Genomic DNA, 57671 nt, shown 5'->3' with positions numbered 1-57671 from the left:
GCGCTCGCGAGCATCAGCGGCGTCGCGACGTTCAGGCTCACCGCGTCCGCGACGTTCGCCGCGTCCTGTCCTTCGATGGGCCCGATCGGTTCCACCGTGCCCGCATTGTTGATCAGCAGCACCGTCTGCGCGCCGCGCACGAAGTTGCTCAGCGCGTCGGTGGCGATCCATTGCGCGACGCGTGCGGGCTCGGCGAGGGGCAGCTCGATCTCTTCGAGCTGCGCGGCAAAGCGCGCCTTTAGCGCCGCATTGCGCGAGCGCGACAGACCCAGCACCGTGACGTTGCGCGCGAGCAGTTGTTCGGCGAGCGCCGCGCCCAGGCCGCGCGTATGGCCGGTGACGAGCGCGCGGATCGGAGAAGATGAGGTCATGTCGTTCCTTGTGATCGTTGTCTTGCAGAATGGTCGATTTTCTCACGCCGTATTCGGGCCGACCGAAAGCGCTCGCGATACTGCATCGGCGTCACCCCAAGCCGCTTCGCAAACACTGTGCGCATGCGGTCGGCGGTGCCGAAGCCGCAATCGTAGGCGATCGTCTTCAGCGCCGCGGCGCTGCTTTCGAGCAGCTTGTGCGCGGCATCCACGCGCGCGCGTTCGACGAAGTCATGCGGCGTCACGCCGGTTTCCTGCGCGAACACGCGCGCCCAGTTAAGCGCGCTCATGCCGACGACTTCGGCGAGCTGCTTGACGGTGAAGCTGTCATGGAGATGCGCCATCACGTGCGCCTGCACTTTGGCGGCGGGCGAGGTGTCGTCGGCGGGAGCGGTCAGATACGGGCTGAATTGCGACTGGCCGCCTTGCCGCTGCGCGAACACGACGAGCCGTTTGGCGACCGCGAGCGCGGTATGCGGACCGTGATCTTCGGCCACCAGCGCGAGCGACAGATCGATGCCGGCCGTCTGCTCGAAGGTCGAGTCCGCCATCAGCGTCATGCCGTTCGACGCGCGCTTCGAGGAAGGCATCATCGATGCGTTCGCGCACGGCACGATCCACAAGCCGCACACGACGTTCGGCAACGTGAAGGCCGACGTGCTCGCGCTGAAGGACCCGCATTATCATCGCGAGAACTTCTGCACGATGATTCTGGGCTCGGCGTGGAAGTCGTGAGCGACCGATTGGCCAACTGAGCGGGCGCGGCCCCACGATTTGCGCAACTCGCGTCAAAATGGGCGCATCGCACTTCTGCGCCGCCGCCCCATGGCCATCAAAAACCTTCTCCGCAAGCTCGATCTCACCACGCTGCAACTCTTTCTCGCCGTGTTCGAAGAGGGCACGCTCACGCGTGCCGCCGAGCGCGAGGCGATCGCGGTGTCCGCCGCCAGCAAGCGGCTGGTCGAACTCGAACAGGCGGTCGGCGCGTCGCTATTTCAGCGCAACGCGCGCGGCATGACGCTGACGCCGGCCGGCGAAACGTTGCTGCATCACGCGCGCCGGGTGCTGCGCGACATCGAGAGCATCGGCATCGAACTGGCCGGCCATGCTAGCGGCGTGCTCGGCTATGTGCGGATGATGGCGAACCTGTCGGCGATCGTCGAATTTCTGCCCGAGGATCTGCGCGCGTTCCAGTCGTTGCACGAGCGCGTGAAGGTCGATCTCGAAGAGCGGCCGAGCGGCGGCGTCGTCAAGGCCGTCGACGAAAGCCTCGCCGATCTCGGCATCTGTTCCGGCGACTCCGATACGCGCGAGCTGCACGTCGAGCACTACCGGCGCGATTCGCTCGTGATCGTGATGCGCGATGATCATCCGCTCGCGGCACGCACGAGCATCGCGTTCACCGAAACGCTCGATGGCGATCACGTCGGCCTGCATTCGGCGAGCTCGATCAACGCGCGCACGCACCTCGCGGCGCGCCAGGCCGGCAAGCCGCTGCGGTTGCGCATCCATGTGCCGGGCTTCGATGCGGTTTGCCGGATGGTGCAGGCGGGCATGGGCGTCGGCGTGCTGCCGCAAAAGGTGTATCAGCTGATGGGCCGCCCGCTCGGTCTCGTCGGCATGCCGCTCGACGACGACTGGGCCGAGCGCAGCCTCGTGCTCGTCGTGCGCGACGTCGATGCGTTGTCGCCGGTGAGCCGGCTGCTGTTCGAGCATCTGCGCACGGTCGAAGCGCACGAAACGGCAGCGGACGCTCAGCCCGAACCCGCACCCATCACCACCGAACCACCGCGCCGGTCCCGCGGCCGCCGCTGAGCGTTCGCCGTTCGCGAACGGTCGTTGGCGAATTGCGGTTGGACGCCGCCACCACGCCGCTTCTAAGCTGTCTCCCGAGACGAAACGAGTTCGGAGACAGCAACATGGGTGGACCACTGCAGGGTATTCGTGTCGTCGAGATCGGCACGCTCATTGCCGCGCCGTTCGCCGCGCGACTGATGGCCGAATTCGGCGCCGACGTGATCAAGATCGAAGCGCCCGAAACTGGCGATCCCCTTCGCAAATGGCGCAAGCTGCATGAAGGCACGTCGCTGTGGTGGTATCTGCAGTCGCGCAACAAGAAGTCCGTCTGCGTGAATCTGAAATCGGCCGATGGCGTCGAGGTCGTCAAGCGCCTCGCCGCCGATGCCGACGTCATCATCGAAAATCTGCGTCCCGGTGCGCTCGAAAAGCTCGGCCTCGGCTGGGACGTGCTGCACGCGCTGAACCCGAGACTGACGATGGTGCGCATTTCCGGCTACGGTCAGTCCGGCCCGTATCGTGACCGTCCGGGCTTCGGTGCGATCGGCGAGGCGATGGGCGGCATCCGTTACACGACCGGTGAAGTCGACGGCGCACCGGCGCGCGTCGGCGTGAGTCTCGGCGATTCGCTCGCGTCGCTGCACGGCGTGATCGGCGCGCTGATGTCGCTGCTGCGCGTGAAGACCGGCCAGGGCGAAGGGCAGGTGGTCGATGTGTCGCTCGTCGAGAGCGTGTTCAATCTGATGGAAAGCCTCGTGCCCGAATACGACCTGCTCGGCTATGTGCGCGAGCGCAGCGGCGGCGCGCTGCCGGGCATCGCCCCTTCGAACACCTATCGCACCGAGGACGACGGCTATGTCGTGATCGCCGGCAACAGCGATCCGATCTTCAAGCGCCTGATGCATCTGATCGGCCGCCCCGATCTCGCCGACGATCCCGCGCTCGCGCACAACGACGGCCGCGTGAAGCAGGTCGCGCTGCTCGATCAGGCGATCACCGAGTGGACCTCGCATCACGCGACCGAAGACGTGCTGGCCGCGCTCGAACGCGCCGAAGTGCCGGCGGGCCGCATCTATTCGGTGGCCGACATCGTCGCCGATCCGCACTACGAGGCGCGCGACATGTTGCTGCGGGCGCAATTGCCGGGCGGCGCGTCGGTGAAGATGCCGGGCATCGTGCCGAAGCTGTCGGACACGCCGGGCGAAGTGCGCTGGCAAGGGCCGACGCTCGGCGAGCACACCGGCAGCGTGCTCAGCGAACTTGGATTCGCGAGCGAAGACATCGAGCGTCTCCGTCGCGAGGGAGCGGTGCAATGAATTCCTCGATCTTTTCCACGCGCGAGGCCGCGTCATTCGACCAGCTGATCGTGCAGGAAGTCGCCCCGCGCGATGGCCTGCAGATCGAACCCACGTGGGTTGAAACCGCCGACAAGATCGCGCTGATCAACGGGCTATCCACCTGCGGATTCACGCGCATCGAAGCGGGCTCGTTCGTGTCGCCGAAGGCGATTCCGGCGTTGCGCGACGGCGAGGCGGTGTTCCAGCGGATCGAGCGGCAACCCGGCGTGATCTATGTCGCGCTGGTGCCGAACCTGAAAGGCGCCGAGCGCGCGTTGTCCGCGCGCGCCGACGAACTGAACCTCGTCATGTCCGCGAGTCAGACGCATAACCGCGCGAACATGCGCATGAGCTGCGAGTCGTCGCTCGCGGCGTTCGACCATATCGTGCGTCGCGCGCTGGCCGCGGGCGTGCGGCTCAATGCGACCGTGGCGACCGCGTTCGGCTGTCCGTTCGAAGGGCGCATCGACGAAGACCGTGTGATCGGCATCGTCGACGCATATCGCGAGATGGGCATCGAAGGCATCACGCTCGCCGATACGACCGGCATGGCGAATCCGCGCCAGGTCGCGCGGCTCGTCGCGCGCGTGCTCGAAACCCTGCCGGCCACGGCGCTCACGCTGCACTTTCATAACACGCGCGGCCTCGGTATCGCCAACGTGCTCGCCGCGTATGAAACCGGCGCGCGCCGCTTCGATGCGGCGCTCGGCGGCCTCGGCGGCTGCCCGTTCGCGCCGGGTGCCTCGGGCAACATCTGCACCGAAGACCTCGTGAACCTGTGCAATGAAATGGGCATCCCGACCGGGATCGACCTGCCGAAGCTGCTCGCGCTGTCGCGCGGCTTGCCGGCATTGCTCGGCCACGACGTGCCGGGGCAAGTCGCCAAAGCCGGCCGCAATTGCGATTTGCATCCGGTGCCCGACTACGTTCGGCAGATCTGAACCGAACCCCGACAAACAACCCCTCAACCGATCAAACGACCGGACGGCACCGCCGAATCCGGCATTGGAGACAAGCATGAGCGACCTGGGCGTAGTGGCGGGCAGTACCCGCGAACATGGCGCGGACGATCTCGCGGCAATCGTCCGCAAAGTTGCGTGGAGGCTGATGCCGCTCATCATGATCTGCTATCTGTTCGCGTTCTTCGACCGCATCAATATCAGCTTCGCAAAGTTCCAGCTGCAAAGCGATCTGGGCTTGTCCGATACCGCGTACGCTCTCGGCGCGAGTCTGTTCGTGATCGGCTACGTGCTGTTCGAGGTGCCGAGCAACCTGTTCCTGTACAAGGTCGGCGCGCGACGCTGGATCGCGCGGATCATGATTTCGTGGGGACTCGCGACCGCGGCGATGGTGTTCGTCAACAACGAATGGCAGTTCTACGGGCTGCGCTTCGTGATCGGCGCGATGGAAGCGGGCTTCGCGCCCGGCGTACTGTACTACCTGACGCTGTGGTTTCCGGCCGCATGTCGCGGCCGCATCACGTCGATGCTGTTTCTCGCATCGGCGTTTTCGGGGCTGGTCGGTGCGCCGCTCGCTGGGCTCGTGATCGGTCATATGGACGGCGTGCTCGGCATGCCGGGCTGGCACTGGCTGTTTCTGCTCGGCGGCTTGCCGTGTGTGGTGCTCGGTTTGCTGGTGCTGAAGCTGCTGAAGGATCGCATCGACGATGCAGACTGGCTGTCCTCGGCGGAGAAGAGCTTGCTCGCCGGGCAGATCGCACAGCAAAGCCGCCCGGCGCCGACCGGCCATTCGCTGCTGGGCGCGCTGAAAACGCCGGGCTTCCTGACCCTCGGGCTCGTGTACTTCCTGATTCAGATCGCGTCGTACGGTCTGAATTTCTGGGCACCGCATCTGATTCACGTGGCGGGCACGAAGAATCCCACTGTAGTCGGCCTGCTGACGGCGGTGCCTTATGTGTGCGGCGCGATCTGCATGGTGGTGGTCGGGCGCCTGTCGGACGCGAGCGGCGAGCGGCGCAAGTTCGTGTTCGGGCTGCTGTTGATGTCGGCGCTCGGCTTCTTCGCCGCGGGCTACTTCGACAAGCAGACCGCCTTGCTGGTGGTCGCGCTTGCGGTGATGGGCGCGGGCGTGGTCGCATCGATTCCGGCATTCTGGGCGCTGCCGCCCAAGCTGCTGACGGGCGCGGGCGCCGCGGGCGGTATCGCGTTGATCAACACGCTCGGGCAACTCGGCGGGATCGTGAGCCCGGTGATGGTGGGCCGTGTGAAGGATCTGACCGGCAGCACGACGCCGGCGCTATATGTGATCGGCACGATGAGCGTGGTATGCGCGCTGATCGTGCTGTATGGGCTGCCGGAGTCGCTGCGCAGCCGTGAAACGACGCAGTGAAATCGATGTGGACGGCGCGGTCGTTCGCTTGCATCAGGCGACGTGCCGCGCCGCTGCCCGCTCCCGCATCCGCGAGCGATAGGCCTGCCGCATCAATCACTTGGCAGGCCTGTGCGCAGGTTGTCCACAAGCTTGTTCCCAAACTATGTGGACAACTGGTCTTCGAGGTTGGTCCGACTGATACGGCATCCTTGCCAAGCCCGCTCTCCGCTATCACGGACTCCGTAGCGACGCTCGCTGCCTACGCGTGCACCGCACGCGGATAGTTCTCACGCTTCAAGCACTTAAGCTCGCTGTGCGAAGGTTGTCCACAGGCTTGCCAACAATTTAGGTGGACAAGTTTTGTTTGCCGATGGGGTGACGAGGAGCGGGACTCGGTATCGGTTGTCCGCATCACGCCTTCAACACGGAGGCCGAAGCGACCACTTCCTCCTGCACCGGCACCTGCAAAACCGCGTCCCGCTTATCGAGCAGATGCTGACGCAAAATCGCGCTGAGCTTCTTGCCGTCGCGAGCCTCGAGCGCCTTCAGCATTTCATCGTGATCGTGAATCGCGCGGTCCCACTTCGGCGTCTGATAGTTCGAGCGAAAGCGCAGCGCCTGCAGCCGCCGGTTGACCGACACATAGGTCTGTCGCAGCGCTGAATTCCTCGCCGCTTCGTTGATCTTGTCGTGAATCGCCTGGTTGCGGCTGTAGTAGCCCGGCAGATCGTTCTGCGCGCGGCATGCGAGCATCGCGTAATGCAGGGCCTTGATTTCCGCGAGTTCGGCCGCCGTGATGCGTTCGGCTGCGAGTTCGCCCGAAAACGCTTCGAGGCCGCTCATCAATTCGAAGGTTTCGCGCACTTCCGCCTCCGACATTTTCGACACCGACGCGCCCCGGTTCGGCGAAATCTCGATCAAACCCTCGGCGGCCAGCACCTTCAGCGCCTCGCGCAGCGGTGTGCGCGAAATGCCGAGCGTTTCGCACAACTCGCGCTCGTTCAGTTTCTTGCCGGGCTCCAGCACCCCCTCGACGATAAAGCGGCGGATGTGCTCCACCACCGTGTCATGCAGGCGCTGACGCTCGACCTTCGGCATCAGCGGGGCAGCGGTCACACCCGCGTCAAAATCCGAATTTTGCATACAAAAACCCTAAGCGTTAATGATGGGGGATTTTATCGGAACCATATCGATTAGTTAATCAAGCGCAGACGCGGGTAAACACGGGCCTCAACGAGCATATTTCGTCTTGGGAGCGTCCCCGTTCTTCTGATACAGTTTTTTGAATGCAAAATTCAAATTGGAGGAGCCCGATGCTGAAGCTAGATTTTCATCCCGCTGGCCGTCACTTCCTGCAGATTCCGGGGCCGAGTCCGGTGCCCGATCGTATCCTCCGCGCGATGAGCTACCCGACCATCGACCACCGCGGCCCCGAGTTCGGCGAACTGGGTCTCAAGGTGCTCGACGGCATCAAGAAGATCTTCAAGACGCAGCAGCCGGTCGTCATCTATCCGGCGTCCGGCACGGGCGCATGGGAAGCCGCGTTGTCGAATACGCTGAGCCCCGGCGATCACGTGCTGATGTTCGAGACCGGCCACTTCGCGACGCTATGGAAAAAGATGGCCGAGAAGCTCGGCCTGAAGCCCGAGTTCCTGGGTCTGCCAGGCATCGAAGGCTGGCGGCGCGGCGTGCAGCCGCAGATGATCGAAGAGCGCCTGCGCGCCGACCCGCAGCATGCGATCAAGGCGGTCTGCGTCGTGCACAACGAAACCTCGACCGGCGTCACGTCCAACATCGCCGCCGTGCGTCGCGCGATCGACGCCGCGGGTCATCCGGCGCTGCTGCTCGTCGATACGATCTCCGGTCTCGCGTGTGCCGATTACCGCCACGACGAATGGGGCGTCGACGTGACGGTGTCGGGCTCGCAAAAGGGCTTGATGCTGCCGCCGGGCATCAGCTTCAACGCGATCTCGCCCAAGGCGATGGCCGCCAACCAGCACGCGAAGCTGCCGCGCAGCTTCTGGGACTGGTCGGAAATCGTCGAAATGAACAAGACCGGCTACTGGCCGTACACGCCGAACACGAACCTGCTGTACGGCCTGCACGAAGCGATCGAGATGATTCTCGGCGAAGGGCTCGACAACGTGTTCGCGCGTCACGAGCGGCTCGCGGAAGCGACTCGCCGCGCGGTGCGTGCGTGGGGCCTCGAAATCCAGTGCGCCGATCCCGCCGTCTATAGCCCGGTGCTCACGGGCGTGATGATGCCCGACGGCGTCGATGCCGACGCGGTGCGCAAGCTGATCTACGAGCGCTTCGACATGTCGCTCGGCACGGGCCTCGGCAAGTTGAAAGGCCGCATGTTCCGCATCGGTCATCTCGGCGATTGCAACGACTTGACGCTGCTCGCGACCTTGGCCGGCTGCGAAATGGGTCTGCGGCTTGCTGGCGTGCCGATCAAGCAAAGCGGCATGCCGGCCGCGATGGAGTGGCTGAGCCTGGCACCGAAGACGTCGGGGTTGTAGGCCGCGGCATAAGCGCCAGCAGCAGGAAACAACCCGCAACACCAGGGAGCGCATTTCTCATCGAGCCGCGCGCAGAACGCGGCCATCACAACATGCAATGCGTCATAACGGCTGTCGCGGCCGACGGGCGACGAGGCAGCGCGCCACTTCAGGCGCGCCGTCGACACATGTCACGGAGAGAGAGACGATGAAAAGGTTTCGTTTGACCAGTGCGACCAGTATCGTTCTAGTGATGCTGTGCATCATGTACTTCATCACGTACCTCGATCGCGTGAACGTCAGCACCGCGGCCGCGGGTTTCGGCAAGGAATTCAATCTCACGCATACGCAGGTCGGCCTCGTGTTCTCGGCTTTCGCGTATCCGTATCTGCTGTTTCAGGTAATCGGCGGCTGGGTCAGCGATCGTTTCGGCGCACGACGCACGCTGCTGTTTTGCGGTGCGATTTGGGGTCTCGCTACGGTGTTCACGGGCCTCGCGGGCGGCCTCGCTTCGTTGCTCGCCGCACGGCTCGTGCTCGGTTTCGGCGAAGGCGCGACGTTCCCGGCCGCAACGTCGGCGATGTCGCGCTGGGTCGCGAAAGAAAAACGCGGCTTCGCGCAGGGCATCACGCACGCGGCGTCGCGAGTCGGCAATGCGGTCGCGCCGGCGCTCATCGTGCTCGTGATGACCACCTGGGGCTGGCGCGAATCGTTCTATATCTGCGGCGCGCTGAGCCTGGTGTGGGTCGCCCTGTGGGCGATCACGTTCACCGAGCATCCGAAAGATCATCCGCGCATCACGCCCGAGGAACTCGCGGTGCTGCCCGCGGTGAAGCCGAAAGTCGCAGGCCTGCCGTGGGGCAAGCTGTTTCGTCGCATGACGCCGGTCACGATCGTCTACTTCTGCTACGGCTGGACGCTGTGGCTGTTCCTGAGCTGGATTCCGCTGTACTTCCTGCATAACCATCATCTGCAGTTGCAGAAGTCGGCGATCTTCGCGTCAGTCGTGTTCTTCGCCGGCGTGATCGGCGATACGCTGGGCGGCCTCGTCACCGATGCGATTTTCAAGCGTACCGGCAGCCTCAAACGCGCGCGCAGCTGGATGGTGTCGGTGTGCATGCTGTTCTGCCTGCTGTCGCTGATTCCGTTGATGTTCACGCATGACCTGACGCTGTCGATCGCCTGTCTCGCGTCGGGCTTCTTTTTCGCCGAGATGACGATCGGCCCGATGTGGGCGATCCCGATGGATATCGCGCCGGAATTCTCCGGCACCGCGAGCGGCATGATGAACACGGGCTCGGCGCTCGCCGCGATCATCTCGCCGGTGATGGGCGGCTTTCTGATCGACCACTTCGGCAACTGGGATCTGCCGTTCGTCGGCAGCATGTTGCTAATGGGCATCGGCGTCGTGCTTGCGTTCCGCATGCAGCCGGAGAGCCGCTTCGAACTCAGCGCGTCGGAGAAGGCGCAGGTTTCCACCCGGCTAGGCGCGTAAACATGACTTCGTCACTGAGCCAGCTTCTTGCCGATGCGCGTCGCAGTCGCACGGTGCTCGATGCGTTGCCGCCCGAGCAGATTCCAGCCGATGCCGACGCGGCCTACGCAATCCAGCATGAAATCCTGAGCGCGTGCGGCGCGCGAATCGGCGGCTGGAAGATCGGCGCGAAATCGGCGAGCGGACCGATTCAAGGCGCGCCATTGCCCGACACCGATCTGCACGCCGATGGCGCGCGTCTGTCGCGCGAAGGTTTCGCGCCGCTCGGGCTCGAACTCGAGGTCGCGTTCCGTTTCGGCCGGCGCTTCGAGCCGTCCGCGACGCCGTACGGTGAAGACGAAGTGCTGGCGGGCATCGGCTCGATCGGCGCGACCATCGAGATCGTCGCGAGCCGCTATGCCGAGTGGCCCGCCATCGACAAACTCGCGCAGCTCGCGGATCTGCAGAATCACGGCGCGCTGATCGTCGGTGAATTCGCGCGGTATCGGGAGGACTTTCCGTACGTCGCGCCGTCGCTGAGTTTCGAGTTCAACGGACGCAATGTCGTCGCAACGACGCCCGCGAATCCGGCCGGCGATCCGCGGCGGCTGTTGACGTGGCTCGTCAATCACGCGAGTGCGCGCGAAATCGCGGTGACCCCGGAGATGGTGATCACCGCCGGTTCGTACACCGGCATGTTCTTTCCGCGCGAGGCAGGCAACGTGAGTGGGCATATCGAAGGACTCGCGCCGGTGCATCTGACGCTGTATTAGGTAATTCGAGCCGCGCGGCTCACGCGCGCTCCTCATAGGCCGATGAAATGACGAATCCCACTGCGGGCTTGCTCGTCAAGCCGATCCATCTGGTCCCTTCCGCCGCGCGCGCCACGAGTCCGCTCGCGCAGCATCTGCGCAAAGCGCTGCGCGGCGACGTGCTGTTCGATCTCGCGAGCCGCGGCCGCTACGCGACCGATGCGTCGATCTATCAGATCATGCCGGTCGGCGTCGTGGTGCCGCGCGATCAGGACGACCTGCGCGTCGTGCTCGAAATTGCGCGCAGCGAGAAAGTACCGCTGCTCGCGCGCGGCGCGGGCACGAGCCAGTGCGGGCAGACGGTCGGCGAAGCGCTGGTGGTCGATACGAGCAAGTGGCTCAACAACATCGTCGCGTTCGATGCCGACGCGCGCGCCGTGACGGTCGAGCCCGGCGTCGTGCTCGATCATCTGAACGCGTGGCTGAAGCCGCATGGACTGTGGTTCCCGGTCGATGTATCGACTTCCGCGCAGTGCACGATCGGCGGCATGGCGGGCAACAACTCGTGCGGCTCGCGCTCGATCGAATACGGCAACATGGTGCACAACGTCGACGCGATCGACGCGATCCTCGCCGACGGCAGCGAAGCGCGCTTCGCGTCGCTGCGCGAGACGCCGCAAGGCGAGCGCTTGCAGCAGATCGTCGCGGGCGTCACGCGGATCGCGCAGCGCGAGCGTGATGAAATCGTCGCGCGCGTGCCGAAGGTGCTGCGCCGCGTGGCGGGCTACAACATCGATCTGTTCGACTGCCAGAACCCGCGCGCCTATACCGATGACGGCAGCGCGAACCTCGCCCATCTGCTGGTCGGCTCGGAGGGCACGCTCGCGTTCAGCCGGCAGATCACGCTGAAGCTCGCGCCGCTGCCTGCGCACAAGGCGCTTGGCGTGGTCAACTTTCCGACCTTCCGGCAATCGATGGCGCTCACGCAGCACATCGTCAAGCTGAAGCCGGTCGCGGTCGAACTGGTCGATCGCACGATGATCGATCTCGCGTTGAGCAATCCCGCGTTTCGTCCGGTGATCGAGAAGGCGCTGGTCGGTGAGCCGCAGGCGATTCTGCTCGTCGAGTTCGCGGGCGAGGATCGCGACGCGCAGCTCGCGTCGCTGAAGCAGCTCACCGAGTTGATGGGCGAGCTGGGCCTGCCCGATTCGGTCGTCGAGATGCCGGAGGCGAATGCGCAGAAAGCGCTGTGGGAAGTGCGCAAGGCGGGTCTCAACATCATGATGAGCATGAAGGGCGACGGCAAGCCGGTGTCCTTCATCGAAGACTGCGCGGTGCCGCTCGAACATCTCGCCGACTACACGAGCCGCCTGACCGACGTGTTTCATCGCCACGGCACCGAAGGCACCTGGTACGCGCATGCGAGCGTCGGCACGCTGCACGTGCGGCCGATTCTCGACATGCGCCGCGACGGCGCGACGAAGATGCGCGCGATCGCCGAGGAAGCGGCCGCGCTCGTGCGCGAGTACAAGGGCGCGTATTCCGGCGAGCATGGCGACGGTCTGTGCCGCGGCGAATGGGTCGCGTGGCAATACGGGCCACGGCTCAACGAGGCGTTCAGCGAGATCAAGGCGCTGTTCGATCCGGACAATCGCTTCAATCCAGACAAGATCGTGCGTCCGCCGAAGATGGACGACGCGCGCAATTTCCGTTTTGCGGCGGGCTATCGCGAACAGCGCATCGAAACCGTACTCGACTGGTCGACGTGGAACGTGAAGCGCGATCCGCTGACGGGAGAAGAAAGCGCGCCGGGCAGCGGCGACGACCTGAGCGGCGGCCTCGCGAAAGCGGTCGAGATGTGCAACAACAACGGCCACTGTCGCAAGTTCGACGCGGGCACGATGTGCCCGAGTTATCGCGTGACGAAGGACGAGCAGCATCTGACGCGCGGGCGAGCCAATACGTTGCGGCTCGCGATTTCGGGCCAGCTCGGCGAAAGCGGACTCGCGAGCGATGACGTGAAGGAAACGCTCGACCTGTGCGTATCGTGCAAGGGCTGCAAGCGCGATTGCCCGACCGGCGTCGATATGGCGAAGTTCAAGATCGAGGCGCGCGCGGCGCGGGTGAAGACGCATGGCGTGCGGCTGCGCGACAGGCTCGTCGCGTTCATGCCGCGCTATGCGGGCGCGGCGAGCCGCATGCCGGGACTGCTGGCGCTCGCGGACAACGTGCCGGTGCTGTCGGCGTGGTTCAAGCGCTCGGTCGGGTTCGCTGCCGAGCGGAATCTGCCGCGGTTCAAGAAGGCGTTTCTGGCCGATGCGGTGCCCGCGAAGGCTGCACGCAGCGCTGCGCAGCCGTCCGCACTGAAAGAAGTTCTGCTGTTCGTCGATACCTTCAACAATCACCTCGAACCTGACAACGCGCGTGCCGCACAACTGGTGCTCGAAGCGGCGGGCTACACGGTCCACTTCAATGCGCGCCCGGGCGAGCGTCCCGTGTGCTGCGGCCGCACGTTTCTCGCGGCGGGTCTCGTCGATGAAGCGAAACGGGAGGCGCGGCGCATGCTCGAACTCTTCAGGCCGTTCGTCGAACGCGGCGTGCCGGTGGTAGGGCTGGAGCCATCGTGTCTGCTGTCGTTGCGCGACGAATTCCTGCAGTACGGTTTCGGCGACGAAGCTCAGCGCCTCGCGAAGCACGCGTTTCTATTCGAGGAATTCCTCGTGCGCGAAGAAAAGGCCGGACGTTTGCAGCTCAAATTGAAACCGCTGCCAATGCGGCAGGCGCTCGTGCACGGCCACTGCCATCAGAAGGCGTTCGATGCATTCACGCCGGTGCAGACCGTGCTGAAGTGGATTCCCGAATTGAAGGTATCGACGGTCGAATCGTCGTGCTGCGGTATGGCCGGCAGCTTCGGCTATGAAGCCGAGCACTACGCGACCTCGCAGGCGATGGCGGAGTTGTCGCTGCTACCCGCGGTGCGCAAGCTCGACGCCGCCACGGTGATGGTCGCCGATGGCACCAGCTGCCGGCATCAGATTCACGATGGCGCGGGCGTCGACGCGATCCACGTCGCGCGCGTGCTGGCGATGGCGCTGCAATGACGCGGAGCTAGCTGGAAAGCGAAACTCGAACGCGAGACTCAAACGCCGATAGCCTGCCGGAACCCGCTCGGCGTCACCCCGACGGCCTCGCGAAACCGGTGGCTAAAGTGACTCGCGTTCGCATAGCCGCATTGCGAGGCGATCTGCGCAAGCGGCAACGTCGTCGTGCGCAGCAGCGTGCGCGCGCGATCGAGCCGTTGCCGCGCGATCCAGGCGGCCGGCGGCAACCCGAACGACTCGCGAAACATCCGCGCGAGATGAAACTCCGACAGCGCCGCGACACCCGACAACTCACCGAGCGTCAACGGCTGCGCGAGACGACTGTCGATATAGTCGCGCAGGCGGCGCCGCGTCGCGGCCGACAGCCCGCCCTTCAGCGCCACGTTCGCGCGCCGCACGCCTTGTCCGTGCAACAGCAGGCTCAGCACTTCGTGCGCGGTCTCGTTGGTGCGCAGCAGGCCGTCGGGACTTTCCCACTCCTCGTCGACGAGCGCCTGGCACAGACTCGCAATGCGCGGGTCTTCGAAATAGGTCCGATCGGCGAGCGTCAATTCGCGCGGCTCGCGGTCGAGCTCCTGTACCGCGCGTCGCGTGAAGTGCTCGGGCAGGAAATACAGGTGCATGAAGTGCATATGGCCGCGCACCCACCAGCGCGATTCGTGATCGCCGGGCAGTGCGCACAGCCGCGACGGCGCGCCGTAGTGGCCCGGCATTTTCTGGCGCTCGGTGCGATAGCCGCCGTCCAGATAGCATGACAGCGTGTGATGGCCGGGCCGCTCGTAGATGGTCTCGGCTTCCTTCGTGTCGCGGGTCCATAGCGCGATCGCGAGTCCGTCGCCGAGCCACGCGAAGCGGTCCAGATGCGCGTTCGCACTGGCGAGCGTGTGACAGACCGACTGCAGGCCAAAAGGCATGCTGGCGGCGGCTATCACGGGGGCGAACGGGCTGGCGGTCACGGCGGCGAGCGGAGGTTTTCCGGTGATGCGTAGGGTTGAGCGGCCAGTATACGGCGCGGCCAGTCTGGCCGCTCATTGCCACGAAAAAGTGCGCAAGTTTGGACAATTGCGGGCGGCGGCGCGGTTGCATAGTCGAACTATCGTCAATGCTGCGCGTTATGGCAGCCTGTCATTGCAGTCCGAGGCCCGGCCATGAATCTCTTGCTTTATGCCGTCACCGTGCTGATCTGGGGCACCACGTGGATCGCGATCAAATGGCAACTCGGCGCGGTGCCGCCGCCGGTATCGATTGCATGGCGTTTCTGGATCGCGGCGCTGCTGCTGTTCGCGCTGCTGCGCATCATGCGCCGGCCGATCTGGCCGCCGCTCGGCGCCTGGCGCTACCTCGCCGCGCAGGGCCTCGCGCTGTTCTGCCTGAATTTCCTGTGCTTCTATTACGCCGAACAGATCGTGCCGAGCGGGCTCGTCGCGGTGGTGTTTTCGACCGCGCCGCTGCTGAACTCGATCAACGGACGGCTGTTCATGGGCAGGCCGCTGCAGCCGAGCGCGATTGCGGGCGCATTGCTCGGGCTCGTCGGCATCGTCTGTCTGTTCATGCAGCAGATGGCCGGGCATCTCGGCGATCACACCGCGTGGCTCGGACTCGGCGTCGCGTTTCTCGGCACGCTGTGCTTCTCGGCCGGCAACCTTCTGTCGAGCCGCATGCAGTCGATGGGCCTGCATCCGTTCGCGACGAATAGCTGGGCGATGCTGATCGGCGCGGCTGTCCTGACGCTCGGTAGTCTGTTCGCCGGCTATTCGTTCGCGGTTGAACCGTCGGCGCGCTATCTTGGCGCGCTCGCGTATCTCGCGGTGTTCGGCTCGGTGATCGGCTTTACGGCGTATCTGATGCTGGTCGGCCGCATGGGCCCGGAGCGCGCCGCCTACTGCACGGTGCTGTTTCCGATCGTCGCGCTCGCGGCGTCCACGCTGTTCGAGGGTTACCGCTGGTCAGTGCTCCCGGTGGTCGGTCTGCTGCTCGTGCTGGCCGGCAATCTGGTCGCGTTCGATCTGACGCGACGGATTTTCGTGCGTCGCAGGGCGGCGCGATCCTGATGTGCATCGCGCTCGAGGTGAGGATTTACAGGAGCAGAAAAAGCGCCTGAATCTCTGGCCGGTGAGCTTTTACGGGAACCGGTTTTTACCGGATTCGTGAAGTAAAGATTTTGTTGGTAACGTAAATCGATGCAAATGGAATGGAATTGGATGTGGCGGCATTCAATTATCATTTTTTTATCAATACGTTTGCTAGTTTTATGTGAGAGGATAAAACGCCAACTCTGGTACAGGCGAAGCACGCCGGTCTGCCTTACCGTGCGTGCTTCGCGCTTAGCAAGGATCGACCGCCGTGAAGCTTTTGCCCCGTCTTGGCCTGGCCGTGGTTCTAATCCATAGCCTGATTTCCCCGCATGTCTCCGCCCAATCCCAATTGAATTACACGACTTCATGGATCGGTAATAGTTTCGGATTTGGCGACGGCAAATGGATGCAGCAGGATATTCAGGCCATTAGCGTCGATGCCAATGGCACCGTTTATACGAATGCGCCGTGGGACGAGAGCGGCAGCGAAATCGCCGCGTATCGTGCGGGCGACAAGCTCGCGGTCGCCGGTTCGACGCACGGCTGGGGCGCGGCCGGCGGCGACGCGGTGGCGGTGAATCACACGTACCTGTACGCGGCGATGTCGATCGGCAACGAGAACAATGCGCTGGTCGGCGCCGACTATCCGCCGGCGAATCAGACCTGGTACGGCATCACGCGACGCACGCTCGCGAATCTCGCGGCCGGCGCGCCGTTTTCCGGCGGCATCGGCAATAGCGCGAACGCGACGAAGAACAGTTTCGTCGCGATACAAACGGTGAAGACCGGCATCGACGCGGGCATTCGCGGCCTCGCCGCGACCGACAGCGAGCTCTATGTGGCCGACACCTACGGCAACCGGATCGTCGTGTACGACGCGCAATCCATGCAGCCGCTGCGTTCGTGGAGCGTCGCATCGCCCGCGCGCATCGCGATCGACACCGACTCGACGCTGTGGATCATCAGCGGCTTCGGCACGGGCAGCCTGAGCATCCTGCACTACCGCGCCGACGGCACCGCGCTCGCCGGTCCCTTGGCGCTGCCCGCCGGAACCGTGCCGACCGACCTCACGGTCACGCCATCCGGCCAGCTGCTGGTCGCCGACAACAGCGTTTCGCAGCAGATTCTCGTGTTCAACAAAGGCGCGGGCGGCCAGATGCAGGGCGGCACGTCGATCGGCACGCGCAATGGCATCTTCCATCCGGTGCGCGGCGTGCCCGGTGACACGCGTTTCAACGGCATCACCGGCATCGGCGTCGATGCGGCCGGCAATCTGTACGTCGCGCAAAACGGCGAAGGACCGCGCGCGCTGGGCTCGGCATCGGTCGGGCAAGGCGCGGTGCTGGAGAGTTACGTGTACGGCACGCGCGTGCTCAACTGGCGGCTCTACGGCCTGAGCTTCGTCGATAGCGGCGCGTTCGATCCGGCCACACCCGCTTCGATCTACACGGGCTCGAAGCGCTTCACGCTCGATTACCGGCAGCCGGTCGGCCACGAATGGTCATATGCGGCGTTCACGCTCGATCGCTTCGATTACCCCGAAGACCCCGCGTTTCACCAGCCGCGCGGCGTGCGCGGCGAACCGATGGTGCGCAGATTCAAAGGCCAGCGTTTTCTCTATACGCTCGATCCGGGCGCGCACTACCTGAACGTCTATCGCTTCGATGCCGCGCATGGTGAGATCGCGATTCCGTCGGGGATGCTCGCGCAGAATCCGCTGCCGGGCAGTTGGCCCGCCGCGCAACCAACTTACGGCGAATGGTTGTGGCGCGATAGCAATGGCAATGGCACCGTCGACGCGAGCGAGATCAGCGGCAATCCGTCGACCGGCAGCACGGTCGGCAACGGCTTCTGGTGGGTCGACGATTCCGGCAACGTGTGGCTCGCCACGCCATTGAGCGGCGTGCGCGAGATGCCGCTGCAAGGTCTCGACGCCGCCGGCAATCCGATCTACACGTACGCGAGCGCGAAGCTGTTCGCGATGCCCGCGCCGTTCACACGGCTCGCGCGGCTCGTCTACGTCGCAGCGACCGACACGATGTATCTGTCGGGTTTCACGAGCGCGATTCCGTGGGACCCGACGCACTGGAAGGAAGCGGGCCCGATGCTGGCGCGCTACGACAACTGGAGCAGCGGCACGCCGACCCTGACTTACACGGTCTCGCTGCCGTGGAACACGCAAAGCGATCCGCAGACCACCACGGTCGGCGTCGCGGTGGCGGGCAACTATATCTTCGTCGCCGAGCTGTACACCGATCGCATCGACGTCTACGACGCGCGCAACGGCACGGCGGTCGGTTACATGACGCCGGGCGCGAGCGTCGGCGGCACGAGCGGCTGGGTCGACGTGTATCTCGGCATCAGCGCGGTGCAGCGCGATAACGGCGAGTACGTGGTGCTGGTCGAAGACGACGCGCGCGCGAAGCTGCTGATGTATCGCTGGACGCCTTGACGTGGCTCGCCGTCGCGCCGAACACGAATAGACGGCGGCGCACGATCGGTATATAACAACTTTACCGATGCACTTAAAGGAGTGGTGTTCGATCATGACGCAAGACGTTCCTCCCAAGCCGCCCTCCGACGATCGTCCGGAGATCGAGCAGCTCGACGCGGCGCTCAGTCACGTCGATCAGCAGATGTCGTCAGGTGGCATTGCGTCGGGCGCGGCGAAAGGCATTGTGTACAGTCTGATCGAAACGCTCGGCGCGCTGGTCGGTGATCCCGATCTGCCGGAGCACGCGCGTTCGGGGTATGAAGGACTGCTGGAGGCGGCACGCGAGCTGCGTGCGAAGCTGGAGCGCTGAGCGGACCGCTGAACCGACGGGTCCGCTTCGGCGCAGCCATCGGGCTGTCTGTGCTACAAAGGCGCACTGTGTAATTCACCGTGCGCTTTTTTTATGCTCTCTGCGACCGAGATCGCGTTGCTGGCCACCGGCATCATCGTGGTACTGGTGACGCCCGGCCCCACCAACACGCTACTGGCGGCGGCCGGTTTGCGCGCCGGTTTGCGCCGCGCACTGCCGCTGATCGCCGCCGAACTGGCGGGCTATCTGGTGTCGATCTCCGCGTGGGGACGCTTCTTCGCGCACGCGGCGCAAGCGTGGCCGTGGCTGCCGTCCCTGCTGCGCGTGGCCGCGAGCGTGTATACCGCGTGGCTTGCGCTCGATATGTGGCGCGCGGCGGTGGCACTGCCCGGCTCGACGCAACGCGCTGGCAACGTGCGCGCGCTGTTCGTCGCGACTTTGCTCAATCCGAAAGGGCTGCTGTTCGGCGGCACGATCTTTCCGGCCGCCGCGTTCATGCACTTGCCCGCTTATCTGCTCGCGATGGCGATGTTCGCGTGCCTCGCCGCGCCGATCGCACTCGCGTGGATCGCGTTCGGCGCAGCGCTCGGCAGAGGTCGACTGGGCTGGCTCGAACCGGCGAGGGTGCAGCGCGGCGCGTCGATCGTGCTCGGCGTGTTCTCGGTGTCGCTCGCGTGGGCCGCGTTGCACTGAAGACGGATGCGGTAAAGACGATGCGCTAAAGACCGCACCGAGACTCACGCACCGAGCGCCACCTCTTCCCCGCTCATCTGTGCCAGCAACTGGTGAATCTGCGCGACTACGGCCGCGCCTTCGCCGACCGCCGCGGCCACGCGTTTCGTCGACCCGGCGCGCGCATCGCCGATCGCATAGACCCCGCCGACCGTAGTCCCGAGATCGCACGCGGTGGCCGAGCCGTCCGCGCTGATGCCGGTCAGCACGAAGCCTTTCGCGTCGAGCTGCACGCCGCAGGTGCGCAGCCATTCGGTGTTCGGGTCCGCGCCGGTGAAGAGAAACAGATGCCGCGTGTCGAAGTGATCGACGCCGTCGGGCAGCGGCCGCTTCAGCGCGACCGATACGAGGCCGTCCTCATCGCCCTCGAGCCGGCCCACTTCCGAATTCGGATGCACGTACACGTTCGGCAGCGAGCGGATGCGGTCGATCAGATAGCGCGACATCGTTGCCTCGAAACCGCTGCGGCGGATCAGCACGTGAACCTTGGCCGCGTGCGTCGCCAGATAGACGATCGCCTGGCCGGCCGAATTGCCGCCGCCCACCAGCACGACCTCCTGGCGCTTGCACAGCTTCGCCTCGACCGGCGACGCCCAGTAGTAGACGCCGCGTCCGTCGAAGCGCTCGAGCCCGTCGAGCGCAGGGCGCCGGTACACGGCGCCGCTCGCGATCACGATCGCCCGCGCGCTGATGTGACCGCCGCATTTCGTTTCGAGCCGATAAGGCGACTGCCCGCAATGCAGCGCCTGCACGCTGACCGGAATTGCAACGTGCGCGCCGAACTTCTGCGCCTGCACGAACGCGCGGCCGGCAAGCGCCTGGCCCGAGATGCCGGTCGGAAAGCCGAGGTAGTTTTCGATGCGCGAGCTCGCGCCCGCCTGGCCGCCCGGTGCGCGGCTGTCGAGCACGATCACCGACAGCCCTTCGGAGGCCGCGTACACCGCGGCGGCGAGTCCGGCCGGTCCCGCGCCGACGATTGCGACGTCGTATACGTACGTGTCGTCGAGATCGGGCAGCAGACCTAAGCGAGTGGCAAGCTCCGGCATGCTCGGATGACGCAGCACCGTGCCGTCCGGGCAGATCACGAGCGGCAGGTCCTCGCGCTGCGCGGCGAACTGCTCGATCAGCCGCAGCGCGTCTTCGTCGCGTTCGTCGATCACCGAATGCGGATGGCCGTTGCGCGACAGGAAGCCTTGCAGCATCACGAGCCGCGGGTCATTGCTGTTGCCGACGAGGATCGGCCCGCCTGCGCCCTTTTCGATCAGCGACACGCGCCGCAGAATCAGCGCGCGCATGATGCGCTCGCCGAGTTCCGCTTCGGCGACGATCAGCGCGCGCAGCCGGTCGGGCGGAATCAGCAGCGCTTCGACGGCGCTGGTCGCGAGGCCGTTCACCAGCGAGGGCTTGCCCGACAACTGCCCGACCTCGGCCAGGAAATGCCCGGCGCCGCGCTCGCTGATCACGTGCTCGCGGCCGATACCGTCACGCTGATAGACCTTCACGCGCCCTTTGAGCAGCACGAACATGCCTGGGCCGGTGTGGCCGGTCTCGAACAGCAACTCGCCGGACTTCCAGCGACCGATCTCGCCGAAGCGGCGCAGCCGGTCGATCTCGGCGCAAGTGAGCTCCGGAAACATCTGATGCAAACGCGTCGACAGCGAAGAAAACGGCGCGTCGGCGACGACTCCCTGCTGTCCTTCCACTTCTTGAGTCGAAACGTCCTGAGTCGAAAGCATTGAACCGCTCCTTCGATGTTCATAGCACGATTGAACGCAAGGCAACGCAATGCGCGCTCACACGCCGGAACGAGCCGTGCCGCGCGCGTCAGGCGGACGATGCCGCCGCTGATTTCTACTAGACGGCTTTGGGCGCGATATCGTCGACGGTGACTTCGGGCGGCGGCATTTCGGGCAGCGAGTCGACCGGCTTGCCCGAGTCGCGCCAGGCTTCCATGCCGCCGCGCAGCGGCAGCACGTCGGAAAAACCGGCTTCGGTGAGTTGCTTGGCCATCCATGCCGCGGAAATCTCGTTCGGGCAGGAGCAGTAGATCACGAGCTTCTGATCGCGTGGATAGCTGGCGACGATGCCGTCGAGTTGCCGTTCGTCGGCGAATTGCGCGCCTGGAATCACAAACGGATCGAGCTTGCGCTTCTCCTGCGAACGGATGTCGAACACGACCGGTGCCTGATTAGCCTTGTACAGCTTCGCGAGTTCGTCGACCTCGATGCGCGCGGACGCGAGCTTCGCGATCAACTGGCGGCGGCGGATCCACCGGTACGCCGCGTACAGCACCAGCAACGCGACGACGACCAGCGCCGCCGTGCGCCCGAGCCGCCCGGCGATCGCGAACAGCATGTCGATCTGCCGCGCGAACAGCGCGCCGATGATCAGCCCGGTGCCGGACCACAGCGCGGCGCCGACGCCGTCGTAGGTGAGGAAGGTGCGGTAGCGCGTGCCCATCGCGCCGGCCATCGGGATCGATACGATCGACAGTCCCGGCACGAACTTCGCGACCGCGAGCACGCGCACGCCCCAGCGGCCGAAGAAGCGCTCGGTCTTTTTCACACAGGTGTCACGCGACAGCGACAGCCGGCAGATCGTCTTCAGCGTATTGCCGCCGTAGATGCGGCCCGCGACGTACCACGCGCTGTCACCGATCAGCGTCGCGAAGATCGACAGCACGAGGACCGGCAGCAACTGCGTGCCGACCGAGCCGGGGTGCATCGCGGCCATCGCGCCGAACAGCACGAGCGACGGCATGGCTGGCACCGGCAGCCCGAGCGCGGCGGCTAGCACGTTCGCGAAGACGAGCGCCGGTCCATATTGCGCGACGAGGTCATGTAGCATCGGTTTAATATCCGCGGCCCTTGCGGGCGCAGCGCGGTAAGGAACGCAAAGGGGAATGCAAGGATTATGGACGTATTTTCAAGACGTGCAACCGACCTGGAAATCGGCCCGTCTTGTGGCTGCAGTCAGGTCTGCATATAAGGCCACATGCCCGCTACACAAGCGTGGCAACCGCGTATGACAAGTGGTAGAAGGCCGGGTAAGCAGGCTCGACGAGACGCGTGAAAGCGATTGCAAAAACCCGTAGGAAAGCGGGGATTGGCGGTTCGAGCGCCACAAGCGGAAGCACGGCGACGCACGCGGGCGCGCCTAAACAATTCCGCGCTGCCGCGCTGCCGCGTCGAAGCGCGACGTCACCGGCGCGGGGAGGCTGACGAGTCACGCGACGGTAATACGCCGCGCGCCTGCTTCACTGACGATGGTTGTGCTGCTCGCCCGGCAACTCGGCGCCATGCGCGCGGATCGCGGCGATCAGCTCCGCGGGCGTGATTTCGTAGCGCACTTCACGATGTATGCCCGGCTTGCGCTCATCGACCTCGATCAGCAGGATGCCTTTGCCGTCTTCGGTCGATTCGAGGCGCAGCGAGCGAAGTTCGCGCGCCGTTGCGTCGTCGTATTCGGTGAGCAGGGCCATTGACCCGGAGGACCCGGTAATGCGCATCGAAGTTGTCCTTGTTGCGTTGGTGATGGAGCCATTGTACGGGGCGGATGGCGTGCCGTCTGCCGCGTCGTCGTGCCGTGTTGCGTCTGCCTCAGTCTCGATCTCGCCCGGGTTTAGTGCATTCGCGGTTGCGGAGCGAGCAACCAGTTTAACGCGACTCCTCGTTGCGACGGCTGCATTTTTCATGCCCCTCGGCGGCGCGGCTTGCGTTCGGGTTTTGTCATGCGGGTGACGCGGGCGCGGGCTAGGCGGCGTCCGGCGGCACTCTCGCTGTGGTTGGCGTCGCTCCCGGATTTCCTCACCTTTCGCGCACGAATCGCGCGCTGAAAAAAATAGCCCGTCCGGATAGGACGGGCCGTTAAACGCCGTTGTTACTCGGGTCAGCCTGCCCTTGCAACATTGGGCGCTGACGCCTCCATCCTCGTGCTTCGTCGGCGGTCTGTCGAGGTGGGACTAATGCGGATCTATCAGATCAAAGTGCTGCTTTCCGGTTTGACGTTCACACGAGGCCGGTCGTGTAATACACCAGGATCACGAAGAACACCGCGAGCGTCTTGATCACCGTGACCGCGAAGATGTCGCGATACGACTGCCGGTGCGTGAGACCCGTCACCGCGAGCAGCGTAATCACCGCGCCGTTGTGCGGCAGCGTATCCATGCCGCCGCTCGCCATCGCGACCACCCGATGCAGTACTTCGAGCGGAATATTCGCGGCCTGCGCGCCCTTGATGAACGTATCGGACATCGCGGCGAGCGCAATGCTCATACCGCCCGATGCCGAACCCGTGATACCCGCCAGCGTGCTGACCGACACCGCGGCATTGACGAGCGGATTCGGAATGCTTTTCAGCGCATTGCTGACGACGAGAAAGCCCGGCAGCGCCGCGATCACACCGCCGAAGCCATATTCCGACGCGGTATTGAGCGACGCCAGCAGCGCTCCCCCCACCGCTGCCTTGGTGCCGACCGCAAAGCGGTGGCTGACGCGGCCGAACGCCGTCACGATGACCATGATGATGCCGAGCAGCAGCGCGCCCAGCACGGCCCAAATCCCCACCAGAGCCTTGACGTTCGTTTCGACCGGTGCATGCAGGCCCGGCAGGATCTCCGGCGTGACCGTGAAGGACGGGCCGTACCAGGTCGGAATCCAGCGCGTCAGCAAGAAGTTCGCGACGCCGACCACGATGAGCGGCGCGATGGCCAGCAGCGGATGCGGCAGTTCTTTCGATTCGACGCGCTCCGGCTCGTTGACGAGTTCGGTGCCGTAACCCTCGCCGGTCGCCATCGCGCCGCGGCGGCGCCATTCCAGATACGTCAGACCGACCACGATGATGAACAGCGAGCCGAGCACGCCGAGCGTCGGCGCGGCCCACGAGGTGGTCTTGAAGAACGTTGTCGGGATGATGTTCTGGATCTGCGGCGTGCCGGGCAGCGAGTCCATCGTGAACGAGAACGCGCCGAGCGCGATCGCGCCGGGCATCAGCCGCTTCGGAATGTTGCTCTGGCGATACAGCTCGGCCGCGAACGGATAGACCGCGAACACCACGACGAACAGCGACACGCCGCCATAGGTGAGCAACGCGCACACCGCGACGATCACCGCGTTCGCGCGCGAGCGACCGATATAGCGGATCGCGGCCGCGACGATCGACTCGGAGAAGCCCGACAGCTCGATCACCTTGCCGAACACGGCGCCGAGTAGGAACACGGGGAAGTACAGCTTCACGAAGCCGACCATCTTGTCCATGAAAATACTCGTGAAGACCGGCGCGACGGCGGCGGGCTCGGTGAGCAGGACGGCGGCGAGCGCCGCGATCGGCGCGAACAGGATTACGCTGTAGCCGCGATACGCGGCCAACATCAGAAACGCCAGCGCGGCGATAACGATGAGAAAGGTCATTGAGTCTCCATAGCCTGGTTGTTCTACCTTTTTGCCGTCCTGATCAAGCGACGGCGCGGCGCGGTCGAAATGCAGATTCCATGCCATGCCCGGCGTTTGTCCGCTGAAGCGCTGCGGCGCCTGGCGCGGGCGTGCAGCGGCGGCCCGAGGCATCGTCGGCGGATTGTACCCGGGGTGTCTCCGAAACGGGACTTCAATCCGGCCAAGACCACCTGAAACCAGGGTAAGTCACGATGCATACGGCCTGTCGCCTGTCTCTGTTTGGAGATAAATTTGTCTAGAAATTGAGATTGCTTGCAAACAAAACGACAAGCGGAGACAACGACAGCATGATGACCGACTGGACGGGCCTGCCCGCCACCTATGACGACGTGCTGCGTCGGGCGATGGAATCGCTGTTTCGCACGTTCGAAAACTTTAGTGAAGGCACCTTCATCGTAGACGGGCAAGCGCGCGTTGTCTGGATCAATAAACGGTATGCGGCGCGCTTCGGCTTTTCGGACCCGCAACAGGCGATCGGCCGCGATTGCGAAGCGGTGATCCCGAACAGTCTGATGCGCGAAGTCGTCAACACCGGCAAGCCGATCCTGCTCGACATCATGGAGACCGATCGCGAGCCGCTCGTCGTCACGCGTCTGCCGCTGAAGGACGATGCCGGCGCGACGATTGGCGCGGTCGGCTTCGCGCTGTTCGACGAGCTGAAAGCGCTGTCGCCGCTGTTTTCGCAGTACTCGCGGCTGCAGCAGGAGCTGATCGCGACGCGCCAGTCGCTCGCGCAGGCGCGCCGCGCGCGCTATACATTCGGCAGCTTCGTCGGCACGAGCGCGGCGTCGCTCGAAGTGAAACGTCAGGCGCGGCGCGCGGCGCAACTCGAAGCGCCGGTGCTGCTGCTCGGCGAAACCGGCACCGGCAAGGAACTGCTGGCGCACGCGATTCACGGCGGCTCGGCGCGCGCGCATAAGCCGCTCGTCAGCGTCAACGTCGCGGCGATTCCCGACACGCTGCTCGAAGTAGAATTCTTCGGCGCCGCGCCAGGCGCGTACACCGGCGCGGATCGCAAGGGGCGGGTCGGCAAGTTCGAGCTCGCCAACGGCGGCACGCTGTTTCTCGATGAAATCGGCGACATGCCGCTGCCGTTGCAGGGCAAGCTGCTGCGCGTGCTGCAGGACAAGGAGTTCGAGCCGCTCGGCTCGAACCGCGTCGTGCGCGCGGATGTTCGGATCATCGCGGCGACCTCGGCCGATCTACCCGCGCTCGTCGCGGCCGGACGTTTTCGCGCGGATCTGTACTACCGGCTCAACGTGCTGACGATCCTCGCGCCCGCGCTGCGTGAGCGTCCATCCGACATCGAGGCCCTCGCGTACGCGATGCTCGAGGATCTGGCCGCGCAGGCGGGCGGCGGCAGCCACTTCGAATTACACGACGACGCATTGCGTCTGCTGTGCGCGTACGACTGGCCCGGCAACGTGCGCGAGCTGCGCAACACGTTGGAGCGCGCCGTGATGCTGTCCGACAGCGAACGCATCGATGCGCGCGTGCTTGCGCCGTTCATCGGCTCGGGGCAGGGCGGCGCGACCGCGTCGACGCGGACCCCGTCTGTCGCGGCTGCCAGCGTGGACGTTGCTGCCACCGCGGAACCCACTTCGTGGAGCGACGCGATGGCCGCCTTCGAAAAGCGCTTTCTGTGCGACGCGTTGCGCGCGAACGGCGGCCGCGTGATCGACACTGCGAAACAGATCGGCATGGGCCGCGCGACGCTGTACAAGAAGATCGCCGCGCACGGCATCGACGTTTGACGCGCCGCGCCCGCCCGGCCGCGCGGCGCGAACTGACGCAGCACGAGGGCAGCGTGGCACAATCGCGAGATCGAAAAACAAGACGTGACCGGGGTCTCCATGAAACGCCTTTCCTTCTTCCCGCGCCGCTCGAGCATCATGCTGGCCGTCGGCGCGATCGTCGCGCTTGGCGGGTGTAGCAGCAGCGCGCCGCTGTTCCTGCCGGACGGCCGCTTAACCACGCTCGTGCAATGCCCGGTCGGTTCCGACTCGTGCTCGCAACAGGCGGCCGCCAGTTGCAATGGCGCGTTCGACGTCGTGCGGCAGTCGAGCCAGGGCGGCACGCTGAGCCTGATCTACGCGTGCCGCGCGACCGCGAAGTAAGCACCTTTAGCCGCGCCGGTGCAACGCCGGCGCGCGCGGCAGTTCCATTCGCAGGCGGCATTGGTTTTTTCGCCTGTTCCGGGTGATTCCATGCCAAGTCCCGATACGCTTGCGGTTACCACATGGCTGTCATAAATTCATGTGCCTAATGTGGGTCCGATCCGCGACTGGCATGCGAATTGGGTTAAGTACGCCGCCCGCGGCTTTTTTACAACGTTGAGTCGCCGTACACCGATTATCCTTTGCGCCCCGACAACGATTTATCTTTACCTTCGGGGTGTTCCAACGAAGTTCAGTGCGGCAGGCAACGGAACGTGAAATTTGACAGCAGTATTCTTTTTATACAGTCGGGAATTTAACCCCGACGAGAAGAAACTGCCGATTTTTTTCGGCGCAGAAAACCAAGAGGAAGGTTTTCCCGTTACTGGCGGGCCTTAGTTCGGATCGCGCGGGCCAACGCGACTTATGCTTTCGATTTTTTTGCTTCAACACTAATTCAATAGAATCCGGGGAAAGCAATGAATCATCAGCAACTCGAAAAAGATATCGAGCATCTCGAACAGATAATTTCCCATATTTCCGCAGAAGACCGTATTCCGTTGTCTTATTGGCGAAACCGCCTCCAGCACGTTTCCGGCGCGGTTATCGTGCCGGCGCAGGCAACCCGTGTCAAACGCCTCGATGCCGCGCTTTGCGCATTGGAAAAACGGCAGAAAGCCTGAGTGTCGTCACTAAGTCCGCCAATCGGAATCGGCAATCAGGAAAGCCGTCGTGTGCGCTTTCCCCGGACCGGTTATATCTATCGGTTGATCGCCAAAGTGACATGGGCGCGCGCGCTTTCTTTTACCGACACAGGACGAACATGCAGATAGCAGGGCTTGCCGCGACCCGGCTCGCGAGGGTGACCACCACGATGCAGGGTTACGTGGAGCGCGGCGAAGTGGCGGGGGTGGTGGCGCTCGTATGGCGGCGCGGCGAACTCGGCTACTTCGAACCGATAGGCCTACGCGACGAAGCCGCGCAATTGCCGATGGAGCGCGACACGCTGTTTCGCATCGCTTCGATGACGAAGCCGGTGACGAGTGCCGCGATCATGATGCTGATCGAGGAAGACCGCCTCGCGCTCGATGCGCCCGTTTCGCGGTGGCTGCCCGAGCTTGCGGCGCCGCGCGTGCTGCGTGATCCGAGCGGCCCGCTCGACCAGACCGATCCGATTCGCGCGCCGATTACGGTGCTCGACCTGCTCACGCATCGCGCGGGCTTCGCGTATCACTTCACGGCGACGGGCCCGCTCTCCGAAGCCTACTCAGCGGCTTTCAACGGCTTCGAGGCGAGCGGCGGCAACAGCGCGTGGCTCGCGCGCATCGCCGCACTGCCGCTGATGTTCCAGCCCGGCTCGCGCTGGCACTACGGCGTGGCGACCGACGTGCTCGGCGTGCTGATCGAACGCGTGAGCGGCATGCCGCTCGGCGAGTTTTTCCGCACGCGCATTTTCGAGCCGCTCGGCATGCGCGACACCGCGTTCTGGGTGCCCGACGCGCAGCTTGCTCGCCTCGCCACCGCGTACAACATCGATCCGGGAACGCGGCGTCGCGTGGTCGAGGATCATGCGGCGGCGAGCCGCTGGGCCAATCCGCGGCGCTTTCAGAGCGGCGGCGGCGGGCTGGTCTCGACCGCCGAGGACTATCTGCAATTCGCGCAACTGCTGCTCGGGCGCGGCCGCGTCGGCGGCACGCGGCTGCTGTCGCATCGCTCGATCGACCTGATGCGCAGCAATTTCCTGAGCCGCGACCAGCGCCGCCTGCCTGCGTTCGGTCACGTGATCTGGGCGGGGCAGGGCTTCGGCCTTGGACTATCGATCGTCGACGATCCGGCGCAGCAATTGCCGCTCGGCTATCGCTCGCTCGGCTCGTTCGGTTGGCCCGGCGCGTACGGCACGAGCTGGTTCGCCGATCCGGTCGAGAACATGATCGGCCTCATGCTGATCCAGCGTCGCTCGATCGACCCGTTCCCGATGGCCATCGACTTCGAACGCCGCGTCTACGATGCGATCGACGATTGAGCGCGGCCTTCGCGCCTGCGCTCGGCCGCGTGATTCACTATCCTGTGATTTATTCGTCTGATAGTGTCCGCTAACCATTCATCGCGATTCATCGCAGTGCGTCCAACCGAGGGGGGAACACCGGCATGGCCTCTTACAAACAGTTGACTGCGCAACTCGAAAAACTTCACAAGGAAGTCGCAGCCGCGCGCGACAAGGAAGTCGCGCAAGCTATCGCCGATATCAAGCAGAAGATTGCCGAATACGATCTGACCGCCGAAGAACTCGGCTTCACGAGCGCCGCGCCGAAGCCGCGCCGCAAGTCGTCGGCGACGGCAGTCGCCAAGTACCGCAATCCGAAGACCGGCGAAACCTGGAGCGGCCGTGGACGCTCGCCGGCCTGGCTCGTCGGGAAAAATCGCGAGCGGTTTCTGATCGAAGGTTGAAGTTCGCCGTGGATGCCGATGCGTCCGTGTTCTCTGAAGTGATGCGTCGTTTGACTCGTTCCGCACCGTTGCGAAGGTCCCGAAAACGCTCACCTTTGCGTGACGCCTGAACGTGTCCAGCGAGATTCACCGATGCGTTCGAAGCTCGCGGGATGCTTCGATGAGCCAGGCTTTGTCGCGCGACGCACCGCCGCGGGTGCGAATCACCATCGTGTCGCGCCGCTCCGCACAGCTCGCCGCAAACCCGCGCCGGCCTTTGCCGGCGGGCGTTTCCAGGCGTCGAGCCGGAGCCTCTTCGTAGCGTTTCGACGCTTTACCGCGGTTTTCCCGCACATCGCGGTTGTGGTGCGTGCGCCGCGGCAGGTGCGTGCGTGCGCTTCGCGATCCTCACCTTTGGCCGCGAATCATATTCGCCGCCGCAAGTCCCGAAAACACTCACCTTTGCCCGCGGGCATGCGCGGCGCGGGACGCTTGCGCGGTCGCCCCGTCCGGTGCCGCGGCCCTTTCCCCCGGCCGTCGCGCCAGACGTGTATCATTCGCACCTTGCGCCGTTTTTGCACCAGCGATTCCCGCATTGTCGAACCAGTGCCGGCCGATTCCGGCCCGCGCCCGACTCCCGCAGCTCGACGCCGCCGCGCCACGCGCGGCATCCGGCCGCCCAAAGCCGCCGGGAACCGCCCGAACCCCTTTCCGTGACCGCCAGACCCGATGTCAGTCTCCGAACTCAAACGCCGCCGCACGTTCGCGGTCATTTCCCACCCGGACGCGGGTAAAACCACGCTCACCGAAAAGCTGCTGCTGTTTTCGGGCGCGATCCAGATCGCCGGTACGGTGAAGGGCCGCAAGAGCAACCGCTACGCGACGTCCGACTGGATGGAGATCGAAAAGCAACGCGGCATTTCGGTCGCGAGCTCGGTGATGCAGTTCGAGTACGGCGATTGCGTGATCAACCTGCTCGACACGCCGGGCCACGAGGACTTTTCCGAAGATACCTACCGCGTGCTGACCGCGGTCGACGCCGCCGTGATGGTGATCGACGGCGCGAACGGCGTCGAAGCGCAGACGCTGAAGCTGCTTGAAGTCTGCCGCAGCCGCAAGACGCCGATCGTCACGTTCATCAACAAGCTCGACCGCGAAGTGCGCGAGCCGCTCGAACTGCTCGACGAAATCGAGCAGCACCTCGGCGTGGCGGCAGTGCCGTTCACATGGCCGATCGGCATGGGCAAGGATTTTCAGGGCGTCTACGACGTCCAGCGCGATCAGGTGCGGGTGTTCCGCGCCGGCCAGGAGACGGCCGGCGGCGCGGTCGAAACGCTGCAGGCACTGGGCGACGAGGAAGGCGAGCGCCGTTTCGGCCACGCGTGGGTGCGTGCGAAGGAAGAGATCGATCTGATCAGCGGCGCGACGCCCGAATTCGACCGTGAGCAGTTTCTGGCCGGGCAGCAGTCGCCGGTGCTGTTCGGCTCGGCGATCAACAACTTCGGCGTGAAGGAAATTCTCGACGCGCTGGTCGACCTCGCGCCGCCGCCGTCGATGCGTATGACCGTGCAGCGCCCGGTGCAGCCGGAAGAGTCGAAGTTCACCGGCGTCGTGTTCAAGGTGCAGGCGAACATGGACCTCGCGCACCGCGACCGTGTCGCGTTCATCCGCGTGTGCTCGGGACGTTTCGAGCGCGGCATGGCGGTGAAGGTCACGCGCTCGAACAAGACGTTCCGTGCGAACAACGTGGTCACGTTCCTGTCGCAGCGTCGCGAGACGGTGAGCGAGGCGTATCCGGGCGACATCATCGGTATTCCGAATCACGGCACGCTCAGTCTCGGCGATACGCTGACCGAAGGCGAGCAGCTGCAGTTCGTCGGCCTGCCGTTCTTCGCGCCGGAAATTTTCCAGACCGTCGAAGTGGTCGATCCGATGCGCGCGAAGCAGCTCGGCGAAGCGCTGAAGCAGCTCGGCGAGGAAGGCGCGATCCAGGTGTTCCGTCCCGAAGCGGGCGGTCTGATGATTCTCGGCGCGGTCGGGCAACTGCAGTTCGAAGTGGTGTCGCACCGTCTGTCGACGGAATACAAGGTCGACGTGCGGATGGCGCCCGCGCGCTACCGGCTGTCGCGCTGGGTGACCTGCGACGATCCGGCCGAGCTGCGCCGCTTCACCGACTCGTACTCGGCGCGCATCGCGCTCGATGCGTCCGATGCGCCGACCTACCTGGCCTCGCACGTGTCGGAGATCGAAGTCGCGCAGAAGGCGTGGCCGAAGATCGTGTTCAACGAGTTGCGCGAGCACTCGGGGGCGCCGTTCAGGAAGGCGATGTAAAGCGGCGAGTCCGCTGGTTTCGAAGCAAAAAAGCCGCGTCGATCGACGCGGCTTTTTTCTTTTCGGTCGCCACGACGTCCCGGCGGCAGCGCGCGACTTCGCCTATGCTGACGGAACCACCCGCCCCGCCGCGAAGCCGGCTCCAATTCCTGTCCAACCGCATGGAGCGACCGTGACCGTTCGCAATCTCGACGCCCTGTTTCGCCCGAAATCCGTCGCCGTGATCGGCGCTTCCGAACGGCCGGGCAGCATCGGCGCGATGGTCTGGGCGCGCGTGCTCGAAGGCGGCTTTGACGGCCCGCTGTGGCCGGTCAATCCGAAGCACGCGAAGCTCGGCGTCCACCCGGTGATTTCCGATGTCGGAGATCTGCCGCAGGCGCCCACCGTCGCGGTGATCTGCACGCCGCCCGCGACATGGCCCTCGTTGATCCACAAGCTCGGCGGTATGGGCACGCGCGCCGTGATCATCGTGGGCGAAGTGCGCAGCGATGAAGACCGGCTCGAACTGCGGCACGCGCTGTCGGCGGCGCGGCCGCATCTGTTGCGCATCGTCGGGCCGGGTAGTCTCGGCGTGGTGTCGCCGGCAATCGGCGCACATCTGGGCGCGCCGTCCTGCACGGTCAAGGCGGGGGGCGTGGCCTGGGTGTCGCAGTCGAATGCGCTGACCAACGCGGTGCTCGGCTGGGCGCGCGCGCGCGGGCTCGGTTTTTCGCACGCGGTGGCGCTCGGAGCGGAGGCCGACGTCGATGCCGGCGACGTGCTCGATTACCTCGCGAGCGACCCCGGCACCCGCGCGATCCTGGTCGAACTCGACAGCGTGCGGGCGGCGCGCAAGTTCATGTCGGCCGCGCGCGCGGCGGCGCGCAACAAGCCGGTGCTCGCGCTGCGCTCCGGCCGCGACGATCCCGCCGACGGTCTCTATACAGCGGCGTTCCGGCGCGCGGGCCTCGTGCGCGTCGACGCGCTCGACGATCTGCTCGACGAAATCGAAACGCTCGGCGTCGGCCGCGTGGCGGCGGGCGCCACCGCGACGCTGATTACCAGCGACCGGGGTCTCGCGACGCTCGCGCGCGACGCATTCAGCGCCGCCGGCGGCCTGCTCGCGCCGTGGCCGGCCGCGGCGTCGGACGCGCTGCGCGAAGCGCTGCCGCTCGCGGTGGGCGGCAATCCGCTGCTGCTCGGCGACGGCGCCCGTCCTGAGCACTTCGGCACCGCGCTGAAGCTGCTCGGCGAGTATCGCGAGACCGGCACCGCCGTCGTGGTGCATGCATCGACGCATGGCGCGCCCGTCGACGACGTCGCGCAGGCGCTGATCGAGCATCAGCGCTTTGCGTATCGCGGGCTCCTCGCATGCTTCTTCGGCGGTGTCGATGCGGCGAGGCGCGACGCGCTGCATGCGCAGGGCATCCCGGTGCACACGACGCCGCAGCGGCTCGCGCGCGCGTTCGCCCGTCTGGTCGATTACCGGCTGGGCCGCGAATTGCTGATGCAAACGCCGGAAGGCCTGCCCGCGCAGATTCCCGAGTCGATCGACGCCGCCCAGGCGCAGGCTCGCGAAGCGTTGGCGGCGGGCGAAAGCGAGCTCGCCGGGGACGCGGTGGCGCGGTTTCTGGCGCGATTCGGGTTGCAGGTGGAGGGTGTGGAAGAAGGGAGCGCCGCTAGGCCGGGCGCCGACGCGCCGGACGCCGCTGCGCCGTGCGCCGATGCCGACAGCGCGACAAAACCCATCGTCGACGTCGCCGTCGAACTGCACGACGACGACAACTTCGGCCCCGTGTTCCGCTTCGCCGCGCCGCCGATCGACGGCGTTTCCAGCGGCTTGCACGTGTACGGCCTGCCGCCGCTCAATCCGATGCTCGCGCGCGATATCGTCACCCGTTCGCAATACGCGAGGCTGGTCGCGCCGGAGCCGACGCTCGCCGCGTTGACGGCATTGTCGCAAGCGGTTTGCGACGTGCGCGAGATCGTCGGCCTGTCGTTGAAGCTGAGGGTCTACGGTGACCGCGTGACGGTGGTCGATCCGGTGTTGCGGGTCGGCGGCAAGCGCAGCCGTCTCGCGATCGTGCCGTATCCGCGCCGCTTCGAGGAAACGATCGACTGGCAGGGTATGCGTATAACGGTACGGCCGATTCGCCCGGAAGACGAAAACGCGCATCGCGAGTTCGTGAACGCGATGACGCCGGAAGATTTGCGGCTGCGTTTTTTCGGTGCGGTCGGCGCGTTCGACCACTCGCAACTCGCGCGCATGACGCAGATCGATTACGACCGGGAAATGGCGCTGATCGCGACGGTCGTGAACGAAGACGGCGTCGCGCAGACGCTCGGCGTGGTGCGCGCGGTGGCGGATCCCGACAACGAGACAGCCGAATTCGCGGTGACCGTGCGCTCGGACCAGAAGGGGCGCCGCCTCGGCCAGTTGCTGATGCAGCGGATCATTGCGTACGCGCGGGCGCGCGATACGCACTGGCTGATCGGTGAGGCGCTGCGCGAGAACACCGCGATGATCGCGCTGGCGAAGGCCAGCGGCTTCACGATCACGCGGACCGAAGACCCCGGCGTGGTCGGCTTCCGGATGGCGCTCGACGAAACGGCGGGGGCGGAGCCGAAGTCCGCCGCGCAGAATCAGCCCGGGGTTTGAGCGGCTTACGTCGCGAGCCGCTCAACGCACGGCTTCATCACCTCACGCCGCCAGCTTCTGCGCTGCCTCATCGACTTGCGCGCGCGTGACCGACAGCTCATCGAGCCATGCCTGCGCATACACCGCGCCAGTTTCGCGCTCGAGCCGCGCGATCGTCGCGGCGCAGCGGTTCGCGTCCTTCAGCGTCGAAATGAACGATTTCACCGACTCGCCGCCCTTGAACGCGTCGAACAGCGGCACGCGAATTTCATCGGGCAGCGGGCGGGTGGTCCATTGGTACGGCTTGCCGTTGAACGTCAGCGACGGCGGCAGCACGCGCTCCTTGCGCGCGGCCGGAATCAGGCCGTAGGTGCGCGCCGCTTCGCCGATCTGCTCGGGCGAAAACAGCTCGTCGGGCGTGATGTCGAATTGCTGGATGAAGGTCTCGATGCTTTGCATCGCGGCGGCGCGGTCGTCGCGGCGCTTCTGCGCGTGAGCGACGATGTCGCGCAGTTCGTCGGCTTCTGCCGCGGTGATCGTGAAGCTCGACTGCTTCTGCTGGAGTTCGGAAAAACGCTGGAATTCGGAATCGGTCAGAAGTTTGGCCATTGCTCAATCGATGCGCGCGCATGAGCCCGTCATGCGGCGGTATTTTGGAAGGGCCGCCATTCTAAACCAAGTGCGCGTGCGTGCAGCCGCACGAACGTCGTCGCGCAACTTGCCGCACAGCTTGTCAATCACGCGGCCTGCTCGCGGAACATCGACAGCGCCTGCACCGTGTCGCGCAGCAGCGTGGTGGCCGCTTCGAGCGTCGGCGCGACGTATTCGTCGATCCGCCGCAGATACGGACAGGTGAGCACCGCGATCGCTTGTCCCGACGGCGCGAGGATTGGGAACGTCACGTCGGTGACGCCGAAGGTCTGCTGGCTGTCCTTCTGCCAGAAGCCGGCCGCGCGGATGCGTTCGCAGGCCTCCTCCAGCGCGTCGCGATCGAGCGTCACTTCGCCCTTCACCTTGGTGTGCTCGGCAAGCATCTGCTGACGCTGCTCGACGCTCTGGAACGCGAGCATCACGCGCCCCGAGCCGGTGTCGATCAGTCCGACCCGCGAGCCGAGCCGCACCGACATGCCCCACGTGCCCGGCCCGTCGACCTGGGCGATCACCAGCAGGTTGCCGCGGTCGTAGACGACGAGGTGGCACGACTGCTCGGCCGCGTCGGCGAAGCGCTGCATCAGTGGCAGTGCTTCGGCGATCAGCCGGTTCATCGGCGGATGACGGTGCGCGAGCGCGAACAGCTTCAGGCTCAGCGAGTAGCGGTCGCCGGCCGCTGAGCGCACCACGTATTGACGCGCGACGAGGCGTTCGAGCATCCGGTACATCTCGCTCGCATTGCGGCCCAGCTGGCGCGTGATTTCGGCGCGCGTGAGTCCTTCCTTCTGCTCGGACAGCAGCTCGAGAATGTCGAGGCCTTTATCCAGTGCGGGGGCGCGGTAGCGGTCGTCGTCTTTGTCTTCGGCGTCCATCGTGAGGGTCAGGATCTCGTTGGAAGTCTTATTATCTGGCGCGCGCGCAGCGTTTCGCGAACTGAATGTCTGCTGTCCAGGGAAAACCCCGGGCGTCGCGTCGTGCAGTTTTCTTGACTTGGAAAAATTCGAATATGAATAATAGGTTCATTGGTGAATGAATGCACGCGCGAGCGAGGCGCGCCTTTTCTGGCTGCGCATTGGGCCCGTCGCATGGTAAAAACACCACAAAATAGGGAGACACGCTCATGTCGGCATCGATCGGATCCAGGATCGGGCAACGGCGCCGGATCGGCCGCGGCTCGTTGCAGGTGAGCGGACTAGGGCTCGGCACGGCGCCGCTCGGCGGCCTGTATCGCGACCTGTCCGACGAGGAGGCCCATGCGACCATCGCCGCCGCCTGGGACGCGGGCGTCCGCTACTTCGACACCGCGCCGCACTATGGCAACACCAAGGCCGAGCATCGGCTCGGCGCCGCGTTGCGCCACTATCCGCGCGGCGAATATGTGCTGTCGACCAAGGTCGGCCGCCGCTTCGTGCCGCGCACGTCGCCATTCGACGACCGCGAAGGCTGGCAGAATCCGCTGCCGTTCGAAGCGATCTACGACTACACGCACGACGGCATTTTGCGTTCGTTCGAGGACAGCCAGCAGCGCCTCGGCATCGTCGATATCGACATCCTGCTCGTGCATGACATCGGCCGCGTCACGCACGGCGACCAGCATCCGCACTACTGGCGGCAACTGACCGAAGGCGGCGGTTTCCGCGCGCTGGAGCGCCTGCGTTCGACCGGCGCGATCAAGGCGGTCGGCCTCGGTGTCAACGAAGGCGCGGTGATTCTCGACGCGATGGCCGAGTGCGATATCGATTGCGCGTTGCTCGCGGGGCGTTATACGCTGCTCGAGCAGACCACTCTCGACGACCTGCTGCCCGCCTGCGAGGCGCGCGGCGTCAGCATTCTGCTCGGCGGCGCGTTCAATTCGGGCATTCTGGCGCGCGGCGTCGAAGGCGATTTGAAGTTCAACTACGGCGCCGCGCCGCCCGAGGTGATCGAGCGCGTCGCGCGTCTGGAGGCGGTATGCCGCGCGCACGATGTGCCGCTCGCCGCCGCCGCATTGCAGTTTCCGTATGCGCATCCGGCGGTCGCCACCGTGCTGACCGGCGCGCGCAGTGCCGACGAATTGCGCGAGAACGTCGCGTCGTTCGAGCAACCGATCCCCGCGGCCTTGTGGTCTGCATTGCGCGCCGCGGGCCTGCTCGACCCCCGCGCGCCCGCGCCCGAGGACTGAACCGACCATGCCGATCGACGCTCACCAGCATTACTGGGACCCCGCGCGGGGCGACTACGAGTGGCTGACGCCGGAGCTGAAAATTCTCTACCGGCCGTTCGGGCCTGATGATCTGAAGCCGTTGCGCGAACAGGCCGGCATCGAGCGGACCGTGGTCGTGCAGGCCGCGCCGACGCTCGACGAAACCCGCTACCTGCTCGACATTGCGCGGCACGAGCCGTCGATCGCGGGCGTGGTCGGTTGGGTGCCGCTGCTGTTGCCGAACGCGCCCGATCTGATCGAGGCGCTCGCGCGCGAGCCGAAGTTCAAGGGCGTGCGGCCGATGCTGCAGGACCTGCCCGACGACGGCTGGATCGCCAACCCCGACCTCACGCCGGCGATCGACGCGCTGATCGCGCACGACCTCGCGTTCGATGCGCTGATCTACGCGCGTCACGTGCAGTACGTCGAGATTTTCGCGCAGCGTTTTCCGGCGTTGCGCATGGTGGTCGATCATGGCGCGAAGCCGCCGATCCGCTTCGGCCAGGCGGGCTACGATGTGTGGCGCGATGCGATTACCCGGCTCGCCGCATTCCCTCAGGTGCACTGCAAGCTGTCGGGGCTCGCGACCGAGGCGTCGCCCGGCTGGACCGAAGACACGCTGCGGCCTTACGTCGAACACCTGCTGAACACGTTCGGCCCCGCGCGGCTGATGTGGGGCAGCGACTGGCCCGTGCTCGAACTGAACGGCGACTATCTGCTCTGGCATTCGGTGGCGACCACGCTGCTTGCGTCGTTGAGCGACGCCGAGCGCGACGCCGTGTTCGGCGAGAACGCCGCCGCGTTTTACCGGCTTTGATTTCGTTAGCAGCCCATTCAACTGGAGTCGTAGATGACGCAAAGACTGGCCGGCAAAACCGCCCTGATCACCGCGGCGGGACAAGGTATCGGTCTCGCCACCGCCGAACTGTTCGCGCGCGAAGGTGCGCGCGTGATCGCCACCGATATCCGCATCGACGGACTCGCCGGCAAGCCGGTCGAGGCGCGCAAGCTCGACGTGCTCGACGGCGCGGCGATCAAGGCGCTCGCCGCGGAAGTCGGCACGATCGACGTGCTGTTCAACTGCGCGGGCTACGTGCATGCGGGCAATATCCTCGAATGCAGCGAGGAGGACTGGGATTTCGCGTTCGACCTCAACGCGAAGGCGATGTACCGTATGATTCGCGCGTTCTTGCCGGCCATGCTGGAGAGGGGCGGCGGCTCGATCATCAATATGTCGTCGGCGGCGTCGAGCGTGAAGGGGGTGCCGAACCGCTTTGCTTACGGCGCGTCGAAGGCCGCGGTGGTCGGGTTGACCAAGTCCGTGGCCGCGGATTTCGTCACGCGTGGTGTACGCTGTAACGCGATTTGCCCGGGCACGGTGTCTTCGCCGTCGCTCGAACAGCGGATCGCCGCGCAGGCTCAGGCGCAGGGCGCGTCCGTCGATGCGGTGCAGGCCGCGTTCGTCGCGCGTCAGCCGATGGGCCGCATCGGCAAGCCGGAGGAAATCGCCGCGCTCGCGCTGTATCTCGCGTCCGACGAGTCGTCGTTCACGACGGGCCAGCTCCATGTGATCGACGGCGGATGGTCGAACTGATTCTGATTGATTGACGAACTGAACACTACTGAACGGAAAGGAAAGTGCAACGATGAAACTGCTTCGTTATGGGCCGAAGGGCCAGGAAAAGCCGGGCCTGCTGGACGCGCAAGGCAAGATTCGCGATCTGTCGAAGGTGGTGGGCGATATCGACGGCGCTGTGCTCGGCGATGAAAGCCTCGCGAAACTGCGCGCACTCGATCCGGCAACGCTGCCGGTCGTCGAAGGCAATCCGCGCGTGGGCCCGTGCGTCGGCAAGATCGGCAAGTTCATCTGCATCGGCCTGAACTACGCGGATCACGCGGCGGAATCGAATCTGCCGGTGCCGGCCGAACCGGTCATCTTCAACAAGTGGACGAGCGCGATCAGCGGCCCGAACGACGACATCGAGATCCCGCGCGGCTCGAAGAAGACCGACTGGGAAGTGGAACTCGGCGTCGTGATCGGCAAGGCGGCGAAGTACGTCGACGAAGCGAACGCGCTCGAGCACGTGGCCGGCTACTGCGTCGTCAACGACGTGTCGGAGCGCGAATGGCAGATCGAGCGCGGCGGCACGTGGGACAAGGGCAAGGGCTTCGACACGTTCGGCCCGATCGGCCCGTGGGTCGTCACGCGCGATGAAGTCGCCGATCCGCAGAACCTGGGCCTGTGGCTCGAAGTGGACGGCCATCGCTACCAGAACGGCAGCACGAAGACGATGATCTTCAGTGTCGCGAAGCTGGTGTCGTACGTGTCGCAGTGCATGAGCCTGGAGCCGGGCGACGTGATCTCGACCGGCACGCCGCCGGGCGTCGGCATGGGCGTGAAGCCGAACCCGGTATTCCTGAAGCCGGGGCAGACGGTGCGTCTGGGTATCGAAGGGCTGGGCGAGCAGACGCAGAAGACTTACGCGGCGGAGTAACGCGCTTTCTCTTCCTGTCTCGTCGCTGTGAAATGCAAGGCCGTTACTGTTACGCGCAGGAGCGGCCTTTTTCATGCCGCGCGGCTTTAACTCCCCGCCTCCTGCTCGCCATTCTCGCCAATCCGATTCACGGTCCCCTGCGCAACCGCCACCAGCTTCTCGCGATTCCCTTCCATCACGAACACGCTGCACTGGCAGGTCGCCTGATGCCGGCCCGCATAGACGACGCTGGCGCGCGCGATCAGCGTGCCCTTCACTGCCGGGCGCAGATAGTTGATCTTGTATTCACCGGTCACGACTCGCGGACCCAGCGACAGCGCGCCCGCGAACGTCAACGCATTGTCGGCGAGATAACTGATGACGCCGCCATGCACGAAGCCATGCTGCTGCCGCAGTTCATCGCGAATCGGCAGACACAGGGTGAGCTCTTCGCTGCTGGCGTGCATCAACTCCGCGCCTAGCAGCATACTGAACGGCTGGGCGTGCAGTGCGCCGCGCGCCCGGTCGAGTAGGTCGGTCATCGTGGTTCCTTCGTGCAGGGTCGGGGTGGTGGATCGGTGCAGCAGTACATCCGCACGGCGAGCGCCACGCGGTCCCTACCCACTCTAGGAAGTGCCGCTGCACTGCGCAAGGTGATTCCTCGCGATGAACGGAGCATTGTTGCGCAAAACGATCACAATCGCGACGATCGCCGATGTAACCTGCACGTAGGGCGCTTTTTGCGGGCTTTGGCCTCAAGCCATTAATCGGGCTGCCGTTAACCCTGGTGTAGCCTCCGTCATCCTTTGTTCCCAGGTGTCCCCGATGTTCAGCAAGATCAAGGTCGCATCCGGCCTGCTATGTGTTCTGGCCGCGTTCTGCGTCTTCCAGCTCGTCACGGTAGGGTTGGGCTTCTGGTCGCTGACGCGCACGCACGACGACGTCGGCGATCTGGCGAGCATCGCGCTGAAGCAGGTCGACGCGGTCAACCAGACGACGCAGCGCCTGATGGACGCGCGCATCAACCTGTCGCGCGCCGGCACGCGCATGGTGCGCGGCGGCGCCGAGCCGACGGACATCGTGCAGCACGCTCGCGAACAGCTCGCCGCCGCCGATCAGTCTTTCGCGGGCTTCATGAGCGCCCAGAAGACCAGCGACGAAGACAGCGCGCGCGCCACCGCGCTCGCCGAACGCTACAAGACGCTGCACGGCGCGCTCGCGGAGCTCGTGCAGTATCTCGACTCGAACAATATCCAGGCCTTTCTCGATCAACCCACGCAATCGTTTCAGGACGCCTATCTGGCGGAAGTGCACAACTTCGAGCAATTCGGCGACGCCGCGAGCCGCGCGTCGCTAGCTTCGATCGATGCGCGCGTGGCGGCGTTTCGCATCGTCAGCGTGGTGATTCTGCTCGTGCTGGTCGCCGGCACGCTAGCCGTGTATACAGCGCTGCGCCGCGGCGTCGTGGCACCGCTCGAGGAGGCGGGCCGCCACTTCGAGCGCATCGCGCAAGGCCGTCTCGATCAACCGATCGCCGCGCGCGGCAGCAACGAAATCGGCCGCCTGTTCTCCGGCCTCGCGACGATGCAGGCGAGCGTCGCACGCACCGTCAGCAGCGTGCGCGAATCGGCCGACTCGATCCATCTCGGCGCCAACGAAATCGCGACCGGCAACGCCGATCTGTCCGCACGCACCGAAAACCAGGCGGCATCGCTCGAGGAAACGGCGTCGAGCATGGAAGAACTGACGGCGACCGTGCGCCAGAACGCCGATCACGCGCGCGAAGCCAACGCGCTCGCCGAGACCGCGCTCGACGCAACGTCGCGCGGCAGCGAAGTCGTCAACCAGGTGGTCGACAAGATGCGCGGCATCGCGCAGAGCTCGGACAAAATCGCCGAGATCATTTCGGTGATCGACGGTATCGCGTTTCAGACCAACATCCTCGCGCTCAATGCCGCCGTCGAGGCGGCGCGTGCCGGAGAGCAGGGCCGCGGCTTCGCGGTCGTGGCCGGCGAAGTGCGCGGCCTCGCCCAACGCAGCGCGCAATCGGCGAAGGAAATCAAGACGCTGATCAGCGAATCGGTCGCGGAGATTCAGGGCGGCTCGGCGCTGGTCGAGCGCGCCGGCGAAGCGATGAGCCATGTGTCGGCGTCGATCTCGCGCGTCACGCAGATGATGGCCGAAATCAGCGCGTCGTCGCTCGAGCAGAGCACCGGCATCGAGCAGGTGAACCAGGCGGTCGCGCAGATGGACGAGATGACGCAGCAGAACGCGGCGCTCGTCGAGCAGGCCGCGGCGGCGGCTGCTTCGCTGCATCAGCAGACCGAGCAATTGAAACAGGCCGTTTCCGTGTTCGAAATTTCTGAAAGTGTGTTGCGCACGCAACAGCGCAGTGCAATGTCCGCAGGAAATGCTGAATTCGCATTAACCGGAATGCATGCGCTTTAAGCAGCGACGCTTGCAGACGCGACGCAGAAATAGAAAATGGCCCGCGTAAAGCGAGCCATTTGCATTAGACGCAGGGGCCTTTAGAGGCCTATCGTGACGTCCAAGTCTGTTTCAAAGCACCTGAAGGTACTTAGATCGACTGGATGTTTGCAGCCTGCTTGCCCTTCGGGCCTTGCTTGACTTCGAACGACACTTTCTGGTTTTCCTGCAGGGACTTGAAGCCCGATGCCTGGATTTCCGAGAAGTGTGCAAACAGGTCTTCGCCGCCGTCGTCCGGGGTGATGAAGCCAAAGCCCTTTGCATCGTTAAACCACTTAACAGTACCTGTTGCCATTTTTGATCCAAATAAATGTTGTGTATTGCATCGCGACCGCTCTTGCTCGATGCAAAGCGAGCGCGAGGGAAGAGTTGTATCACGTCTTTATGACAGACGCCAATCAACATGCATCCGGGTATTCCCGGTTTTGATGTTTTTTCGCGCTTTGAGAACGTTTGGCGAGAACTTTTTTCGCGCCAGGGTTTACCAGCGGCATTAATTTCCTCGCGACCCGGCGGCGGATCGTCGTCCATGCAGGCGGCTCTTTATTGAGACGATCAAGCGTTCAATTTCATTGATCGACGTCCAAATTCGGCCAAGTTCCCGCTGCCGATTCGGCACCCGCAGGTAGCGCCGCATAGGCGGTAGCCAGGTGATAAGGCGTGGTTGACGGCATGTCGGCGCGCGCAACTTCCCCGCTCGACGTCTTGCATTCGAACCAGCCATGTCCTTGCAAAAAGCATCTCTGAAAACGCGCGATCTGTTGCGGCAGCGCCGCGCGCACGGCCGGATCGTCGTGACAGGCGAGCGCGCGCAGGTATTCCGTCTGCGCCCAGATCCGCTGAGTCGCGTCGCTGACGTTGCCAGCCTCGTCGAGCGATGCGCACACCCCGCCGTTGTTCGGGTCCACCCCATGCTGCTGCGCGAAGGCGAAACCGCGCGCCAGCGCTTCCGTTAGCCTCGTGCCGTCGAACAGCGCGCCCGCCTGCCTGACCAGCCAGTACCACTCGAACTGATGTCCCGGCTCCAGACGGTTGCCGCTCGCACCGATCGGCAGTTCGGCGATGCAGCCGCTCGGCGCATGCACGAAGTATCGCGCGACCGCGCCAGCGAGGCGGCGCAACGCGGCGCCGAAGACGTTGTCGCGCGTCGCCTGGCAGGCGGCGAGCCACGCTTCGGTCAGGTGCATCAGCGGATTCTGCAGCGGCGTGGCGGTGACTTTCGAAAAGTCGACGTTCAGCGCGGCGTTGAACAGGTCGCCGTCTGCCGAGAAGTTCGACTGGATCAGCGCGGTCGTGCTGTGTACGAGCTTCAGCGCGTCGAGGTTGGCGGAGCGCCGCGCGTATTCCGCACAAGCGAACACGACGAACGCGTGCGTGTAGAGGTCCTTCGTCGTGTCGAGCGGCACGCCGAGCGCGTCGACGCTATAAAACCATCCGCCGTGGTCGGCGTCCCGAAAGGTGCGCGTCAGCGAATCGAACAGCACGCGCGCGTGTTCCATGTCGCCCGCTTGCGCAAACGTGAACAACTGCCGCGCGCACGCCATCGCCCGATAGCGTTGCGCGGGCAAAGGCTCGGCTCCGGTGGCGTCGAGCGCTTCGTAGGGTAGCTGCAACGCGTGGTTGAAGCCGGGCCCGCGCCACATCGGCAGCACCACGTTCGCGAAGTGCTCGCGCAGCGTGTTCGCGGCGGTGGTCGTCGCAGCAAGGGGAGGGGTCGTGCTTGGCATGGTCGGTTGGTTCGGGCGCGTAACGTGCGCAGTGTATCGAGGCGGCGCTCAAGGTGGCGGCTCAGGGGTCCGCTCGGCCGGGTCGCTGTGGTCTGCGGCCTAGCATAAAGCAAACGCCTCGCGCTGACACCTCGAGCCAAGCAAGCATCCGGAATGCTCGACGCCTGCGAGGTCGTGAAACGCGCGAGGGGCTCGAAAGCGCGCAAATCGTCGGGGAATGGCTTCGGCGCGGGCGGAGCGCCATGCGACAATGCGGGCTCTAAATATTCCAACGGCAATGACGAGCGGCATCCGGCGCCCGTTCCTGGCGACGACCGCTTTTTCCTCTATGGCAGATTCCGCAGCATCCCCGCAGTCCAGGCCCCGGCGCGTCGCTTCGAAGAAGCAGCGGCAGGGCGCCGTCTCCACTGAAACCGAAAACAAGCTGGCGCGCGCGGCGCGCTCGGCGCAACGCCTCGCGCAACTGAGCGGCGTTGCGCGCGACGACAGCACGCTCGACCTGTTCCCCGACGATCCCACCCGCGCGACGCTCGAAGCGATGAACATCGACGTCCGCCAAGGCACGCTGCACGGGTTCGAGTTGCCGGACGTGGTGCTGCAGGCGGTCGGCGCATTCGATGAACACGTGGCGCTCGACAAGACTGCGCGCCGCGCACCGCGTGCGGCGAAACTGGATGTACCGATGCCGGTGAACGAGCAGTTGAGCGGGTTTGACGTCGAACCGGCGATGGCGGCTGCCGATGCGCCCGAAAGCAAGCCCGCGAACGGCGCCTCCGACGATGCAACGCCGAACGCCGAAGCAAACACCGAAGACAAACCCACCCCCCCTTCGCGTGAGTCATCCGCGCCGCTGAGCTCGGCGATGGCCGCCGCGACCGTCGCGCGCAGCGTGACCGCATTGCGTCAGGCGGCTGAAGCGGAGTCGGCAGCGACGGCGGGCGCGGGCAAGCCGCAGCAGCGTTTCGCTGCGACCTTTGCGAAAGCCGCGACGGCATCGCGCGATGCGACTGCGGCTGCAATTCCAGCCTCGTCCGCAACGTCCGCCGCGACCGACGACGACACTAGCGCGCGCAAGTCCACCAACGAGTCCGTGACGCGTACCCAGTCCGCCTCGCCAGAGGCTGTGAGGCCGAAACAGGACGACAAGTCCTCGACCACCGCGCCGTTGACGACACCCCGGCCCGCGTCCGCAGAGAACCACACCGGATTCGCCACGTCGTGGCGTGACGCGCGCCGCACCGACGCGGCTGCCACTGCGCTACGCTCGGAACCGGAACTCGACCGCGCGCGTGCCACCGCGTTCGCCGATACGGTCGATGCGCTCTATGGCGTGATCGCCGATCAGCGCCGCGCCGCGACCGATCATTCGCGGCGCGTGAAATGGATGCTGTCGATCGTGGTCGGTGCACTGCTGGTGACGGTGGCGATCGGCATCGCGCAGACGCTGCTGCTGATGCGCCTCACGCACGAGACGACGGCCCAGCAACAGCGCATCGAACAGATGATGCAGAACCAGCAAGCGGCGATGGTGAGCCTGCTCGACGCGCATACGGCGATGGCCGCGACGGCGAACTCGGCGTCGGCGACCGCCGCCGTCACGACCCCCACCGCGGCGCTCCTCAACGCGCCCCTACAGCCCAACGCTACGCCGACACACGCGAAGCATGCTCGCGCTCAGCACGGCCGCCCACCCCGTCGTTGAATCGGGGGATGTTGTCGCGATGCAACACCTCCCGGCCCCGTGACACCGCGACAACCACCACACCGAAATTTTGCTGCATTGCACTAGCTTTTCCCTAGGGAAAACCCCTATAATCATGGCTAGGGAAAACCCTAGCAATACAGTCACTAACCGGGAGTCGCCATGAGCTTCATCTTTGCACTGTTCCAAAAGATCAGCGACCTCTTTGCGTCGCCTCATCTGCCGCTGGATTCGGACTATTCGTATGCGGCGCGTGCCCGCGAAGCGGAGCGTCTGCGCCGCGCGCAGTCCACGCTGTTCGGCATCAAGCTGACGGACTAAGTCCAGCCGTACCTTCCTCAGCGCGACACGACGCGCTGGGGCGCGCACCTCGGGTGCGTATTCATTGAGCCACTATTCGCGAAATGCGAATCGTGGCTTTTTGTTTTTGGCGGCGTTTTACCGCGATGCACCATTGCGCTTGCGGAATATTTCGGGGCCGAAATGAATGTAACCGGCTTTCATGCTGGTTCAGCGGGTAGAACGACAGCGCCGCCGTGTAAGCCTTGTTCAATGCAGTGAGAAAGCGAAATCGAGCTTTCGTCATCCGTCTCCGACTATGAAATGCGCGCTTACAACTGCTAACGTCTTCACGCGATCCGGGCCGCTAAAGTGGCTCTCAAGCGTACGGCGTCTGGTTCGGAAGTGAATCGCACGATTCGGGCAAACACGGACGCTGGCCTGGAATAAAACTTTGACGGGAGGTCATTATGAAAACCTTTGGCAAGGCATCGCGCTCGCTGATCGCAACGCTGCTCGCGGGCGGCGCACTCGTCGCGGCCGGTAGTGCATTCGCGCAAGACCGCGTGATCGTGGAGCACCGCCCGGCGCCGGTCGTGTACGATCAACCGCACATGATGCCGGCGGGCGTATCGATCGACATCGGCTGGCACGGCGATCGTTATTGGGACGGCCACCGCTACTGGGCGCACGACGACTGGATGCGCCGTCATCCGCGCGACTACGATCCGCACCATCGAGGCGGCGACCACGACGATCACCGCCCGCCGACGCCGCGCTACTAATGCGCACCTGAGCGCGCCGCAACAGGCGGCGCGGGTCCACCAAGCCGGTCTTCCCTCCACGGAAAGACCGGCTTCGTCGCATTTGGGCTTGCAAGTCCCACCGGGGGAATGCAGCGTGCTGCGCTATGCTTCGGGACTTTGATCGACGGTAGCGGGAGTGCGTGTGGACAAGACGACGCAGGATGTGGCGATAGGGGTGGTGGGCACCGGACTGATGGGTGTCGGCATTGCGACGCAGGCCGCGCTGCATGGATACCGGACGATCGTTCACGACGTCGATCCGGCCCGGCTCGCGAGCGTCGCGCCGAAAGCGCAAGCGGTGCTCGACGAGCTGATCGACGCGGGCCGGATCGACGATGCCGCCAAACAGGCGGCGCTCGCGCGCATCGAAACGCACGTGCAGCTCGCCGCGGTCGCGCAAGCGCGCTTCGTGATCGAGGCGATTCCCGAGGTGCTCGAACTCAAGCATCGCCTTTACGCGACACTGACCGGCCTGCTCGCCGATGATGCGATCCTCGCGAGCAACACCAGCGGCTTCCCGCCCGACCAGCTCGCCACCCCGCTGCGTGCGAAGCAACGCTTCGTGATCGCGCATTTCTGGAACCCGCCGCACATGATTCCGCTCGTCGAGGTCGTGCCAGGCACCGAGACCGCGCCCGAAGTCGTGCAGCAAACCGCCGGGCTGATGAGCGCGATCGGCATGGAGCCGGTCGTGCTCGCGAAGGCGATTGCTGGCTTCGTCGGCAATCGGCTGCAGTTCGCGGTGCTGCGCGAGGCCTTGCATATCGTGCGTTCGGGGGCGGCAACGCCCGAAGTCGTCGATCGCGTGATGAAGGCTTCGCTCGGACGCCGCTGGGGCATCGTCGGACCGTTCGAAAGCGCGGATATGGGCGGGCTCGACACCTTCGTCGACATCGCGTCGCATCTAATGCCGCAACTCGCAAAGGACGAGGACGTGATCGATCTGCTGCGCGCGCAGGTCGACGCCGGGCGGGTCGGCGTGCGCAGCGGCGCGGGTTTTCATGACTGGGACGAAGCGCGGATCGCGCGGGTCAAGGAGGGGCGCAAGCGCGTGATCGGGCGCGGCTAGTGCTGTATAAGTAGCCGTTCCGGATCTGCTTCTGCGCCACTTTTTGCGCTGACCATCACACGAGTCTCAAGTCATGTCTCACTACTTCTACGATCCCGCCGCCGGTCACGGCCTGCCGCACGATCCTTTCAAGGCGATCGTCGCGCCACGGCTGATCGGCTGGATTTCTTCGCGCGATGCGCAAGGCGCGCTCAACCTTGCGCCATACAGCTTTTTCGGCGCGTTCGCGACCTTTCCGCCGATCATCGGTTTCAGCAGCGAGGGCCGCAAGGACAGCCTCGCCAACATCGAGGCGACCGGTGAATTCGTGTGGAATCTCGCCACCCGGCCGCTTGCCGAGCAGATGAACCGCTCGTCGGCGCCGGTCGCGCCGCACGTCGACGAGTTCGCACTGGCCGGGCTCACGCCCGCGCCGGGCCGCAACGTGGCGGTGCCGCACGTGGCCGAATCGCCCGCTGCGCTCGAATGCAAGCTGCTGCAGATCGTGCGTCTGCATGATGTCGACGGCAAGCCGATGGACAACTATCTGTCGCTCGGCCAGGTGGTCGGCGTGCATATCGACGAGGCCTATCTGAAGGACGGCCTGTTCGACACGCACGCCGCGCAGCCGATCATGCGCGCGGGCTATCGCGCCGACTATGCGCAGATCGGCGAGATGTTCCAGATGATCCGGCCAACGGCCTGAACGCTCAGGACGTCACGGACGGCGGTTTGCGTGACGGCTGCCCGGACGATTGGGCCGAGGAATCGCCGTTGCCGCTCTCGCTCGCGCCTACGGGCGCATCCACCTCCACTCCGACAACAGAGGCCGCGACCGGCGCGGCCGCCGTGACTTCGGCCGCGGTCGCCGCGGGCACCGGCTGGATCGGACGCGCGCGTGAACTGACGAGCACCGCGCGCGGTTCGTTGTCGTAAATCACGGCCCGCACGCGCGGATAAACGTGCCGCTCCCAGCGGCGTCCGCTGAACACGCCGTAGTGGCCGACGCCCGTTTGCACGTAATGCGTCTTCAGATACGGCCGCAGACGATCGCAGATGTCCTGCGCGGCGAGCGTCTGACCGACTGCGCAGATATCGTCCTTTTCGCCTTCCACGGTCAGCAATGCGGTGCGGCGAATCTTCGACGGCTCGACCAGACGCCCCTCGACTTCGAGCGCGCGCAACGGCAGCGCGTGCTGCTGAAAAACCGTGTCGACGGTTTCCAGATAGAAGTCGGCCGTCAGATCCATCGTCGCGAAGTACTCTTCGTAGAACGTGCGAATGGTGTCGGCTTTTTGCGGATCACCCTTGCCGCGCTCGTAGTACATCGTTTCGAACGAGTCGGCGTGGCGGCCAGGATTCATCGCCATGAACGAGGCCAACTGAACGAAGCCCGGATACACGCGACGCTGCGCGCCCGCAAAGCCGAACGGCACCGCGCTGATCAGGTTGCGCTCGAACCACTCGATCGGCCGGCTCCTCGCCAGTTCGTTGACACGGGTCGGATTGATGCGCGTGTCGATCGGGCCGGCCATCAGCGTCATGCTGGCCGGCTGCGCAGGATGGTCGTCGGCGGCCATCAGCGCGACGGCGGCGAGCGCCGCGACGGTCGGTTGGCAGACCGCCAGCAGATGCGTGCCGGACCCGATCGTCGCGGTGAAGTCGATCACGTGGCGCACGAACTCGTCGAAGCCGAAGCGGCCCTCGCCGAGCGGCACGTCGCGCGGATTGTGCCAGTCGGTGATATAGACGTCGTGCTCGGGCAGCATCGTGCGCACGGTTGCGCGCAGCAGCGTCGCGAAGTGTCCCGACATCGGCGCAACCATCAGCACGCGTGGCTGCGGCGTCGAAAGCACGGCGCCCTTGCGAAAATGCAGCAGCGAGCAGAACGGCGTGCGCGCGACGACTTCCTCGACCACCGCGACCGGGCCGCCTTCGGTGACGACGCTGTCGATGCCGAACGGTGGCCGCGTCGGCGTGAGTCCGCCGAGTATCAGCAGTTCGCAGGTCGCGCGCAGCGAGCGTCCGTGGGGCGTAGCCGCGAATGTCGGCCACGCATCGAGCGAGTGGTTCGCCAGCGCCGCGCCGTGTCGCAGCGGCAGCAGCATGTCGGCGCAGGCCTGATAGGCGGGATAGGCGAACAGATTCATACTTTCACTCGAATGCGCCAGAAAAACAGGAACCCGAATAAAAGCAAGCGGTGCGCCAGGCGCTGGCGCGCGTCGCCCGGTGTGCCGCGGTGTGTCGCGGCATGTCTCGCGTGCGTCGGCATATCACTTGCGTGCGTAGGCGAAACGGGCCGGCCTTGCCGCGCTTTGGTGCGCGCGCGCACCGCGGCGTGCATGAGTGCAGGCACGCGCGGCGCGATACCCGATCTGGAGGACACACGCATGGGAAATACTACGCTCACGATTAGCAGCAGGAACTATTCGTCGTGGTCGCTGCGCGGCTGGCTGCTGACGAAGTTCAGCGGCTTGCCGTTCGAGGAGCTCGTCGTGCCGATCGACGACCCCGCGACGCGCGCCGAACTACTGCTGCTCTCGCCGTCGATTCTGGTGCCATGCCTCGTGCACGACGGCGTCAAGGTCTGGGACACGCTGGCGATCGCCGAATATCTGAACGAGCTGAAGCCGCAAGCCGCGCTGTTGCCGCATGAGATCCGCGCCCGCGCGCATTGCCGCTCGATCTGCGGCGAGATGCATTCGGGGTTTGCGTCGTTGCGCTCGGCGCTGCCGATGAACCTGAAGGCGCATTTCCCGGGCTTCAAGGTCTGGGCGCGCGCGCAGTCGGATATCGAGCGGATCGTGACGATCTGGCGCGAATGCCTGAAGGAGTACGGCGGTCCGTTCCTGTTCGGCGAGCGGACCGCGGCGGACGCGATGTACGCGCCGGTGGTCACGCGTTTCGTGACCTATGACGTGCAACTCGAGCCGGATATCGTCGAATACGGGCAGCACATCATGGCGCTGCCCGAAATGCGCGAGTGGATCTCGCTAGCGCGGCAGGAAGTCGAGGAGATCGACGAACTGGATGTCGAGTTCTGAGCGCGGCGGCCGCCGTGCGCCGCCGCCCGCAGTAGGCAGATCCGTTAGCCGCGCTCCCCTTCCAGCTTGAACACGCTGACCAGCTGCGCGAGCCGCGCAGCCTGCTCGCGCAATTCGGCCGCGGCGGTTTCCGCATCGACGACGATCGTCGCATTCTGCTGCGTCGCCTCGCCGATCTGCGTGACCGCCCGGTTGACCTGCTCGATGCCGCCCGACTGCTCGCGCGACGCGACGTTGATCTCGCTCATGATCGCGCGGACCTGACCGACCTGAGTGACGATGCCTTGCATCGTCGCGCTCGCTTCTTCGGCAATCCGAAAACCGCTGTCGACGTTCGCGCCTGACGCCGCGATTACCCCCTCGATCTCCTTCACTGCCGCCGCGCTGCGCTGCGCGAGCGCGCGCACTTCCGACGCGACGACCGCAAAGCCCTTGCCGTGCTCGCCCGCGCGCGCCGCTTCGACGGCCGCGTTCAGCGCGAGGATGTTGGTCTGGAAGGCGATGCCCTCGATCACCGTCGTGATCTCGGCGATTTTTTGCGACGAGCGGCCGATCTCGCCCATCGTCGACACCACGCGTTCGACCGCGCGGCCGCCTTCGAGCGCGGCGTCGGCGGCTTGCGTGACGAGCGTGTTCGCTTCGGTCGCGTGATCGGCGTTCTGCTGCGGTCGACGTGATCTGCTCCATGCTCGCGGCAGTTTCCTCGAGGCTGCTTGCCTGGGTCGCGATGCGCATCGCGATGTTGCCGCTGCCGGCGGCGATTTTCTCGGTACCCGCCGACATGCCGGCCGACGCGTTGCGCACCTGCGCGACGATGCGCGCGAGCCCTTCGCCGATGCCGTCGATCGCCTGCATCAGACGGCCGATCTCGTCGGCGCGTGTGCGGCCGTGTGCCACTCGCACGCTCAGATCGCCCGCGGCGAGGCGCTCGGACGCACGCGCGGCTTCCTCGAGCGGACGGCTGACGAGCCGCCGCACCGCGATGAGAAACACGATCGCGAACAGGCCGACCAGCGCGAGGCCGAGCAGCAGGAACGCGTTGCGGGTGCGCACGACGTCGGCCATCACTTCGTCGCGCGGCGCGACGCCGCCGACGAGCCACTGCCACTCCGGCACCGTGACGAACGACACGAACTTGTCGCCCGCGTCGCTCTCGCCGAGGGTCGCGTCGGCCGAGCGGTAGTCGAGCTCGCCCTGCTTCATGTCGAGCATGCGCTGATACGGTGCGTTCGCGTCGTCGGCTTTCTGGCCGGCGGCAGCCGGATGCACGAGCAGCTTGCCGCGCTCCGCGCCGCTCGACGCGTCGAGCACGAAGTAATAGCCGGTCGCGCCGATCTTCAGCGCGCGGATGCCGTCCTGGACCGACTGGATCTCCTTGTCCACGTCGACGCCGACGAACAGCGCGCCGATCACTCGGCCGCTCGCGTCGGTGATCGGCTTGTACTGCGTGATCATGCGCTTGCCGAACAGCGGGGCGAGGCCGGTGTACGTGCGGTTCGCGAGCAGCGGCGCATAGGCGGGCCCCTTGCGGTCGAGCAGCGTGCCGATCGCGCGGGTGCCGTCCTGCTTCTTCAGCGACGTGGTCACGCGCACGAAGTCGTCGCCGCTGCGCGCAAAAATGGTCGCGATCGCGCCGCTGCGTTGGAGGAACTGGTCGGGAATCGTGAAGTCGAGGTTCAGCACCTTGTCGCCGGCTTTGAAAGTCGGCGTCGCGGTGCCGCCGATATCGACCTTCTGCGTGTCGTCGAGCGAGAAGTCGGTGGGCAGGAAGCTAGCGAATAGCGCCATCGATCGATCGACCTCGGCCGACAGCGCCTTGTCGAACAGCGCGATCATCGCGGCGATCGAGCGGTCTTTGTCGGCGATGCGCGCGAGCACCTGGTCGCGCACCTGGTCCCCGGCGGCCCGTGCGAGCGCCCACGCGAAGGTGCTGAAAATGACCGCGACCAGCACGCACGAGAGCACGGCAAGCCGTGCGCCGACGCTGGCGCGGCGCGAGAAGAATGAGTTCATGGGCAGGCGTGAAATGGGAATTGGGCGATGCTCGTTGGGTGTGGCCGCGAGCGGGCATCGATTGACTTGTTTACGGCTCGGGAGACGGCGGGCTTGAGGGTGTCTGAAAGGCGGCCGTAACAGGCTGAAAGGGGCCGCAATGGGCCCCCCAAACGGACCAGACGGAACGCCGGAAGGGTGTTCCTATGCTGCTTGGCGCGCCTGAGCGACGGCGCGACCGGGCGCTGTGCGCCAAGTCCGCAACAGCAGCGCATTGGTGACGACGCTGACGCTCGAAAACGCCATCGCCGCGCCCGCGAGCATCGGATTGAGCAAGCCGAACGCGGCCAGCGGAATGCCGATCAGGTTGTACACGAATGCCCAGAACAGGTTCTGCTGGATCTTGCGCCAGGTTCTGCGCGAGATGTCGATCGCATCGGCGACCAGCGCCGGGTCGCCGCGCATCAGCGTGATGCCGGCGGCGTGCATGGCGACGTCGGTGCCGGTTGCCATCGCGATGCCGATGTCGGCGGCGGCGAGTGCGGGCGCGTCGTTGATGCCGTCGCCCGCCATCGCGACGATGCCGGCGTGGCGCATCTTCAGGTCGCGGATCACGCGGGCCTTGTCGTCGGGCAGCACCTCGGCGTGGAATTCGTCGATGCCGAGCGCCCGCGCGACGCTCGCCGCACTGCCGTGGTTATCGCCGGTCACGAGCACGCTGCGGATGCCCATTTGCGCGAGCCGCGCGACAGCCGCGCGCGCGGTCGGCTTCACCGTGTCGCCGAACGCGATCAGCGCGAGCGCTTCGGGGGAGTCGGGCGCGCGCGTCATCAGCCACGACACCGTGTTGCCCGCCGCTTCGAGTTCCTGCGCGCGCGCGGTGAGCGCGGGCGGCAGCGCGATATCGAGCTCATGCAGCCAGCGCGTGCTGCCGAGCGCGAGGGTGCGGCCGTCGACGTCGGCTTCGACGCCCCGGCCGGCGACGGCGCGAGCGGCGGTGGCGCTTGGCCCGCCGGCTTCGCCAGCGATTTGCCCGAGTTGAGCCTCGGACGCGCGCACCACCGCCCGCGCCAGCGGATGATCGCTATGCCGCTGCACCGCCGCCGCGAGCGCGAGCGCTTCGTCGCGGCTCACGCCGCCGACCGGCTCGAACGCTGTCACCGATGGCTGGCCGAGCGTCAGCGTGCCGGTTTTATCGAACGCGACGATCGACACGCGATGCGCGATTTCGAGCGCTTCCGCGTCCTTGATCAGCACGCCGTGGCGCGCGGCGACGCCGGTGCCGGCCATGATCGCGGCGGGTGTCGCGAGTCCGAGCGCGCACGGGCAGGCGATCACCAGCACCGCGACCGCGTTCAGGATCGCGGTTTCCGCGCCCGCGCCGGCGAGCAGCCAGCCGATCAGCGTCAGAGCGGCGAGCGCGAGAATGGCCGGCACGAATATTTCGCTGACGCGGTCAACCAGCCGCTGGATCGGCGCTTTCTCGGCCTGCGCGCTTTCGACGAGCCGGATGATGCGCGCGAGCGTCGTCTCCGCGCCGATCGCGGTGGTCGTCACCACGAGCGCGCCTTCGCCGTTGATCGAGCCGGCCGTGACGGCGTCGCCGGTCTGCTTCGGCACTGGCAGGCTTTCGCCGGTGATCAGCGCTTCGTCGATATGCGTGCGGCCTTCGAGCACCGCGCCGTCGACCGGCACGCGCTCGCCCGGCCGCACGATCACGATGCTGCCGACCCGCACCTGCGCGAGCGGCACCTCGCGTTCGCCGGCGCCGTCGCGGATGCGCGCGCGCTCGGGGCGCAGCGCGTTGAGCGCGCGGATCGCGTCGGTGGTCTGGCGCTTCGCGCGCGCCTCGAGCCATTTGCCGAAGCGCACCAGCGTGATCACGACTGCCGATGCCTCGAAGTACAGATGCATCGTGTCGCCCGGATGCACCGCGAGTTCGTAGACGCTGATGCCGTACGCGGCCGATGTGCCGAGCGCGACCAGCAGGTCCATGTTGCCCGCGCCGGCGCGCACCGCGCGCCAGGCGGCGCGATAGAAGCGCGCGCCGAACACGAACTGCACGATCGATGCGAGCACGAACTGCGGCCACGCCGGCAGCATCGCGTGCAGGCCGAACCATTCGCCGAACATCGGCGCGACGAGCGGCAGCGTCAGCAGCGCGCACGCGCCGACGCTCGCGAGGTCGCGGCGAATTTGAACCTGCTTGCGGTCGACGGCCGGGGCAGGCGTCGTGTCGAGGATGTCGCTGACGGCGCCAGTCGAGGCGGCCGTCGCCGCCATTGTCTCGGCCGGAGCGACAGCAGCGCGCGGCGCGCTCAGCGTCGCTTCGTAGCCGGCCTTTCTGACGGCGGCGATCAGCGCCGCGGCATCGGCGGATGCGGTGCCTTGCGGATGAACGGTGGCGGTTTCGGTCGCCAGATTGACCGACGCGCGCGCGACGCCAGGCACCTTCGCGAGCGCCTTTTCGACGCGCAACGCACAGGCTGCGCAGGTCATGCCGCCGATCTCCAGTTCAGTGGTCGGCGGCGTGTCGGCGGGTGTCGCGGCAAGCGGCGCGATTGTCTGTTCGGCGACATCGGCGTTGGCGACCGGTGTCGCTTCGTATCCGGCCTTGCGCACGGCCTCGGCCAGTTGCTGAGGCGCGAGCGTCGCGTCGCTTTCCACGCGGGCGCGCTCGGTCGCGAGATTCACCGATGCGCGCGCCACCCCCGGCAGCCTGGTCAGCGCTTTTTCGACGCGGCTCGCGCACGACGCGCAAGTCATCCCGCCGATGTCGAGTTCGACGACGCGCGTGAGTGAAGGGGAAGGGGAAGCGGCAGCGCCGGCGGGGCGCTGCGGGTTGGCAAGTCCGGTCATGGCAGGCAAGGCTCGTGGCGGCATTGGGTCGCATGGTGAAGCCAGTATCGACCTTCCCATGACGGGAAGGTCAAGGCCGGATTATGCGCCCGCCGTCAAAACGCCGGCGGCGCATCGAGCATCGCCTGTCCCACCGCTTTCTGTTGATCGCCGTCGCGCGCGAGCAGCGTTTGCGCCGCGCCGCGCCGGTCTCCGGCCGCCTTGTTCTGGCCGAGCTTCCATTTGCCGACGAGCCGCGTCACTTCGATCTCGATACCGACGATCGCGCCGAGCATCTGCGCGATGTAGTCGGCCGGCGCGTCGCCCATCTTCCATGGCACCGGCTCGCCGGCTTCCATCTTGCGGGTGAGCCGCGCGACGAGGCCGCGCACGAACGATTCATCGTCATGCACCACAATCCTGCCATGAGCATGTACGACCATATAGTTGTAGGTCGGCACCTGTTTGTGCGTTTCGTGTTTGCTCGGGTACCAGCTCGGCGAAATATAGGCGGTCGGCCCCTGGAAGATCACGAGCGCTTCTGGATGAGTCGCGGCTTCCTGCCAGACCGCGTTCGCCCGCGCGACGTGCGCGCGCAGCACCAGACGTGCCGAATCCGCCGCGTCCGCCTGCGCCTCGAACGGCAAATGATTCGCGTCGAGCCCATTGGGGCCGTGCGTAATCAGCGCGCCGAAAGAGTGCTCGGCGATCAGGCGGTGAAGAACCTCTGGACGGTTCTCTTCGAAATGGGCGGGCATGTACATTGAAACGCTCCGAATGCAGGACGACGAAAGAGTGAGGGCGAATCGGCAAGAAGGCGGATCGACGGATTCGCGAATCAAAAAGCATCGCGCGCTCGCGCGAGCCGTTGGCGCGGGAACATAATGTGGCAACGACGCTGCTTTGTGCTTGCCTGGCTAGCAAGGATACGATACAACGCGAGGTTGTCGGAATCGCAATCCGCGGACTCGCTGCGCAGTGTTTCGGGAGAACCGCGCATGCACGTGGCGCTGCACACCGGCATCTCCTATAGGGCTGCACGCTCCGCACTCTGAACGAATGATAAAAAATCTCCGAGAACTGTTTTTGCTGCAACGAACCTGCATATCAATCGCGGGTATCGCACTGCTGGCCAGCTGCGCGTCGACCCCCACCGCGACGCAACAAAGCAACGGCTGGGTCAAGGACGAAGTCGCCGACTCGTACCTATTCGGCTATCCGCTCGTGCTGATGAGCGCCGCGCGCGATGCGGCGGTCGGCACCGAGCCGGGCCAGGCTCCGTTCAACACGCTGCGTCACGCGCAGGCGCTGCCGCCGATCGGCGCGACCAACCCGCCGCAGCCGAGCCTCGACACGCTCGACTCGACCGGCTGGCTCGACCTTGCAGCCGAGCCGGTGATGCTGGCGCTACCTGATTCGCATGGCCGTTACGTCGATGCGCGCGTGCTCGACATGTGGACCAACGTCGCGTGGTCGACCGGGCCGCAGTTCGCCGCGGGCACGGGCACGGCGAAGGGCCTGCGCGCGCAGACGATCGCGTTCGTCGCACCGGGCTGGAAGGGCGAGCTGCCGAAGGGCGCGACGCGCGTCGAAGTGCCGACCCGCAACGCCTGGATCAGCGTGCGCGTCCAGGCGAGCGGCGCGCGCGATCTGAACGCAGTGCGCAAGCTGCAGCGCGCGATCCGTCTGGAGCCGCTGAGCGTGTTCGTCGGCGACGCCGAGCCGGCGGTGCCGCCGCGCGGTTACGCAACCGGCGTCGCGGGCCCGAGCGGCACGCCGGCGCAGCAGGTCGCCGCGCTCGATGCAAGCGGCTTCTTCGGCCGTCTTGCCGACGCGTTGCCTGACAATCCGCCGACACCGGCCGATCCGCATGCGCTCAAATTCCTCTCCGACCTCGGCGTGACGCCCGGCGATCCCGTGACGCTGCCGAAGTCATCCGCTGTGCTCGCGGCCGGTCTCGCCGATGGTCGCGAGCGCGTCGCGACGCCGCCGTCGAATCTGCTGAGCGCGAACGGCTGGAGCTGGCTTGGCGACGGCGTCGGCAACTATGGTCCCGACTACGCATTGCGCGCGTATGCGGCGAGCGCGGAGTTGGGGATCGGTACGAAGGATGACGAAGTACGCGCGGTCGTCACGCAGGACAGCGACGGCAACACGCTGAACGGCGCGAATCGCTACGTGATCC

Annotated in this window: 47 protein-coding genes and 3 pseudogenes (2 of these 50 only partly in view); 32 read left to right on the top strand and 18 right to left on the bottom strand. The window is 65.5% G+C overall.

Annotated elements, in window-relative coordinates; genetic code table 11:
• Positions 1-371, bottom strand: partial view of an SDR family oxidoreductase gene (locus QFZ91_RS37895; RefSeq protein WP_429570409.1) — the start only. It extends 388 nt beyond the left edge of the window; the window shows 371 of its 759 coding nt (coding positions 1-371); its start codon is at positions 369-371; its stop codon lies off the left edge, out of view.
• A pseudogene (locus QFZ91_RS37890) lies at positions 368-898 on the bottom strand (GlxA family transcriptional regulator); the annotation flags it as partial. The pseudogene QFZ91_RS37890 and the gene QFZ91_RS37895, both read right to left, overlap by 4 nt.
• Positions 899-947: 49 nt before the next feature.
• On the opposite strand from QFZ91_RS37890, the pseudogene QFZ91_RS37885 reads away from it, so the two are divergent.
• From QFZ91_RS37885 to QFZ91_RS37865, 5 genes and pseudogenes are all read left to right on the top strand, one after another.
• Positions 948-1106, top strand: a pseudogene (locus QFZ91_RS37885) (phosphohydrolase); the annotation flags it as partial.
• A gap of 90 nt (positions 1107-1196) precedes the next feature.
• The gene (locus tag QFZ91_RS37880) at positions 1197-2186 is read left to right on the top strand and encodes a LysR family transcriptional regulator (RefSeq protein WP_429570408.1); all 990 of its coding nucleotides are present in this window, start codon (positions 1197-1199) and stop codon (positions 2184-2186) included.
• A gap of 104 nt (positions 2187-2290) precedes the next feature.
• Positions 2291-3484, top strand: a complete 1194-nt coding sequence (locus QFZ91_RS37875; protein ID WP_429570407.1) for a CaiB/BaiF CoA transferase family protein — start codon at positions 2291-2293, stop codon at positions 3482-3484.
• Complete coding sequence (locus QFZ91_RS37870; protein WP_429570406.1) at positions 3481-4446, top strand: hydroxymethylglutaryl-CoA lyase; 966 nt, start codon at positions 3481-3483, stop codon at positions 4444-4446. The genes QFZ91_RS37875 and QFZ91_RS37870 overlap by 4 nt, the downstream gene beginning before the upstream one ends.
• Before the next feature lie 76 nt (positions 4447-4522).
• Positions 4523-5854: an MFS transporter gene (locus QFZ91_RS37865; RefSeq protein ID WP_429570405.1), complete on the top strand. Its 1332-nt coding sequence runs from the start codon at positions 4523-4525 to the stop codon at positions 5852-5854.
• A 393-nt stretch (positions 5855-6247) separates the two neighbouring features.
• On the opposite strand, the gene QFZ91_RS37860 is transcribed toward QFZ91_RS37865, so the two are convergent.
• On the bottom strand, positions 6248-6979 hold the full coding sequence (locus QFZ91_RS37860) for a GntR family transcriptional regulator (protein WP_429485479.1): 732 nt from the start codon (positions 6977-6979) through the stop codon (positions 6248-6250).
• Positions 6980-7149: 170 nt separating this feature from the next.
• On the opposite strand from QFZ91_RS37860, the gene QFZ91_RS37855 reads away from it, so the two are divergent.
• From QFZ91_RS37855 to QFZ91_RS37840, 4 genes are all read left to right on the top strand, one after another.
• Positions 7150-8358 carry a pyridoxal-phosphate-dependent aminotransferase family protein gene (locus tag QFZ91_RS37855; protein WP_429570404.1) on the top strand — a complete coding sequence of 403 codons (1209 nt, stop codon included), beginning with the start codon at positions 7150-7152 and terminating at the stop codon, positions 8356-8358.
• 187 nt (positions 8359-8545) lie between these two features.
• Positions 8546-9832 (top strand): MFS transporter, encoded by a 1287-nt coding sequence (locus tag QFZ91_RS37850; RefSeq protein ID WP_176107125.1) that lies wholly within the window; start codon positions 8546-8548, stop codon positions 9830-9832.
• A gap of 2 nt (positions 9833-9834) precedes the next feature.
• Positions 9835-10584: a 2-keto-4-pentenoate hydratase gene (locus tag QFZ91_RS37845; protein ID WP_176378828.1), complete on the top strand. Its 750-nt coding sequence runs from the start codon at positions 9835-9837 to the stop codon at positions 10582-10584.
• Between the two features lie 47 nt (positions 10585-10631).
• Positions 10632-13664 (top strand): FAD-binding and (Fe-S)-binding domain-containing protein, encoded by a 3033-nt coding sequence (locus tag QFZ91_RS37840; RefSeq protein ID WP_429570403.1) that lies wholly within the window; start codon positions 10632-10634, stop codon positions 13662-13664.
• Between the two features lie 38 nt (positions 13665-13702).
• Here the strand turns inward: QFZ91_RS37840 and QFZ91_RS37835 are convergent, their stop codons facing one another.
• Positions 13703-14578 (bottom strand): helix-turn-helix domain-containing protein, encoded by an 876-nt coding sequence (locus QFZ91_RS37835; RefSeq protein ID WP_176378830.1) that lies wholly within the window; start codon positions 14576-14578, stop codon positions 13703-13705.
• Positions 14579-14812: 234 nt separating this feature from the next.
• Between QFZ91_RS37835 and QFZ91_RS37830 the strand changes: the two genes are divergently transcribed.
• The 4 genes from QFZ91_RS37830 to QFZ91_RS37815 all read left to right on the top strand — a co-directional run bounded on the left by QFZ91_RS37830 (position 14813) and on the right by QFZ91_RS37815 (position 19236).
• Positions 14813-15715 (top strand): DMT family transporter, encoded by a 903-nt coding sequence (locus QFZ91_RS37830; RefSeq protein WP_429570402.1) that lies wholly within the window; start codon positions 14813-14815, stop codon positions 15713-15715.
• Between the two features lie 292 nt (positions 15716-16007).
• Positions 16008-18191 carry a hypothetical protein gene (locus QFZ91_RS37825; RefSeq protein ID WP_429570401.1) on the top strand — a complete coding sequence of 728 codons (2184 nt, stop codon included), beginning with the start codon at positions 16008-16010 and terminating at the stop codon, positions 18189-18191.
• Positions 18192-18285: 94 nt separating this feature from the next.
• Positions 18286-18543, top strand: a complete 258-nt coding sequence (locus QFZ91_RS37820; RefSeq protein ID WP_176107130.1) for a hypothetical protein — start codon at positions 18286-18288, stop codon at positions 18541-18543.
• 93 nt (positions 18544-18636) lie between these two features.
• Entirely contained in the window at positions 18637-19236 is a 600-nt protein-coding gene (locus QFZ91_RS37815; RefSeq protein WP_429570400.1) for a LysE family translocator, read from the top strand.
• Positions 19237-19280: 44 nt separating this feature from the next.
• Here QFZ91_RS37815 and QFZ91_RS37810 read toward each other — a convergent pair whose 3' ends face one another.
• The 4 genes from QFZ91_RS37810 to QFZ91_RS37795 all read right to left on the bottom strand — a co-directional run bounded on the left by QFZ91_RS37810 (position 19281) and on the right by QFZ91_RS37795 (position 24683).
• On the bottom strand, positions 19281-21011 hold the full coding sequence (locus tag QFZ91_RS37810; RefSeq protein WP_176378834.1) for an FAD-dependent oxidoreductase: 1731 nt from the start codon (positions 21009-21011) through the stop codon (positions 19281-19283).
• A gap of 118 nt (positions 21012-21129) precedes the next feature.
• Complete coding sequence (locus tag QFZ91_RS37805) at positions 21130-22122, bottom strand: DedA family protein/thiosulfate sulfurtransferase GlpE (protein ID WP_176107133.1); 993 nt, start codon at positions 22120-22122, stop codon at positions 21130-21132.
• 409 nt (positions 22123-22531) lie between these two features.
• Positions 22532-22783 (bottom strand): hypothetical protein, encoded by a 252-nt coding sequence (locus QFZ91_RS37800; protein WP_008921056.1) that lies wholly within the window; start codon positions 22781-22783, stop codon positions 22532-22534.
• 499 nt (positions 22784-23282) lie between these two features.
• Positions 23283-24683, bottom strand: coding sequence for a GntP family permease (locus QFZ91_RS37795; protein WP_176107134.1), 1401 nt, complete (start codon positions 24681-24683; stop codon positions 23283-23285).
• A gap of 329 nt (positions 24684-25012) precedes the next feature.
• On the opposite strand from QFZ91_RS37795, the gene QFZ91_RS37790 reads away from it, so the two are divergent.
• The 7 genes from QFZ91_RS37790 (at position 25013) to QFZ91_RS37760 (ending at position 34277) form a co-directional block, all read left to right on the top strand.
• Positions 25013-26479 carry a sigma-54 interaction domain-containing protein gene (locus tag QFZ91_RS37790; protein WP_176378835.1) on the top strand — a complete coding sequence of 489 codons (1467 nt, stop codon included), beginning with the start codon at positions 25013-25015 and terminating at the stop codon, positions 26477-26479.
• A gap of 99 nt (positions 26480-26578) precedes the next feature.
• Complete coding sequence (locus tag QFZ91_RS37785; RefSeq protein WP_176378836.1) at positions 26579-26842, top strand: hypothetical protein; 264 nt, start codon at positions 26579-26581, stop codon at positions 26840-26842.
• A gap of 518 nt (positions 26843-27360) precedes the next feature.
• On the top strand, positions 27361-27564 hold the full coding sequence (locus QFZ91_RS37780) for a hypothetical protein (protein WP_018438439.1): 204 nt from the start codon (positions 27361-27363) through the stop codon (positions 27562-27564).
• 140 nt (positions 27565-27704) lie between these two features.
• Positions 27705-28904, top strand: a complete 1200-nt coding sequence (locus tag QFZ91_RS37775; RefSeq protein WP_429570399.1) for a serine hydrolase domain-containing protein — start codon at positions 27705-27707, stop codon at positions 28902-28904.
• A 125-nt stretch (positions 28905-29029) separates the two neighbouring features.
• Positions 29030-29329 carry an H-NS family nucleoid-associated regulatory protein gene (locus QFZ91_RS37770; protein WP_176120804.1) on the top strand — a complete coding sequence of 100 codons (300 nt, stop codon included), beginning with the start codon at positions 29030-29032 and terminating at the stop codon, positions 29327-29329.
• 708 nt (positions 29330-30037) lie between these two features.
• Positions 30038-31639, top strand: coding sequence for a peptide chain release factor 3 (locus QFZ91_RS37765; RefSeq protein ID WP_429570398.1), 1602 nt, complete (start codon positions 30038-30040; stop codon positions 31637-31639).
• A 172-nt stretch (positions 31640-31811) separates the two neighbouring features.
• Positions 31812-34277, top strand: a complete 2466-nt coding sequence (locus tag QFZ91_RS37760; protein WP_429570397.1) for a GNAT family N-acetyltransferase — start codon at positions 31812-31814, stop codon at positions 34275-34277.
• Positions 34278-34319: 42 nt separating this feature from the next.
• Here the strand turns inward: QFZ91_RS37760 and QFZ91_RS37755 are convergent, their stop codons facing one another.
• The gene (locus QFZ91_RS37755; protein ID WP_013092899.1) at positions 34320-34865 is read right to left on the bottom strand and encodes a hypothetical protein; all 546 of its coding nucleotides are present in this window, start codon (positions 34863-34865) and stop codon (positions 34320-34322) included.
• 128 nt (positions 34866-34993) lie between these two features.
• Positions 34994-35779, bottom strand: coding sequence for an IclR family transcriptional regulator (locus QFZ91_RS37750; RefSeq protein ID WP_176366385.1), 786 nt, complete (start codon positions 35777-35779; stop codon positions 34994-34996).
• Positions 35780-36027: 248 nt separating this feature from the next.
• Between QFZ91_RS37750 and QFZ91_RS37745 the strand changes: the two genes are divergently transcribed.
• Genes QFZ91_RS37745 through QFZ91_RS37730 form a run of 4 tightly spaced genes read left to right on the top strand, consistent with a single transcriptional unit; the run spans position 36028 to position 39584 of the window.
• Positions 36028-37068: an aldo/keto reductase gene (locus tag QFZ91_RS37745; protein WP_429570396.1), complete on the top strand. Its 1041-nt coding sequence runs from the start codon at positions 36028-36030 to the stop codon at positions 37066-37068.
• 7 nt (positions 37069-37075) lie between these two features.
• A complete protein-coding gene (locus QFZ91_RS37740; RefSeq protein WP_176378841.1) occupies positions 37076-37906 on the top strand; it encodes an amidohydrolase family protein in 831 nt (276 codons plus the stop codon).
• Between the two features lie 33 nt (positions 37907-37939).
• Positions 37940-38683, top strand: a complete 744-nt coding sequence (locus QFZ91_RS37735) for an SDR family oxidoreductase (protein ID WP_013092903.1) — start codon at positions 37940-37942, stop codon at positions 38681-38683.
• Positions 38684-38735: 52 nt separating this feature from the next.
• A complete protein-coding gene (locus tag QFZ91_RS37730; RefSeq protein WP_429570395.1) occupies positions 38736-39584 on the top strand; it encodes an ureidoglycolate lyase in 849 nt (282 codons plus the stop codon).
• A gap of 86 nt (positions 39585-39670) precedes the next feature.
• On the opposite strand, the gene QFZ91_RS37725 is transcribed toward QFZ91_RS37730, so the two are convergent.
• On the bottom strand, positions 39671-40105 hold the full coding sequence (locus QFZ91_RS37725; protein ID WP_176120798.1) for a PaaI family thioesterase: 435 nt from the start codon (positions 40103-40105) through the stop codon (positions 39671-39673).
• Positions 40106-40388: 283 nt separating this feature from the next.
• Here QFZ91_RS37725 and QFZ91_RS37720 point away from each other — a divergent pair, with 283 nt between their 5' ends.
• A complete protein-coding gene (locus QFZ91_RS37720) occupies positions 40389-42011 on the top strand; it encodes a methyl-accepting chemotaxis protein (protein WP_429570394.1) in 1623 nt (540 codons plus the stop codon).
• A 130-nt stretch (positions 42012-42141) separates the two neighbouring features.
• On the opposite strand, the gene QFZ91_RS37715 is transcribed toward QFZ91_RS37720, so the two are convergent.
• Both QFZ91_RS37715 and QFZ91_RS37710 read right to left on the bottom strand, forming a co-directional pair.
• Positions 42142-42345 carry a cold-shock protein gene (locus QFZ91_RS37715; RefSeq protein ID WP_013092907.1) on the bottom strand — a complete coding sequence of 68 codons (204 nt, stop codon included), beginning with the start codon at positions 42343-42345 and terminating at the stop codon, positions 42142-42144.
• 274 nt (positions 42346-42619) lie between these two features.
• Positions 42620-43777: an AGE family epimerase/isomerase gene (locus QFZ91_RS37710; protein ID WP_429570393.1), complete on the bottom strand. Its 1158-nt coding sequence runs from the start codon at positions 43775-43777 to the stop codon at positions 42620-42622.
• Positions 43778-44105: 328 nt separating this feature from the next.
• Here QFZ91_RS37710 and QFZ91_RS37705 point away from each other — a divergent pair, with 328 nt between their 5' ends.
• Both QFZ91_RS37705 and QFZ91_RS37700 read left to right on the top strand, forming a co-directional pair.
• Positions 44106-45479 carry a hypothetical protein gene (locus QFZ91_RS37705; RefSeq protein WP_429570392.1) on the top strand — a complete coding sequence of 458 codons (1374 nt, stop codon included), beginning with the start codon at positions 44106-44108 and terminating at the stop codon, positions 45477-45479.
• Between the two features lie 162 nt (positions 45480-45641).
• Positions 45642-45800, top strand: a complete 159-nt coding sequence (locus tag QFZ91_RS37700) for a hypothetical protein (RefSeq protein ID WP_176107149.1) — start codon at positions 45642-45644, stop codon at positions 45798-45800.
• A 61-nt stretch (positions 45801-45861) separates the two neighbouring features.
• Here the strand turns inward: QFZ91_RS37700 and QFZ91_RS37695 are convergent, their stop codons facing one another.
• Positions 45862-46065: a hypothetical protein gene (locus QFZ91_RS37695; protein ID WP_429570391.1), complete on the bottom strand. Its 204-nt coding sequence runs from the start codon at positions 46063-46065 to the stop codon at positions 45862-45864.
• 163 nt (positions 46066-46228) lie between these two features.
• Between QFZ91_RS37695 and QFZ91_RS37690 the strand changes: the two genes are divergently transcribed.
• The 3 genes from QFZ91_RS37690 to QFZ91_RS37680 all read left to right on the top strand — a co-directional run bounded on the left by QFZ91_RS37690 (position 46229) and on the right by QFZ91_RS37680 (position 48318).
• On the top strand, positions 46229-46543 hold the full coding sequence (locus QFZ91_RS37690; RefSeq protein WP_429570390.1) for a hypothetical protein: 315 nt from the start codon (positions 46229-46231) through the stop codon (positions 46541-46543).
• A 163-nt stretch (positions 46544-46706) separates the two neighbouring features.
• Positions 46707-47633: a 3-hydroxyacyl-CoA dehydrogenase family protein gene (locus QFZ91_RS37685; RefSeq protein WP_429570389.1), complete on the top strand. Its 927-nt coding sequence runs from the start codon at positions 46707-46709 to the stop codon at positions 47631-47633.
• Between the two features lie 73 nt (positions 47634-47706).
• A complete protein-coding gene (locus tag QFZ91_RS37680) occupies positions 47707-48318 on the top strand; it encodes a flavin reductase family protein (RefSeq protein ID WP_368589584.1) in 612 nt (203 codons plus the stop codon).
• A gap of 4 nt (positions 48319-48322) precedes the next feature.
• Here the strand turns inward: QFZ91_RS37680 and QFZ91_RS37675 are convergent, their stop codons facing one another.
• Positions 48323-49762 (bottom strand): polyhydroxyalkanoate depolymerase, encoded by a 1440-nt coding sequence (locus tag QFZ91_RS37675; RefSeq protein WP_429570388.1) that lies wholly within the window; start codon positions 49760-49762, stop codon positions 48323-48325.
• 240 nt (positions 49763-50002) lie between these two features.
• Here QFZ91_RS37675 and QFZ91_RS37670 point away from each other — a divergent pair, with 240 nt between their 5' ends.
• The gene (locus tag QFZ91_RS37670; RefSeq protein ID WP_176107154.1) at positions 50003-50656 is read left to right on the top strand and encodes a glutathione S-transferase family protein; all 654 of its coding nucleotides are present in this window, start codon (positions 50003-50005) and stop codon (positions 50654-50656) included.
• A 44-nt stretch (positions 50657-50700) separates the two neighbouring features.
• Here QFZ91_RS37670 and QFZ91_RS37665 read toward each other — a convergent pair.
• The 3 genes and pseudogenes from QFZ91_RS37665 to QFZ91_RS37655 form a co-directional block, all read right to left on the bottom strand.
• Positions 50701-52669, bottom strand: a pseudogene (locus QFZ91_RS37665) (methyl-accepting chemotaxis protein).
• A 183-nt stretch (positions 52670-52852) separates the two neighbouring features.
• A complete protein-coding gene (locus QFZ91_RS37660) occupies positions 52853-55507 on the bottom strand; it encodes a heavy metal translocating P-type ATPase (RefSeq protein ID WP_429570387.1) in 2655 nt (884 codons plus the stop codon).
• 95 nt (positions 55508-55602) lie between these two features.
• Entirely contained in the window at positions 55603-56250 is a 648-nt protein-coding gene (locus QFZ91_RS37655; RefSeq protein ID WP_429570386.1) for an FMN-binding negative transcriptional regulator, read from the bottom strand.
• Between the two features lie 295 nt (positions 56251-56545).
• Between QFZ91_RS37655 and QFZ91_RS37650 the strand changes: the two genes are divergently transcribed.
• Positions 56546-57671: the 5' portion of a DUF1254 domain-containing protein gene (locus QFZ91_RS37650; protein WP_429570385.1), read on the top strand. 293 nt of this gene lie beyond the right edge of the window; only the first 1126 of its 1419 coding nucleotides appear in the window; the start codon lies at positions 56546-56548; its stop codon lies off the right edge, out of view.

Origin of the sequence: Paraburkholderia sp. JPY419 (assembly GCF_050435705.1) — a bacterium.
Lineage (GTDB): Bacteria > Pseudomonadota > Gammaproteobacteria > Burkholderiales > Burkholderiaceae > Paraburkholderia > Paraburkholderia youngii.
The sequence above is the reverse complement of the archived record's forward strand: the minus strand, read 5'-3'. Positions and strand labels throughout refer to the sequence as shown.

Coding starts and splice junctions, on each gene's coding strand:
- QFZ91_RS37880 (WP_429570408.1), top strand. CDS start 1,197: ATGGCCATCAAAAACCTTCTCCGCAAGCTCGATCTCACCACGCTGCAA.
- QFZ91_RS37875 (WP_429570407.1), top strand. CDS start 2,291: ATGGGTGGACCACTGCAGGGTATTCGTGTCGTCGAGATCGGCACGCTC.
- QFZ91_RS37870 (WP_429570406.1), top strand. CDS start 3,481: ATGAATTCCTCGATCTTTTCCACGCGCGAGGCCGCGTCATTCGACCAG.
- QFZ91_RS37865 (WP_429570405.1), top strand. CDS start 4,523: ATGAGCGACCTGGGCGTAGTGGCGGGCAGTACCCGCGAACATGGCGCG.
- QFZ91_RS37860 (WP_429485479.1), bottom strand. CDS start 6,979: ATGCAAAATTCGGATTTTGACGCGGGTGTGACCGCTGCCCCGCTGATG.
- QFZ91_RS37855 (WP_429570404.1), top strand. CDS start 7,150: ATGCTGAAGCTAGATTTTCATCCCGCTGGCCGTCACTTCCTGCAGATT.
- QFZ91_RS37850 (WP_176107125.1), top strand. CDS start 8,546: ATGAAAAGGTTTCGTTTGACCAGTGCGACCAGTATCGTTCTAGTGATG.
- QFZ91_RS37845 (WP_176378828.1), top strand. CDS start 9,835: ATGACTTCGTCACTGAGCCAGCTTCTTGCCGATGCGCGTCGCAGTCGC.
- QFZ91_RS37840 (WP_429570403.1), top strand. CDS start 10,632: ATGACGAATCCCACTGCGGGCTTGCTCGTCAAGCCGATCCATCTGGTC.
- QFZ91_RS37835 (WP_176378830.1), bottom strand. CDS start 14,578: ATGCCTTTTGGCCTGCAGTCGGTCTGTCACACGCTCGCCAGTGCGAAC.
- QFZ91_RS37830 (WP_429570402.1), top strand. CDS start 14,813: ATGAATCTCTTGCTTTATGCCGTCACCGTGCTGATCTGGGGCACCACG.
- QFZ91_RS37820 (WP_176107130.1), top strand. CDS start 18,286: ATGACGCAAGACGTTCCTCCCAAGCCGCCCTCCGACGATCGTCCGGAG.
- QFZ91_RS37815 (WP_429570400.1), top strand. CDS start 18,637: ATGCTCTCTGCGACCGAGATCGCGTTGCTGGCCACCGGCATCATCGTG.
- QFZ91_RS37810 (WP_176378834.1), bottom strand. CDS start 21,011: ATGCTTTCGACTCAGGACGTTTCGACTCAAGAAGTGGAAGGACAGCAG.
- QFZ91_RS37805 (WP_176107133.1), bottom strand. CDS start 22,122: ATGCTACATGACCTCGTCGCGCAATATGGACCGGCGCTCGTCTTCGCG.
- QFZ91_RS37800 (WP_008921056.1), bottom strand. CDS start 22,783: ATGCGCATTACCGGGTCCTCCGGGTCAATGGCCCTGCTCACCGAATAC.
- QFZ91_RS37795 (WP_176107134.1), bottom strand. CDS start 24,683: ATGACCTTTCTCATCGTTATCGCCGCGCTGGCGTTTCTGATGTTGGCC.
- QFZ91_RS37790 (WP_176378835.1), top strand. CDS start 25,013: ATGATGACCGACTGGACGGGCCTGCCCGCCACCTATGACGACGTGCTG.
- QFZ91_RS37785 (WP_176378836.1), top strand. CDS start 26,579: ATGAAACGCCTTTCCTTCTTCCCGCGCCGCTCGAGCATCATGCTGGCC.
- QFZ91_RS37780 (WP_018438439.1), top strand. CDS start 27,361: ATGAATCATCAGCAACTCGAAAAAGATATCGAGCATCTCGAACAGATA.
- QFZ91_RS37775 (WP_429570399.1), top strand. CDS start 27,705: ATGCAGATAGCAGGGCTTGCCGCGACCCGGCTCGCGAGGGTGACCACC.
- QFZ91_RS37770 (WP_176120804.1), top strand. CDS start 29,030: ATGGCCTCTTACAAACAGTTGACTGCGCAACTCGAAAAACTTCACAAG.
- QFZ91_RS37765 (WP_429570398.1), top strand. CDS start 30,038: ATGTCAGTCTCCGAACTCAAACGCCGCCGCACGTTCGCGGTCATTTCC.
- QFZ91_RS37755 (WP_013092899.1), bottom strand. CDS start 34,865: ATGGCCAAACTTCTGACCGATTCCGAATTCCAGCGTTTTTCCGAACTC.
- QFZ91_RS37750 (WP_176366385.1), bottom strand. CDS start 35,779: ATGGACGCCGAAGACAAAGACGACGACCGCTACCGCGCCCCCGCACTG.
- QFZ91_RS37745 (WP_429570396.1), top strand. CDS start 36,028: ATGTCGGCATCGATCGGATCCAGGATCGGGCAACGGCGCCGGATCGGC.
- QFZ91_RS37740 (WP_176378841.1), top strand. CDS start 37,076: ATGCCGATCGACGCTCACCAGCATTACTGGGACCCCGCGCGGGGCGAC.
- QFZ91_RS37735 (WP_013092903.1), top strand. CDS start 37,940: ATGACGCAAAGACTGGCCGGCAAAACCGCCCTGATCACCGCGGCGGGA.
- QFZ91_RS37730 (WP_429570395.1), top strand. CDS start 38,736: ATGAAACTGCTTCGTTATGGGCCGAAGGGCCAGGAAAAGCCGGGCCTG.
- QFZ91_RS37725 (WP_176120798.1), bottom strand. CDS start 40,105: ATGACCGACCTACTCGACCGGGCGCGCGGCGCACTGCACGCCCAGCCG.
- QFZ91_RS37720 (WP_429570394.1), top strand. CDS start 40,389: ATGTTCAGCAAGATCAAGGTCGCATCCGGCCTGCTATGTGTTCTGGCC.
- QFZ91_RS37715 (WP_013092907.1), bottom strand. CDS start 42,345: ATGGCAACAGGTACTGTTAAGTGGTTTAACGATGCAAAGGGCTTTGGC.
- QFZ91_RS37710 (WP_429570393.1), bottom strand. CDS start 43,777: ATGCCAAGCACGACCCCTCCCCTTGCTGCGACGACCACCGCCGCGAAC.
- QFZ91_RS37705 (WP_429570392.1), top strand. CDS start 44,106: ATGGCAGATTCCGCAGCATCCCCGCAGTCCAGGCCCCGGCGCGTCGCT.
- QFZ91_RS37700 (WP_176107149.1), top strand. CDS start 45,642: ATGAGCTTCATCTTTGCACTGTTCCAAAAGATCAGCGACCTCTTTGCG.
- QFZ91_RS37695 (WP_429570391.1), bottom strand. CDS start 46,065: ATGACGAAAGCTCGATTTCGCTTTCTCACTGCATTGAACAAGGCTTAC.
- QFZ91_RS37690 (WP_429570390.1), top strand. CDS start 46,229: ATGAAAACCTTTGGCAAGGCATCGCGCTCGCTGATCGCAACGCTGCTC.
- QFZ91_RS37680 (WP_368589584.1), top strand. CDS start 47,707: ATGTCTCACTACTTCTACGATCCCGCCGCCGGTCACGGCCTGCCGCAC.
- QFZ91_RS37675 (WP_429570388.1), bottom strand. CDS start 49,762: ATGAATCTGTTCGCCTATCCCGCCTATCAGGCCTGCGCCGACATGCTG.
- QFZ91_RS37670 (WP_176107154.1), top strand. CDS start 50,003: ATGGGAAATACTACGCTCACGATTAGCAGCAGGAACTATTCGTCGTGG.
- QFZ91_RS37660 (WP_429570387.1), bottom strand. CDS start 55,507: ATGACCGGACTTGCCAACCCGCAGCGCCCCGCCGGCGCTGCCGCTTCC.
- QFZ91_RS37655 (WP_429570386.1), bottom strand. CDS start 56,250: ATGTACATGCCCGCCCATTTCGAAGAGAACCGTCCAGAGGTTCTTCAC.